This window comes from Streptomyces sp. NPDC045021 (assembly GCF_056432645.1).
Map to the genome: position 1 here is coordinate 1 of NZ_JBWKIQ010000025.1, position 57,590 is coordinate 57,590.

46 protein-coding genes are annotated in these 57,590 nt (G+C 71.8%); 30 read left to right on the plus strand and 16 right to left on the minus strand.

What is annotated here, in order from left to right:
• The first annotated feature begins 314 nt into the window (after nt 1-314).
• Together AC07DC_RS40235 and AC07DC_RS40240 are read left to right on the plus strand one after the other, a co-directional pair.
• Nucleotides 315-767: a hypothetical protein gene (locus tag AC07DC_RS40235; RefSeq protein WP_478919860.1), complete on the plus strand. Its 453-nt coding sequence runs from the start codon at nt 315-317 to the stop codon at nt 765-767.
• Between the two features lie 182 nt (nt 768-949).
• The gene (locus AC07DC_RS40240) at nt 950-2,455 is read left to right on the plus strand and encodes a CoA-acylating methylmalonate-semialdehyde dehydrogenase (protein WP_478919861.1); all 1,506 of its coding nucleotides are present in this window, start codon (nt 950-952) and stop codon (nt 2,453-2,455) included.
• Here AC07DC_RS40240 and AC07DC_RS40245 read toward each other — a convergent pair.
• Both AC07DC_RS40245 and gabT read right to left on the minus strand, forming a co-directional pair.
• Nucleotides 2,427-3,374, minus strand: coding sequence for a phosphatase PAP2 family protein (locus AC07DC_RS40245; protein ID WP_478919862.1), 948 nt, complete (start codon nt 3,372-3,374; stop codon nt 2,427-2,429). The two genes, AC07DC_RS40240 and AC07DC_RS40245, sit on opposite strands and share 29 nt — an antisense overlap.
• A gap of 140 nt (nt 3,375-3,514) precedes the next feature.
• Entirely contained in the window at nt 3,515-4,846 is a 1,332-nt protein-coding gene (gene gabT / locus AC07DC_RS40250) for a 4-aminobutyrate--2-oxoglutarate transaminase (protein ID WP_478919863.1), read from the minus strand.
• A 257-nt stretch (nt 4,847-5,103) separates the two neighbouring features.
• On the opposite strand from gabT, the gene AC07DC_RS40255 reads away from it, so the two are divergent.
• The 3 genes from AC07DC_RS40255 (at nt 5,104) to AC07DC_RS40265 (ending at nt 10,549) form a co-directional block, all read left to right on the plus strand.
• The gene (locus AC07DC_RS40255) at nt 5,104-7,215 is read left to right on the plus strand and encodes a type IV secretory system conjugative DNA transfer family protein (protein WP_478919864.1); all 2,112 of its coding nucleotides are present in this window, start codon (nt 5,104-5,106) and stop codon (nt 7,213-7,215) included.
• A 189-nt stretch (nt 7,216-7,404) separates the two neighbouring features.
• Nucleotides 7,405-8,985, plus strand: a complete 1,581-nt coding sequence (locus tag AC07DC_RS40260; protein WP_478919865.1) for a PucR family transcriptional regulator — start codon at nt 7,405-7,407, stop codon at nt 8,983-8,985.
• A 118-nt stretch (nt 8,986-9,103) separates the two neighbouring features.
• Nucleotides 9,104-10,549 carry an aldehyde dehydrogenase family protein gene (locus AC07DC_RS40265; protein ID WP_478919866.1) on the plus strand — a complete coding sequence of 482 codons (1,446 nt, stop codon included), beginning with the start codon at nt 9,104-9,106 and terminating at the stop codon, nt 10,547-10,549.
• Between the two features lie 110 nt (nt 10,550-10,659).
• Here the strand turns inward: AC07DC_RS40265 and AC07DC_RS40270 are convergent, their stop codons facing one another.
• From AC07DC_RS40270 to AC07DC_RS40285, 4 genes are all read right to left on the minus strand, one after another.
• The gene (locus tag AC07DC_RS40270) at nt 10,660-11,418 is read right to left on the minus strand and encodes an anti-sigma factor (RefSeq protein ID WP_478919868.1); all 759 of its coding nucleotides are present in this window, start codon (nt 11,416-11,418) and stop codon (nt 10,660-10,662) included.
• Nucleotides 11,415-12,002: a sigma-70 family RNA polymerase sigma factor gene (locus AC07DC_RS40275; protein ID WP_478919869.1), complete on the minus strand. Its 588-nt coding sequence runs from the start codon at nt 12,000-12,002 to the stop codon at nt 11,415-11,417. Before AC07DC_RS40275 ends, AC07DC_RS40270 begins: the two co-directional genes overlap by 4 nt.
• A 69-nt stretch (nt 12,003-12,071) precedes the next feature.
• Nucleotides 12,072-12,722: a fasciclin domain-containing protein gene (locus AC07DC_RS40280; protein ID WP_478919870.1), complete on the minus strand. Its 651-nt coding sequence runs from the start codon at nt 12,720-12,722 to the stop codon at nt 12,072-12,074.
• Nucleotides 12,723-12,797: 75 nt separating this feature from the next.
• The gene (locus tag AC07DC_RS40285) at nt 12,798-14,411 is read right to left on the minus strand and encodes a molybdopterin-dependent oxidoreductase (protein WP_478919871.1); all 1,614 of its coding nucleotides are present in this window, start codon (nt 14,409-14,411) and stop codon (nt 12,798-12,800) included.
• A gap of 207 nt (nt 14,412-14,618) precedes the next feature.
• Here AC07DC_RS40285 and AC07DC_RS40290 point away from each other — a divergent pair, with 207 nt between their 5' ends.
• The 7 genes from AC07DC_RS40290 (at nt 14,619) to AC07DC_RS40320 (ending at nt 23,747) form a co-directional block, all read left to right on the plus strand.
• Nucleotides 14,619-16,559 (plus strand): acyl-CoA dehydrogenase family protein, encoded by a 1,941-nt coding sequence (locus tag AC07DC_RS40290; protein WP_478919872.1) that lies wholly within the window; start codon nt 14,619-14,621, stop codon nt 16,557-16,559.
• A 74-nt stretch (nt 16,560-16,633) separates the two neighbouring features.
• Entirely contained in the window at nt 16,634-17,881 is a 1,248-nt protein-coding gene (dxr, locus tag AC07DC_RS40295; protein ID WP_478919873.1) for a 1-deoxy-D-xylulose-5-phosphate reductoisomerase, read from the plus strand.
• On the plus strand, nt 17,878-19,197 hold the full coding sequence (locus tag AC07DC_RS40300; protein WP_478919874.1) for a M50 family metallopeptidase: 1,320 nt from the start codon (nt 17,878-17,880) through the stop codon (nt 19,195-19,197). The genes dxr and AC07DC_RS40300 overlap by 4 nt, the downstream gene beginning before the upstream one ends.
• 95 nt (nt 19,198-19,292) lie before the next feature.
• Nucleotides 19,293-20,447 carry a flavodoxin-dependent (E)-4-hydroxy-3-methylbut-2-enyl-diphosphate synthase gene (gene ispG, locus AC07DC_RS40305; RefSeq protein ID WP_478919875.1) on the plus strand — a complete coding sequence of 385 codons (1,155 nt, stop codon included), beginning with the start codon at nt 19,293-19,295 and terminating at the stop codon, nt 20,445-20,447.
• 125 nt (nt 20,448-20,572) lie between these two features.
• Complete coding sequence (locus AC07DC_RS40310) at nt 20,573-21,418, plus strand: GNAT family N-acetyltransferase (protein ID WP_478919877.1); 846 nt, start codon at nt 20,573-20,575, stop codon at nt 21,416-21,418.
• Between the two features lie 16 nt (nt 21,419-21,434).
• Entirely contained in the window at nt 21,435-21,992 is a 558-nt protein-coding gene (locus tag AC07DC_RS40315; protein ID WP_478919878.1) for a GNAT family N-acetyltransferase, read from the plus strand.
• A gap of 69 nt (nt 21,993-22,061) precedes the next feature.
• Nucleotides 22,062-23,747: a proline--tRNA ligase gene (locus tag AC07DC_RS40320; RefSeq protein ID WP_478919879.1), complete on the plus strand. Its 1,686-nt coding sequence runs from the start codon at nt 22,062-22,064 to the stop codon at nt 23,745-23,747.
• Nucleotides 23,748-23,750: 3 nt separating this feature from the next.
• Here AC07DC_RS40320 and AC07DC_RS40325 read toward each other — a convergent pair whose 3' ends face one another.
• The 3 genes from AC07DC_RS40325 to AC07DC_RS40335 form a co-directional block, all read right to left on the minus strand.
• Nucleotides 23,751-24,695 (minus strand): aminoglycoside phosphotransferase family protein, encoded by a 945-nt coding sequence (locus AC07DC_RS40325; RefSeq protein WP_478919880.1) that lies wholly within the window; start codon nt 24,693-24,695, stop codon nt 23,751-23,753.
• A gap of 114 nt (nt 24,696-24,809) precedes the next feature.
• The gene (locus tag AC07DC_RS40330) at nt 24,810-25,238 is read right to left on the minus strand and encodes a ferritin-like domain-containing protein (protein WP_478919881.1); all 429 of its coding nucleotides are present in this window, start codon (nt 25,236-25,238) and stop codon (nt 24,810-24,812) included.
• Nucleotides 25,239-25,242: 4 nt separating this feature from the next.
• Nucleotides 25,243-25,779 (minus strand): hypothetical protein, encoded by a 537-nt coding sequence (locus tag AC07DC_RS40335; protein ID WP_478919882.1) that lies wholly within the window; start codon nt 25,777-25,779, stop codon nt 25,243-25,245.
• Nucleotides 25,780-25,980: 201 nt separating this feature from the next.
• On the opposite strand from AC07DC_RS40335, the gene rimP reads away from it, so the two are divergent.
• From rimP to AC07DC_RS40385, 10 genes are all read left to right on the plus strand, one after another.
• On the plus strand, nt 25,981-26,535 hold the full coding sequence (gene rimP, locus AC07DC_RS40340; protein WP_478919883.1) for a ribosome maturation factor RimP: 555 nt from the start codon (nt 25,981-25,983) through the stop codon (nt 26,533-26,535).
• A 2-nt stretch (nt 26,536-26,537) separates the two neighbouring features.
• The gene (gene nusA, locus AC07DC_RS40345; protein ID WP_478919884.1) at nt 26,538-27,557 is read left to right on the plus strand and encodes a transcription termination factor NusA; all 1,020 of its coding nucleotides are present in this window, start codon (nt 26,538-26,540) and stop codon (nt 27,555-27,557) included.
• Nucleotides 27,558-27,638: 81 nt separating this feature from the next.
• Complete coding sequence (locus AC07DC_RS40350) at nt 27,639-27,938, plus strand: YlxR family protein (protein ID WP_478919886.1); 300 nt, start codon at nt 27,639-27,641, stop codon at nt 27,936-27,938.
• Nucleotides 27,939-28,090: 152 nt separating this feature from the next.
• Entirely contained in the window at nt 28,091-31,243 is a 3,153-nt protein-coding gene (gene infB / locus AC07DC_RS40355; protein ID WP_478919887.1) for a translation initiation factor IF-2, read from the plus strand.
• 193 nt (nt 31,244-31,436) lie between these two features.
• Nucleotides 31,437-31,730 carry a DUF503 domain-containing protein gene (locus tag AC07DC_RS40360; RefSeq protein ID WP_478919888.1) on the plus strand — a complete coding sequence of 98 codons (294 nt, stop codon included), beginning with the start codon at nt 31,437-31,439 and terminating at the stop codon, nt 31,728-31,730.
• Nucleotides 31,731-31,791: 61 nt separating this feature from the next.
• The gene (gene rbfA / locus AC07DC_RS40365; RefSeq protein ID WP_478919889.1) at nt 31,792-32,331 is read left to right on the plus strand and encodes a 30S ribosome-binding factor RbfA; all 540 of its coding nucleotides are present in this window, start codon (nt 31,792-31,794) and stop codon (nt 32,329-32,331) included.
• Nucleotides 32,328-33,251: a tRNA pseudouridine(55) synthase TruB gene (gene truB, locus AC07DC_RS40370; protein ID WP_478919890.1), complete on the plus strand. Its 924-nt coding sequence runs from the start codon at nt 32,328-32,330 to the stop codon at nt 33,249-33,251. The genes rbfA and truB overlap by 4 nt, the downstream gene beginning before the upstream one ends.
• Before the next feature lie 5 nt (nt 33,252-33,256).
• The gene (locus tag AC07DC_RS40375; protein ID WP_478919891.1) at nt 33,257-33,802 is read left to right on the plus strand and encodes a hypothetical protein; all 546 of its coding nucleotides are present in this window, start codon (nt 33,257-33,259) and stop codon (nt 33,800-33,802) included.
• A 241-nt stretch (nt 33,803-34,043) separates the two neighbouring features.
• Nucleotides 34,044-38,042: a trypsin-like peptidase domain-containing protein gene (locus tag AC07DC_RS40380; RefSeq protein WP_478919892.1), complete on the plus strand. Its 3,999-nt coding sequence runs from the start codon at nt 34,044-34,046 to the stop codon at nt 38,040-38,042.
• Between the two features lie 141 nt (nt 38,043-38,183).
• A complete protein-coding gene (locus AC07DC_RS40385; RefSeq protein ID WP_478919910.1) occupies nt 38,184-39,143 on the plus strand; it encodes a bifunctional riboflavin kinase/FAD synthetase in 960 nt (319 codons plus the stop codon).
• 170 nt (nt 39,144-39,313) lie between these two features.
• On the opposite strand, the gene AC07DC_RS40390 is transcribed toward AC07DC_RS40385, so the two are convergent.
• From AC07DC_RS40390 to AC07DC_RS40410, 5 genes are all read right to left on the minus strand, one after another.
• A complete protein-coding gene (locus AC07DC_RS40390) occupies nt 39,314-39,979 on the minus strand; it encodes a response regulator (protein WP_478919894.1) in 666 nt (221 codons plus the stop codon).
• The gene (locus tag AC07DC_RS40395) at nt 39,976-41,253 is read right to left on the minus strand and encodes a sensor histidine kinase (protein WP_478919895.1); all 1,278 of its coding nucleotides are present in this window, start codon (nt 41,251-41,253) and stop codon (nt 39,976-39,978) included. Before AC07DC_RS40395 ends, AC07DC_RS40390 begins: the two co-directional genes overlap by 4 nt.
• Nucleotides 41,254-41,257: 4 nt before the next feature.
• Nucleotides 41,258-42,082 (minus strand): ABC transporter permease, encoded by an 825-nt coding sequence (locus AC07DC_RS40400; protein ID WP_478919896.1) that lies wholly within the window; start codon nt 42,080-42,082, stop codon nt 41,258-41,260.
• Nucleotides 42,079-43,065 carry an ABC transporter ATP-binding protein gene (locus AC07DC_RS40405; RefSeq protein ID WP_478919897.1) on the minus strand — a complete coding sequence of 329 codons (987 nt, stop codon included), beginning with the start codon at nt 43,063-43,065 and terminating at the stop codon, nt 42,079-42,081. Before AC07DC_RS40405 ends, AC07DC_RS40400 begins: the two co-directional genes overlap by 4 nt.
• A 266-nt stretch (nt 43,066-43,331) precedes the next feature.
• Complete coding sequence (locus AC07DC_RS40410; protein ID WP_478919898.1) at nt 43,332-46,706, minus strand: SCO5717 family growth-regulating ATPase; 3,375 nt, start codon at nt 46,704-46,706, stop codon at nt 43,332-43,334.
• Between the two features lie 468 nt (nt 46,707-47,174).
• Here AC07DC_RS40410 and rpsO point away from each other — a divergent pair, with 468 nt between their 5' ends.
• From rpsO to AC07DC_RS40435, 5 genes are all read left to right on the plus strand, one after another.
• Entirely contained in the window at nt 47,175-47,462 is a 288-nt protein-coding gene (rpsO, locus tag AC07DC_RS40415) for a 30S ribosomal protein S15 (protein ID WP_138357422.1), read from the plus strand.
• A 266-nt stretch (nt 47,463-47,728) separates the two neighbouring features.
• Nucleotides 47,729-49,945, plus strand: coding sequence for a polyribonucleotide nucleotidyltransferase (locus tag AC07DC_RS40420; protein WP_478919899.1), 2,217 nt, complete (start codon nt 47,729-47,731; stop codon nt 49,943-49,945).
• A complete protein-coding gene (locus tag AC07DC_RS40425; RefSeq protein ID WP_478919900.1) occupies nt 49,942-51,318 on the plus strand; it encodes a M16 family metallopeptidase in 1,377 nt (458 codons plus the stop codon). Before AC07DC_RS40420 ends, AC07DC_RS40425 begins: the two co-directional genes overlap by 4 nt.
• Before the next feature lie 75 nt (nt 51,319-51,393).
• Nucleotides 51,394-52,182 carry a 4-hydroxy-tetrahydrodipicolinate reductase gene (gene dapB, locus AC07DC_RS40430; RefSeq protein ID WP_478919901.1) on the plus strand — a complete coding sequence of 263 codons (789 nt, stop codon included), beginning with the start codon at nt 51,394-51,396 and terminating at the stop codon, nt 52,180-52,182.
• Nucleotides 52,183-52,187: 5 nt separating this feature from the next.
• Complete coding sequence (locus AC07DC_RS40435; protein ID WP_478919902.1) at nt 52,188-52,643, plus strand: hypothetical protein; 456 nt, start codon at nt 52,188-52,190, stop codon at nt 52,641-52,643.
• Nucleotides 52,644-52,674: 31 nt separating this feature from the next.
• On the opposite strand, the gene AC07DC_RS40440 is transcribed toward AC07DC_RS40435, so the two are convergent.
• On the minus strand, nt 52,675-53,220 hold the full coding sequence (locus AC07DC_RS40440; protein ID WP_478919903.1) for a hypothetical protein: 546 nt from the start codon (nt 53,218-53,220) through the stop codon (nt 52,675-52,677).
• Between the two features lie 73 nt (nt 53,221-53,293).
• The gene (locus tag AC07DC_RS40445) at nt 53,294-53,536 is read right to left on the minus strand and encodes a hypothetical protein (protein ID WP_478919904.1); all 243 of its coding nucleotides are present in this window, start codon (nt 53,534-53,536) and stop codon (nt 53,294-53,296) included.
• Between the two features lie 158 nt (nt 53,537-53,694).
• Here AC07DC_RS40445 and thyX point away from each other — a divergent pair, with 158 nt between their 5' ends.
• The 3 genes from thyX to AC07DC_RS40460 all read left to right on the plus strand — a co-directional run bounded on the left by thyX (nt 53,695) and on the right by AC07DC_RS40460 (nt 57,362).
• Complete coding sequence (gene thyX, locus AC07DC_RS40450) at nt 53,695-54,432, plus strand: FAD-dependent thymidylate synthase (protein ID WP_478919905.1); 738 nt, start codon at nt 53,695-53,697, stop codon at nt 54,430-54,432.
• Nucleotides 54,433-54,605: 173 nt separating this feature from the next.
• The gene (gene dapA / locus AC07DC_RS40455; protein ID WP_478919907.1) at nt 54,606-55,505 is read left to right on the plus strand and encodes a 4-hydroxy-tetrahydrodipicolinate synthase; all 900 of its coding nucleotides are present in this window, start codon (nt 54,606-54,608) and stop codon (nt 55,503-55,505) included.
• Nucleotides 55,506-55,676: 171 nt separating this feature from the next.
• Nucleotides 55,677-57,362, plus strand: a complete 1,686-nt coding sequence (locus tag AC07DC_RS40460; protein ID WP_478919908.1) for a ribonuclease J — start codon at nt 55,677-55,679, stop codon at nt 57,360-57,362.
• Nucleotides 57,363-57,590 lie beyond the last annotated feature (228 nt).

Here is a 57,590-nt window from a genome sequence, read left to right on the forward strand (position 1 = left end):
GCCCGGCCCTTCAAGTGGACCAAGACCGCAGACCAGATCATCGACCGGATCTGCCACTACTGCGCCAGGATCTCCGGACCGGCTCACTAGGCCTGTCATACCGAAGGGCCTCTCATACCGAAAGGCCTGTCATACCGATGGGCCTGTCCGGCCGGGAACCCGTCACGTGCGCCCCGCGCCCTCCAGGCGCACCCCCGCCCGGAACCCGCGAGCTGCCTCACTACCAATCGGTAGCAGAACCCGCGTAATGATTCGCGCTTCCGGCCCTCTCTTCCGTGACAGCAGTAACAGCTCCACGGGACGGAGGGACCGGCATGGGCAGCGCCGGTGCGAAGAGTGCGGTCGAATGGCTGGTATCCGCGGCACCCGATCCGGAGGCCTGCCGGTGGGACTGGGAACGCAACCCCCTCGGGGTGACGTTGCTGCCCGCCGGCAGGCTCTGGGACGTTCTGATCCTGACGGGGGAGCTGGGCTATCCGACGCTGGACGTGCTCACCCGGCTCGTCGACCGGCCGGGGCCGGTCCTGTCCGACTTCGGGGACTCCCGTATGGGGTTCTTCGTGCCCCCCGGAACGGCCGCCCGCTGGATCGCCACCGGCGTGCGCAGCGCGGGCCGCGGCACCTGGATCGTCGTCCCCTACCCCGGACGGGCCACCGGCGGCGTCCGCTGGCTCATCCCGCCCGACGGAACCGGGCACCTCACCGATCCGGTGATTCTGGAACTGGCGATGCACGAGGCCGTCGCGCAGCTCGCGGGGAACGGCTGAACCACCGAGCTCTTCCCGGATTCCCCTCGATTCCCCCCGGAATCGTCCCGGAACCCTTCCGCGGACACCGGCCGTCCGACGATCTGTAAGGCCCCGCGACGCGCCGCCGACACGTTGCTGCTTGTACGCCCCGCCACGCCCTCGCAAGACTGGTGGCAGGCTTACGAGAGAAGGGTCCCCCCGTGTCCACCAAGAACATCACCCACTGGATCGCCGGCCAGGCATGGACCGGCACCGCGGAGCGGCGCGGCGATGTGTACGACCCGGCCACCGGGGCGGTCACCGGACAGGTGGACTTCGCGTCGATCGGTGAGGTCGACCAGGCCGTCAGCGCCGCCGTCGAGGCGTTCCCCGGCTGGCGCAGCGCCTCGGTCGCCAAGCGCACCCAGGTGCTCTTCGCGTTCCGCGAACTGATCAACTCCCACCGCGACGAGCTCGCCGCGATCATCGTCTCCGAGCACGGCAAGGTGCACTCGGACGCGCTGGGCGAGATCGCCCGCGGTATCGAGGTCGTCGAGTACGCGTGCGGCATCCCGCAGCTGTCCAAGGGCGGCTTCACCGAGCAGGCCTCCTCCGGTGTCGACGTCTACTCGATCCGCCAGCCGCTCGGCCCGGTGGCGATCATCTCCCCGTTCAACTTCCCGGCCATGGTGCCGATGTGGTTCTTCCCCATCGCCATCGCCGCGGGCAACACGGTGGTCCTCAAGCCCTCGGAGAAGGACCCCTCGGCCGCCAACTTCATCGCGGGGCTGTGGAAGGAGGCCGGTCTGCCGCACGGCGTCTTCAACGTCGTGCACGGTGACAAGGTCTCCGTCGACCGCCTGCTGGAACACCCCGACATCAAGGCCGTCTCGTTCGTCGGCTCCACGCCGATCGCCCGGTACGTCTACGAGACCGGCACCAGCTACGGCAAGCGGGTGCAGGCCCTCGGCGGCGCCAAGAACCACATGCTGGTGCTGCCCGACGCGGACCTCGACCTCGCGGCCGACGCCGCCGTCAACGCCGGGTTCGGCGCGGCCGGCGAGCGCTGCATGGCCATCTCCGTCCTCGTCGCCGTCGACCCGGTCGGTGACGAGCTCGTCGAGAAGATCAAGGAGCGGATCGCCGGTCTGAAGGTCGGCCCCGGCTGCAACGGCGACTCCGAGATGGGCCCGCTGGTCACCGGCGTGCACCGCGACAAGGTCACCTCGTACCTCGACTCGGGCATCGCCGACGGCGCCACCCTCACCGTCGACGGCCGCAAGCACCCGATCTCGGGCGAGGGCATCGCCGACGGCTTCTGGCTCGGCCCGACGATCTTCGACAACGTCAAGCCGGGCATGTCCGTGTACGACGACGAGATCTTCGGCCCGGTGCTGTCCGTCGTGCGCGTCACCTCGTACGACGAGGGCCTGGAGCTCATCAACAGCAGCCCGTACGGCAACGGCACCGCGATCTTCACCAACGACGGTGGCGCCGCCCGGCGCTTCCAGTACGAGGTCGAGGTCGGCATGGTCGGCATCAACGTCCCGATCCCGGTCCCGGTGGCCTACTACTCCTTCGGCGGCTGGAAGAGCTCGCTCTTCGGCGACACGCACGCCTACGGCGAGGACGGCGTCAAGTTCTTCACCCGCGGCAAGGCGGTGACGCAGCGCTGGTTGGACCCGAGCCACGGCGGCATCAACCTGGGCTTCCCGACGAACAGCTGACCCCTTCAGCGTCACCTTCACCCTCACCGACATCGCCGGGCAGGTCCGTACTCCGGGCCTGCCCGGCGTTGCTGTCGGTCGACCCGGCCCGGGTCATCGCCACCCCCGACAGCAGCGCGGCGGTCAGGCACCAGCTGCCCAGGACGTCCAGCGGCCAGTGGTACCCGCACCACACCAGGGACACCCCGACGGCGGCCACCACCAGCGCGGCCGCGGCGGCGAGCAGCCGTCGCAGCGTCGTGCTCCGGACGAGGGGCAGGACGAGGAGCGCGGCGGCGCCGATGGCGACCGCCGATGACGCGGTGTGCCCGGACGGGAAGAAGCCGGGGTAGGAGCCGGGGCCGAGATGGCGGTGACCGGGGGAGGGGCGGGCGACGACCGTCTTGATGACACTGACGATCAGCGGGACGGCCGCCATGGCCAGGGCCGCGGCCAGTGGGCGCGCCCACCACCGTGGCAGCCCCGCCCGGCGGCCCTGCCACGCGGTGCCGCCGACGGCGGCGGCGAGGAGCGGGACCGCGATCGACGCGTTGCCGAGGTCGCAGAAGAACTGCCCGATGCCGTGCGGGCCGGGGTGCCGCGCGGCCGCGTGCTGAAAGCGTCGGAGCAGCCACCAGTCGGCGTCGACCAACGGGCCCCCGGCGACGACCTGACAGGTGATCAGCGCGAAGAGCAGCAGGCTGACGGCCAGGATCAGGGTCGGGACCAGGGTCAGGACAAAAGTCGGCCGCCCCGGAACAGGGGGGAGAGTTCCGAGGCGGCCAGGGCGATCTCCGTGCCGCTCGTCCCGGGGGGTTTGGGACGAGCGGTCGATCGATCGGCGAAGAGTGCCGGAACGCTTCGTTCCGGCGCTGTCGTGCGCGAGGGCACTGCCGTGCCGACAATGGGGGGTCGTCGACGCGGTGTCGCCCGTGGTCACCCACGAGCGGGATGGTGCGGTGTATCTGCGGAAACCGTACGTCACCGGCGAGGCCGCCGGGAGAGCGATTACCCCTCCGCCATCAGGCCCGCACACCTTCTTCACCGATGCCGCCCCCTTACCCAGAGTTACACCCGGAGTCACACCCGGGCGAGGGCCTCCTCGATGATGTCGAGACCCTCGTTCAGCAGATCCTCGCCGATGACCAGCGGCGGCAGGAAACGCAACACGTTGCCGTAGGTGCCGCAGGTCAGAACGACCAGGCCCTCGGCGTGGCAGGCCTTCGCCAGCGCGGCGGTCGCCGCGGCGTTCGGGGTCTTGGTGCCCGGCTCCACGAGCTCGACGGCGATCATGCCGCCGCGGCCGCGAACCTCGCCAATGATGTCGAACTTCTCCTGCATCGCGTGCAGGCGGCCCTTCATGACCTCCTCGATGCGCCGCGCCCTGGCGTTGAGGTCGAGCTCCTTCATCGTCTCGATCGCGCCGAGCGCCGCGGCGCACGCCACCGGGTTGCCGCCGTAGGTGCCGCCGAGGCCGCCCGCGTGGGCGGCGTCCATGATCTCGGCGCGGCCCGTGACGGCGGCGAGCGGCAGGCCGCCCGCGATGCCCTTGGCGGTGGTGATCAGGTCCGGGACGACGCCCTCGTCGTCACAGGCGAACCACTGGCCGGTGCGGCAGAAGCCGGTCTGGATCTCGTCCGCGACGAACACGATGCCGTTGGCCTTCGCGAACTCGGCGATCTTCGGCAGGAAGCCCTTGGCCGGCTCGATGAAGCCGCCCTCGCCCGCGATCGGCTCGATCACGATCGCGGCCACGTTCTCGGCGCCGACCTGCTTGGTGATCATGTCGATCGCCTGGGCCGCGGCCTCCTCGGCGCAGTTCTCGGCGCCGGTCAGCCAGCGGTAGCCGTAGGCGAGCGGCACGCGGTAGACCTCGGGCGCGAACGGCCCGAAGCCCTCCTTGTACGGCATGTTCTTGGCGGTGAGCGCCATCGTCAGGTTGGTGCGGCCGTGGTAGCCGTGGTCGAAGACGACGACCGCGGTGCGCTTGGTGTACGAGCGGGCGATCTTCACCGCGTTCTCGACGGCCTCAGCACCGGAGTTGAACAGCGCGGTGCGCTTCTCGTGGTCGCCCGGGGTCAGCTCGTTGAGCTGCTCGGCAACCTCCACATACCCCTCGTACGGGGTCACCATGAAACAGGTGTGGGTGAAGTCCGCGAGCTGCGCGGTCGCCCGCCGCACCACGGCCTCGGCGCTGTTGCCGACCGAGGTCACCGCGATGCCGGAGCCGAAGTCGATGAGCGAGTTGCCGTCCACGTCCTCGAGCACGCCGCCGCCGGCGCGCGTCACGAAGACGGGGAGAGTGACGCCGATTCCGCTGGGGACCGCCGCGACCTTGCGGGCCATCAGCTCCTGCGACTTCGGGCCGGGGATCGAGGTGACGAGCCGGCGCTCCTGGGACAGTTCGGTCATGGCGGGCGTACTCCTCTTATATGTCCACGGGCTTTTCCCGCAGGCTAAGCGGGGGCCGCGCGGACCCGCTTACTCCGATAGGGCGCAGTGGCGGGTGGCCATTCGACACGGCGGACAGTCCGCTTCCCGGCAGACCGTAGTCCTGGCAGGCGATTTCGGCACCCGCGCCTCGCGAAGTGCCATGATCCTTATGGTCCGGTGTCCGCTCCACTACATTGAGTTCCGTCGCTGGCGACGAGGCTGAGGGGCGGCCGAAAGTGGATATCGAGGGTACGCAGGGATTCCGGAAGGCCGCGCCCGCGACCCCGCCGGTACCGAGGCCGGCGGGCCCGCCACCGATGCCGCCGCTGCCGCAGGCGCCACCGGTGTCGGCGCTGGAGACCTGGCTGCGCACCCCGCGCCACCACGACGCCCCGGGGATCTTCGGCTACGGGCACGTACCCCGCCCGCCGGAGGATCCGGGCCGGCTCGCCGGGCGGCGGCTGATCGGCGGCGCGCTGCTGGCGCTGCTGTGCGGGCTGCTGGTCTGGTCGCTGCTCTGGAACTACTTCGGCAGCCTCTGGCTCAAGCCGATGTTCTGGCTCATCCCGGACGACTGGGCCTACACCGGCGACCGCGTCGCCTACACGGTCGTCTCCAACACCTACTACCTGATCTGGGTCGGCCTGCTGGCCTATGTCTTCGGCCGGGCCGGTCACTGGCCGGAGGTCTGGCGCCGGTACGCCGCGCCCGCCCTGAGCCGGCTGTGGGACGAGCCGGCGCCGACCGGGGTACGGCCCGACGGTCAGCCCGTCGAGGACGACCCCGTCCAGTGGCCCGAACTGCGGGCGGCCGGGCAGCACGCGCTCGCCGACCGGCTCGCGGCCGAGATCCGCGGCGGGCGGATGAACGATGTCGACTACACGCGGATCCAGCGCGCCTGGACGTCGGTGCGGGCGGAGCCGCGACGGATCGACGCCTTCGCCGACACCGTGCTGCGGCAGGGCGCCGCGGCCTGCCTGCACCCCTCCGGCGCGCGCGACCTGCCGTTCCGCTCGGCGACGCACGATCTGCTCGGCGGCCAGGTGCGGATCGGCCTGGCACCCGCCGACGACCGCAATCCGTACCAGCACCGCGGTGCGGGGCTGGCGCTCGACCCGTCGCTGCTCGGCACCGGTCTGCTCGCCGTCGGCCCGCCCGGCTCCGGCAAGACCCGGCAGCTGGTCCGCCCCGTCGTCGAGTCGCTCTGCCTGCAGGCGCTGTCCGGCACCGCCGCGGTCATCGCCGTCGGCTCCGCCGGCACCGACCTGGGACCGGCGGACGCCTTCGACGTCGTCATCTCGCTCGGCGACCCCGCCTCGCGCTACGACCTGGACCTGTACGGCGGCAGCCCCGACCCGGACGCGGCCGGCAGCACCCTCGCCGAGGCGCTCATCGACGACGGCCCCACCCACGAGGCCGACATCCGGCGGGCCGCCACCGCACTCTCCCAGCTGCTCGGCCCGTACCGCGCCGCCCACGGGCGCTTCCCCGCAGTCACCGAGCTGCGCGAGCTGCTCGACGGCATCCCGCACGCCTTCGCCGCGCTGCGCGGCGCGCTGGACCTGGCCGGGGAGCCGGGCCCGGTCCGCGAACTGGAGGCACGGCAGCGGCAGGCGGAGCGGCCCGACGACATCGGCACCCTGCTCGCCGACCGGATCGCGCTGCTCGACCGGCCGGCCTTCGCCGGGTTCTTCGACGTCACCGGCCGCACCCGGCCGTTCTCCATGCACACCCTGGAGCACGCGCTGCGGGTCCGCATCGACCTGCCGGAGCGCGGCCACGCCGAGGCGTCACGGATCCTCGCCCGGCTCGTACTCGCCCAGTTCACCGCCGCGGTCACCGGCCGCCGCGACCGGTCGCTCTTCGCCTGCCTGGTTCTCGACGACGCCGCGCACACCATCACCGGCGAGTCGGTGCGCGGACTGCAGCGGCTGCGCTCCGCCAACGCCGGGGCCGTGCTGGCGCTGCGGACGCTCGACGACGTCCCCGAGGCGCTGCGCACCGCGCTGCTCGGCGCGGTCGGCTGCCGGATGGCGCTGTCCGGGATCACCACCTGGGACGGCAAGCGGTTCGCCGAGGCCTGGGGCACCACCTGGGTGGAGACCCGGGACGTGACACGCACGCCCGACCAGTCCGGCGGTCTGCTGCGACGCCTCAACCGCGGGGTGCGGCGGCTGTTCACCGGAGAGGCGGTCACCACCGAGTCGGTCACCGTCCGCCGCGTCGAGCGCGAGCGCTGGTCCGCCTCCGAGCTCGCGCATTCGGTGCCGGCCGGGCACGCCGTCGTCTCGCTCACCGCCACCGACGGCGAGCACGCCCCGCCGATACTGGTCGACCTCCGCGGCTGATGCCGACGCCTGATGCCGACGCCTGATCTCCGACGGCTGATGCCGGGATCTGGACGGTGAGGCAGAATCGGAACCGGTCACCACTACCGGTCGGCCAAAACCTTCAGTCCTTTGGGCCTCCTGGCCCGGCGGGTCATCGCGACCCCGCCGGCGCCGCCGGAAGCCCCCCGCCGGAGGCGACAGCGCGTCATGCCCCTCACCCTCGCCTCTCTCGTCCACCACTCGGCGCTCAAGCTCGTGGTCCTCGCCGGCGGCGACCGGCTCGACGCCACCGTGCGCTGGGTGCACACCAGCGAGCTGGACGACCCGGGACCGTATCTCGAGGGTGGCGAGCTGCTGCTCACCACCGGGCTCAAGCTGGCCGTCGACGACCCGGAGAGCCTGCGCGGCTACGTGCGGCGGCTGGCGGACGCCGGGGTGGTCGGGCTGGGCTTCGGTGTCGGGGTGGGGCACGACGCGGTGCCGCCCGCGCTGGTGGACGCCGCGGCGGAGCTGGACCTGCCGCTGCTCGAAGTGCCGCGCCGTACGCCGTTCATCGCGATCAGCAAGGCCGTCTCCGCGGCGGTCGCGGCCGACCAGTACCAGGCCGTCACCGCCGGGTTCGAGGCGCAGCGCGACCTGACCCGGGCGGCCCTCGCCCCGGACGGCACCTCCGCGCTGCTCGGCCGGCTCGCGCACCACCTCAACGGCTGGGCCGCGCTCTACGACGCCTCCGGTGCGGTGCTCGCCGCCGCCCCCGAGTGGGCGGGCCGCCGCGCCGCCCGGCTGGCCGGCGAGATCGACCGGCTGCGGGACAAACCCGCGCCGGCCAGCGCGGCCGTGGCGGGTCCCGCGGGCACCGAGGACCGCGTCGAGCTGCAGTCGCTGGGCACCGCGCGCCGGGCGCGCGGCTTTCTCGCCGTCGGCACCGAGGAGCGCCTCGACACCCCCGCCCGCTATGTCGTGCACGCCGCCGTCGCCCTGCTCACGCTCTCCCTGGAGCAGTCCCGGGCGCTCCAGGACACCGAGCAGCGGCTCGCCGCGGCCCTGCTGCGGATGCTGCTCGCGGGGGAGAGCGAGCATGCCCGTACCGTCGCGGGCCAGCTCTACGGAGACCTGCTGACGCGGCCGGTGCGGCTGCTCGTCGTGGAACCGGCCGAGCTGCCGGCCAAGCCGGCCGCCCGTACCGGCCGCCCGGTGGTGGCGCTGGACTCGGTGGCGCTGCTGGCCGAACGCGCCGAGGCCGCCGGCGCCCGCTCGGGTGAGCCGGTCATCGCCGTACGCGAGGGCCCCCGGCTGGTGGTGCTCGCCGCGGACGGCTCCGCCGTGCTCGGCGCCTGCACCGATTTCGCGGAGGCGGACGACACGCTGGCCGCCGGGCTGTCCGCGGCGGTCCCGGTGGCGGAGCTGCCGGACGCCCACCGGCAGGCCGAACGGGCGCTGGCCGTCGCGCTGCGGCGCGGCCGCAACCTGGTCGAGCACGGCGAGGTCGGTGCAGGATCGGTTCTCCCGCTGCTCTCGGACGATGCCGTCCGGGCGTTCGCCGAGGGGCTGCTGCGCCCGCTGCGCGAGCACGACGCGACCAGCCGCGGCGACCTCGTCGCCTCCCTCCAGGCGTGGCTCTCGCGGCACGGCCAGTGGGACGCGGCCGCCTCCGACCTCGGCGTCCACCGGCACACCCTGCGCTACCGCATGCGCCGGGTGGAGGAGATCCTCGGCCGCTCGCTGGACGACCCGGACGTCCGGATGGAGCTGTGGCTGGCGATGAAGACCGTGCCGCCGGGCGAGTGACACAACGGAGTATCCGGCCCGACAGGTACTCCGCAGTGGACAAACGTCCCCGCGCCCTCCCCGGCCTACCGTGGATGCACGTGATCGATCACCACCCCATCGGAAGGGCCGGGCCGCTGTGAGCACCCCCACCGCATTCTGGCTCGCCGGCCGCAAGGCGACCGGCGAGGACAGCTTCGACGTCACCAACTCGTGGGACGGCCGGGTCGTCGGCACGGTCAGCGTTCCCACCGAGGCCCAGGTCGAAGAGGCCGTCGCGGCCGCCGAGGCCGTGCAGGCCGAGTTCGCCGCGACCCCGGCCCACGTCCGGTCCGCCGCGCTCGACCTCGTCGCCCGGCGGCTCGCGGAGCGCACCGAGGAGATCGCCCGGCTGATCACGGCCGAGAACGGCAAGCCGATCAAGTGGGCCCGCGGCGAGGTCGGCCGCGCCGTGTCGGTGTTCCGCTGGGCGTCCGAGGAGGCCCGCCGCTTCAACAGCGGCGAGGCGCAGCGGCTGGACACCGACGCCGGCGGCGTCGGCCGGCTCGCGCTGACCCGGCGCTTCCCGCGCGGTTCCGTGCTCGGCATCGCGCCCTTCAACTTCCCGCTGAACCTCGTCGCCCACAAGGTCGCCCCGGCGATCGCGGTCGGCGCGCCGATCATCCTCAAGCCGGCCCCCGCGACCCCGCTGTCGGCCCTGGTGCTGGGCGAGATCCTCGCCGAGACCGACCTGCCGGCCGGCTCCTGGAGCGTCCTTCCGGTCCCCAACGACCGGATGCCGGCCCTGGTGCAGGACAAGCGCCTGCCGGTGATCTCCTTCACCGGTTCCGACAAGGTCGGCTACCAGATCATGGATTCGGTGCCGCGCAAGCACACCACCCTCGAACTGGGCGGCAACGCCGCGGCGGTGGTGCTCGCCGACTGGTCCTCCGAGGAGGACCTGGAGTGGGCGGCCACCCGTATCGCCACCTTCGCCAACTACCAGGGCGGCCAGTCCTGCATCTCGGTGCAGCGGGTGATCGCCGACGCGTCCGTCTTCGACGTGCTCGCCGAGAAGGTCGTCGCCAAGGTCGCGGCCCAGGTCACCGGTGACCCGTCCGACGACGCCACCGACGTGGGCCCGCTGGTCGACGAGAACGCCGCGAAGCGCGTCGAGTCCTGGGTGGACGACGCGGTCGCGAAGGGCGCCAAGCTGCTCACCGGCGGCACCCGCGACGGCGCCTCGTACGCCCCGACGGTGCTCACCGAGATCCCCGCGGACGCGATCCTCGCCACCGCGGAGGTCTTCGGCCCGGTCCTGTCGCTGCAGAAGGTCGACGGCGCGGACGAGGCGTTCGCGGCCGTCAACGACTCGAACTACGGCCTGCAGACCGGTGTGTTCACGCACGATCTGCAGACTGCCTTCCGCGCCCACCGCGAGCTGGAGGTCGGCGGCGTGATCATCGGCGACGCTCCCTCGTACCGCGCGGACCAGATGCCGTACGGCGGCGTGAAGGACTCCGGTGTCGGCCGTGAGGGCGTCTCGTACGCCATGGCCGACTACACCTACGAGCGGGTCCTCGTCCTGACCGGCCTGGACCTCTAGACCGACGGACCACCCTCCACCGGCCGGGGCGCATGTGCGGTGCGCCCCGGCCGGTTTTTCCTGCCCGGATCCGGTTCCACCCGCGGATCCGGGCCGCTTTCGCGTGCCGGTCAGGAGTCGATTGGTACGACCATGACCGGCGGACCCGACGGGGTCCGCGAACCGCCGGCCGGCTCCACCGTCACCCCGACCCCGTCGACACCGCTCGGGCCGCCCGCCAGGAGCTGCGTGCCGTCCGTGCGGCCCGGCGTGACGAGACCGGCCGGGATCATCGAGCCGTTCTCGCTGTACCAGAGCTGGTAGACCTGCGAAGGGGCCAGCGGCGGCAGGTCGTGGTAGACGAACGCCGTCCGGCCGAGCCGCTGGGAGGAGACCACGGTCGCCCCGCCGCCGCCCCGCATCGAGCCCGTTCGCAGCGTGGCGTCGGGCGCCGCCATCAGCGTCTCCAGGTCGGAGGCGCGCTGCTCCGCCTGGACGTTGCCGTCCCGCGCCCGGTCGGCGTCGCGCTGCGCCTGCACGGCCCAGACGCCCGCGCCCGCGGCCAGGGCCAGACAGGCAGCGGCGGCCAAATACGGCAGCCGCTGCCGCCACCGCGAGCTCCGCATCGGCACGACGACCGGTTCGACGACCAGCGGCGGCAGTTGCCGTACCTCGGGCAGCGCCCACATGACGCGATCCCGCAGCCCCGGCGGCGGCACCTGCGCCACCGCGAAGGCCAGCCGGGTCGCGGTCTCCCGCAGCTCGCGTACCTCCTGCGCGCAGGCGGGGCATTCGGCGAGATGCCGGGCGAACTCCGCCGCCTCCGCCGGGGAGAGGGCGTCCAGCGCGTAGGCGCCGGTCAGTGTGTGCAGATCGGCGGAGTCGGTCACGACGTCACCCCCAAGCAGTCCCGCAGTCGGATGAGCCCGTCCCGCAGACGGGTCTTGACGGTGCCGAGCGCGGTTCCCAGCACATCGGCGGTTTCACGGTAGGTGTACCCGCGGTAGTAGGCGAGGTTCACCGATTCACGCTGGAGCTCGGTCAGCGTCCCCAGGCAGCGGCGCACCTGCTCGCGCTCCAGCCGCCGCTCGACGTGCTCCGACACCTCGTCGAAGGCGGGGGAGTGGTCGCGGACCGCGGCCCGTTGTTCGCGGTCGGCCGAGGCCTGCGCCGAGCGCACCCGGTCGACCGCCCGGCGGTGGGCGAGCGTCATGATCCAGGCCATGGCGCTGCCGCGTCCGGCGTCGAAGCGGGCGGCGCTGCGCCACACCTCGATCAGGACCTCCTGGGTGACCTCCTCGGACTGCGCGGGATCGCGCAGCACCCGGTGGGCGAGCCCGAGAACGGAACCGGCGACAGCCGAGTACACGCTGTTGAACGCCTCCTGGTCGCCCCTGGAGACCCGTTCGAGCAGGGTCTCCAGGCTGCCGGGGCCGGGCGCCACGGGACCGTTGTGCTGGGCTACCGCGCGCATGCGCACCTCCGAGCAATGGTTGTCACACCACTGGTTCGTAGCCGGGGCCCCGGCGGATTGGCCGTTCGGTCAGGAAACCGGCGGCATCAGGACGGTGTCGACGATGTAGACGTTGGCGTTGGCGGTCTTGACGTTGCCGCAGACCACGTTGGCGGTGTCGTTGACCATGTACGACTCGCCGGAACCCTTGGTCATCAGGGACTGCTTCTCCAGCGTGGGGAACATACCGTTGTTGAGCTGGTTCGGGGTCAGCGGTTCGCCGACAACGTGGTAGGTCAGGATCTTGGTGAGAGTCTCCTTGTCCGCCAGCACCTGGTCCAGGTCCGCCTTCGGGATCTTGGCGAAGGCCTCGTTCGTCGGTGCGAAGACCGTGATGTTCTGCGCGCTGTTGAGGGTGTCGACGAGACCGGCCTGCGTCACCGCGGCGACCAGGGTGGACAGCGCGGGGTTGTGCGAGGCGGCGGTGGCCACCGGGTCCTTGGCCATGCCCGCGAAGCTTCCCGCGCCGTCCTTGGGCACGCCGGCGCAGGCGTAGCCGAAGGGCGCGGACGCGTTCGTCGTGCCGCCGGCGCCGGACGAGGTGCCCGGTGCGACGGCGTTGCTGTTCGCGGCGTTGCTCTGGTCGTAGCCGCTGTCAGAACAGGCGGACGCGGTGACGGCGAGGACGGCCGCGGCGGCCGAGGCGAGGGCGACACGGCGGATACGAATGGTTGTGTACATGACAGATCTCCTGGTGAGGGTTCCCGGTGGGACCGGGTCGTTGCTGGTGGGGATGGCGGCGGGGGTCCGCGGAGCTCACTCCACGGTGACCACCAGCGAGTGCCATCCCGTCGAGCCGTCGGGCACGGTGCCCTGCCGGTCGCCGGTCTGGGTCCGGCCGGTGCGGTCCGTCGCGCGGACCTCGATACGGTGCGAGCCGGGCTTGGCGTCCCAGAGGTAGGACCACTGGCGCCAGGTGTCGGCGGTGTCCTCGGCGGCGGGCCTGGCGGCCAGCCACGCACCCCCGTCGATCCGCACCTCGGTGCGGTCGATGCCCCGGTGCTGGGCCCACGCGACGCCCGCGACGGGCACCGGGCCCGCCTTCAACGAGGCGAAGGGCCGGGGTGTGTCGATCCGGGACGAGGTCTTGACGGGGGCTTGCGCGGACCAGCTGCGCCGGACCCAGTAGGCGTCGAAGTCGGCGAAGGTGGTCAGTTCCAGGTCGGTCAGCCACTTGCAGGCCGACACGTAGCCGTAGAGGCCGGGGACGACCATCCGGACCGGGAAGCCGTGGGTGAAGGGCAGCGGCTCGCCGTTCATTCCGACCGCGAGCATCGCGTCACGGCCGTCGAGCACCGTCTCGACGGGGCTGCCGAGCGTCATCCCGTCCACCGAGCGCGCCACCAGCTGGTCGGCCGGACCGCCGGCGGACGGCGGGCGGACCCCGGCCTCCTTCAGGAGCGCGGCCAGCGGCACCCCGATCCACCGGGCGTTGCCGACGTAACGTCCGCCGACCTCGTTGGAGACGCAGGTCAGGGTGATGTCCCGCTCGATCAGCGGGCGCCGCAGCATGTCCTGGTAGCCGACCTCCAGCGGCTTGGTGACGCCCTTCCCATGGATCCGCAGCCGCCAGCTGCCGGCGTCCACCTGGGGAACGGTGAGTGCGGTGTCCACCCGGTAGAAGGACGGGTTGGGCGTCGTGAAGGGCTGCATCCCGGGAATCTTGAGGTCGGCCCCGGCGGGGACCCGTCCCGCCGCCGACCGCGGGGCGGGCAGTCTCACGGATTCGCGTGACGCGACAGCCGCGGCGTCGGTCGCGTTCAACCGCCGCCCGACGGCGCCGCCGACGGCGGAGAACGTGGCCGCCACGGACGCGGCGATCAGGAACCCGCGCCGGTCGAAGGCGCCCGCCGGTGGGGGCACCTCCCGGCGGTGGTCGGGGGAGGGACTCCCGGCGCCGTCCGGGACCGGCGGTCCCTGGCCGCGGATCCGGCCGGCCAGCAGCCACAGCACCGCCGCCCCGGCCAGTGCGCCGACGAGCGAGGGAAGCGCGTCCGTCCACACACCCACCGGCCGCCGGACCGCCGCCACCGCGCCGACCGCACCGAAGGCCGCCACACCGGCGACCCCCGCCGGCCGGTGGTACACGGCGATCATCCCGACGACCGCGGCGAAGAGCGCCAGCGTCGCCACGATGCCCAGCTGCAGCACCAGCTTGTCGGAGGTGCCGAAGTGCCGGATCGCCCACTCCCTGACCTCGACCGGAGTCGCGTCGACCGCCGCCCCGCCGATCGCCGTCACCGGCGAGGCCTGCGGCCCGACGGCGACGGCCACCAGCTCGGCGGCGGCGAGCGAGACGGCAGCCGTCACTTCCCCGCTCACCGCGCCGAGCGGCAGCTCGCGCTTCCGGTTCGTGTTCACACAGGGCATTCGGAGCAGCACGCGGGGCGGATTGGTCGCTCACCCGATCGGGTGAGCGGGCCGCCCGTGCTCCCGACCCTTGCTGCGCGGGGGGTGGTGGCCCGACGGGAATTGGGGTAGATACGGGCAAGTAGCACCGATCGGTAACTCGGTAGCTCGGTTGCCTGGTGACCGACCGCGCCCGTACGTCCCGACTCCGCGGCGAGGTGAGCCCTCTTGACCGCACCATCCGCACACAACGTTTCTGAACGCGAGGCCCGGCAGGTGGCCGAGGCCGCCCGCGAACAGGACTGGCGGAAGCCCAGCTTCGCCAAGGAGCTGTTCCTGGGCCGCTTCCGGCTCGATCTGATCCATCCGCACCCCATGCCGGCGCCCGACGACGTCCAGCGCGGCGAGGAATTCCTCGCCAAGCTCCGGGACTTCTGCGAGACGAAGATCGACGCAGCCCGCATCGAACGCGAGGCGCAGATCCCCGACGAGATCATCAACGGGCTCAAGGAGCTCGGCGCCCTCGGCATGAAGATCGACACGAAGTACGGCGGCCTGGGTCTCACTCAGGTGTACTACAACAAGGCCCTCGCCCTCGTGGGCTCCGCCAACGCCTCGATCGGCGCGCTGCTCTCCGCGCACCAGTCCATCGGCGTACCGCAGCCCCTCAAGATGTTCGGCACCACGGAGCAGAAGGAGACCTTCCTTCCGCGCTGCGCGCGCACCGACATCAGCGCCTTCCTGCTCACCGAGCCCGACGTCGGCTCCGACCCGGCCCGGCTGGCGACCAGCGCGGTCCCCACCGAGGACGGCTCCGCGTACGTCCTGGACGGCGTCAAGCTCTGGACGACCAACGGCGTCGTCGCCGACCTGCTGGTCGTCATGGCCCGGGTGCCGAAGTCCGAGGGGCACAAGGGCGGCATCACCGCCTTCGTCGTCGAGGCGGGCTCCGAAGGCGTCACCGTCGAGCACCGCAACGCCTTCATGGGGCTGCGCGGCCTGGAGAACGGTGTCACCCGCTTCCACCAGGTCACCGTCCCCGCCGGCAACCGCATCGGCCCCGAGGGCGCCGGCCTCAAGATCGCCCTCACCACCCTGAACACCGGCCGCCTCTCGCTGCCCGCGATGTGCGTCGGCGCCGGGAAGTGGTGTCTGAAGATCGCCCGCGAGTGGTCCCTGGTCCGCGAGCAGTGGGGCAAGTCCATCGCGAAGCACGAGGCGGTCGGTTCGAAGATCGCCTTCATCGCGGCGACAACGTTCGCCCTCGAAGCCGTCCTCGACCTGTCGTCGCAGATGGCCGACGAGGACCGCAACGACATCCGCATCGAGGCCGCCCTCGCCAAGCTCTACGGCAGCGAGATGGCCTGCCTGATGGCCGACGAACTCGTGCAGATCCGCGGCGGCCGCGGCTTCGAGACCGCAGCGTCCCTCGCCGCCCGCGGCGAGCGCGCCGTCCCGGCCGAGCAGGTGCTGCGCGATCTGCGCATCAACCGCATCTTCGAGGGCTCGACGGAGATCATGCATCTGCTGATCGCCCGCGAGGCGGTCGACGCCCACCTGTCCGTCGCGGGCGATCTCATCGACCCCGACAAGAGCCTCGGCGACAAGGCCAAGGCCGGCGCCAAGGCAGGCGGCTTCTACGCCCGCTGGCTCCCCAAACTCGTCGCCGGCGCAGGCCAACTGCCCACGTCCTTCGCCGAGTTCCACCCGGACGGCTACCCGGACCTCGCCACCCACCTGCGGTACACCGAGCGCAGCGCGCGCAAGCTCGCCCGCTCGACGTTCCTGGCCATGGCGCGCTGGCAGGGCCGGATGGAGACCAAGCAGGGCTTCCTCGGCCGCATCGTCGACATCGGGGCGGAGCTCTTCGCGATGAGCGCGGCCTGCGTACGCGCCGAGATGCTGCGCTCGTCCGGCGAGGAGGGCCGGGCCGCGTACCAGCTCGCCGACGCCTTCTGCCGGCAGTCCCGGATCCGTGTCGAGGAGCTCTTCACCCGCCTGTGGTCCAACACCGACGACCTGGACCGCAAGGTCGTCGACGGGGTGCTCGGCGGCGCCTACACCTGGCTGGAGGCCGGCGTCGTCGACCTCAGCGGCGACGGCCCATGGATCGCCGACGCCACCCCCGGCCCCGCGACGACCGAGAACGTCCACCGCCCCATCCGCTGACCCGGGCCCCGGCCCGGGACCCGACACCCGCATCCCCTGTCCGAGCCGACAGGGGATGCGGCCACAATGGGGGGATGACGGACTCCCTCGCAGACCCGCATCACCGCGAATTCGCGGCCGCCGCCGATACCGAAGGACCCCGGGACATCGTGATCCTCGGCTCCACCGGATCGATCGGCACCCAGGCCATCGACGTGGTGCTGCGCAATCCCGACCGCTTCCGTGTGGTGGCGCTGTCCGCCGCGGGCGGCCGGATCGAGCTGCTCGCCGAGCAGGCCCACCAGCTGCGGGTGCGGACCGTGGCCGTGGCGGACGAGGACGCCGTCGAGCCGTTGCGGCAGGCGCTCGGCCGGCACTACGGCGCGGGCGAAACGCTCCCCGAGATCCTGTCGGGGCCCGACGCCGCGACCCGGCTCGCCGGGAGCGAGTGCCACTCGGTGCTCAACGGCATCACCGGTTCGATCGGGCTGCGCCCGACGCTGGCGGCCCTGGAGGCCGACCGGGTGCTGATCCTCGCCAACAAGGAGTCGCTGATCGTCGGCGGCCCGCTGGTGAAGGCGCTCGCGAAGCCCGGCCAGATCATCCCGGTCGACTCCGAGCACTCCGCGCTCTTCCAGGCGCTGATGGGCGGCACCCGCGAAGAGGTCCGCAAGCTGATCGTCACCGCCTCCGGCGGCCCGTTCCGCGGCCGCACCAAGGAGGAGCTCGCCGGCGTCACCCCGAAGGACGCACTCGCGCACCCGACCTGGGACATGGGCCCGGTCATCACGATCAACTCCGCGACCCTGGTCAACAAGGGGCTGGAGGTCATCGAGGCGCATCTGCTCTACGACATCCCCTTCGACCGGATCGAGGTCGTGGTCCATCCGCAGTCGTACATCCACTCGATGGTGGAGTTCGCCGACGGTTCGACGCTGGCCCAGGCGAGCCCGCCCGACATGCGGATGCCCATCGCGCTCGGCCTCGGCTGGCCCCGGCGGGTGCCGGACGCCGCACCCGCGTTCGACTGGTCGAAGGCGTCGACGTGGGAATTCTTCCCGCTGGACGACGACGCGTTCCCAGCGGTGGCTTTGGCGCGACATGTAGGTAGCCTCGGTGGCACCGCACCCGCGGTGTTCAATGCGGCGAACGAGGAATGCGTCGATGCCTTCCTCGCCGGCCGGCTTCCCTTCACCGGGATCGTGGACACCGTCGCCCGGGTGGTCGAGGAACACGGCCATCCGGATCCGGGAACTCGGCTGACCGTCGAGGACGTCCTTGAAGCGGAAGCGTGGGCACGGGCTCGCGCACGGGAACTGGCTACGGAGGCTGCACGGGTATGACGGCACTCATGTGGGGCGTCGGGATAGTCATCTTCGTCGTGGGCCTGCTGTTCTCCATCGCCTGGCACGAGCTCGGCCATCTCTCCACCGCCAAGCTCTTCAAGATCCGCGTGCCGCAGTACATGGTCGGCTTCGGTCCGACGATCTGGTCGCGGCACAAGGGCGAGACCGAGTACGGCATCAAGGCGGTCCCGCTCGGCGGCTACATCCGCATGATCGGCATGTTCCCGCCCGGCCCGGACGGCAAGATCACCGCCCGTTCCAGCTCGCCGTGGCGCAGCATGATCGAGGACGCCCGCTCGGCCGCGTACGAGGAGCTGCAGCCGGGCGACGAGACGCGGATGTTCTACACGCGCAAGCCGTGGAAGCGCGTCATCGTGATGTTCGCCGGGCCGTTCATGAACCTGATCCTGGCGGTGGCGCTCTTCGCGGTCTCCCTGATGGGGATCGGCGGAAACGTCACGACCACCTCGGTCGGCAGCGTCGCGGAGTGCGTGGTCAAGGCGTCGGCCACGACCGACAAGGCCACCAAGGCCGACGTCTGCCCCAAGAACTCCGTGGCCCCGCCCGCCAAGGCCGCCGGTTTCAAGGCGGGCGACCGGATCGTCTCCTTCAACGGCCACCCGGTCAGCGACTGGAACGACCTGTCGGACCAGATCCGCGACACCATCGGCCCGGCCACCATCGCGGTCGTACGGGACGGCAAGCAGCTCACCCTGCACCCGACCCTGGTCAAGAACACGGTGAACAAGAAGGACAGCGACGGCTTCCCGATCAAGGGCCAGTACGTGGACGCCGGGTTCCTCGGCTTCAGCCCGGCCAACGGCGTCCGGACCCTGACCTTCGGTGAGGCCACCGACCGCATGGTCTCGATGACCAAGAACTCGATCCGCGGCATCGGCGACATCCCCTCGAAGATCCCCGCGCTGTGGGGCTCCGCCTTCCAGGGCAAGGAGCGCACCGTCGACCAGCCCGTCGGCATGGTCGGTGTCGCCCGGATCGGTGGCGAGGTCTTCTCGCTGAAGATTCCCGCGACGCAGCAGATCGGCGTCATGATCAACCTGCTCGCCGGCGTGAACCTGTCGCTGTTCCTGTTCAACATGCTGCCGCTGCTCCCGCTGGACGGCGGCCACATCGCCGGCGCCCTGTGGGAGTCCCTGCGCCGCAGGCTGGCGAAGCTGACCCGGCGCCCGGACCCGGGCCCCTTCGACGTGGCCAAGCTGATGCCGGTCGCCTACGTCGTCGCGGGTATCTTCATCTGCTTCACGGCCCTGGTGCTCGTCGCCGACGTTGTCAATCCGGTGACGCTCTCCTGACGGATGCGGGAGACGTGGGCGGGTTGCCGTAACCTCGGTAAACGGAGCCCGCCCACGCCGGGACCTTGTTCCACACCCTTGGGGATGCCAAGAACATGACCGCGATTTCGCTCGGAATGCCCGACGTTCCGATCAAGCTCGCCGACCGCCGCAAGAGCCGCAAGATCCAGGTCGGGTCGGTCGCGGTGGGCGGGGACGCGCCGGTTTCGGTCCAGTCGATGACGACGACGGTGACCGCGGACATCGGGGCGACGCTCCAGCAGATCGCGGAGCTCACCGCTTCCGGCTGCCAGATCGTGCGAGTGGCCTGCCCGACGCAGGACGACGCCGACGCGCTCGCCACCATCGCCAAGAAGTCGCAGATCCCGGTGATCGCCGACATCCACTTCCAGCCGAAGTACGTCTTCGCGGCGCTCGACGCCGGCTGCGCGGCCGTCCGGGTCAACCCCGGCAACATCAAGCAGTTCGACGACAAGGTCAAGGAGATCGCGAAGGCTGCCGCTTCGGTCGGCACCCCGATCCGGATCGGCGTCAACGCGGGCTCGCTGGACCGCAGGCTGATGGAGAAGTACGGCAAGGCCACCCCCGAGGCGCTGGTGGAGTCCGCGCTCTGGGAGTGTTCGCTGTTCGAGGAGCACGGCTTCCAGGACATCAAGATCTCGGTGAAGCACAACGACCCGGTCGTGATGGTCAACGCCTACCGGCTCCTCGCCAGCAAGTGCGACTACCCGCTGCACCTGGGCGTGACCGAGGCCGGTCCCGCGTTCCAGGGCACCATCAAGTCCGCCGTCGCGTTCGGCGCACTGCTCTCCGAGGGCATCGGCGACACGATCCGCGTCTCGCTCTCAGCCCCGCCGGTCGAGGAGATCAAGGTCGGCCTGCAGATCCTGGAGTCGCTGAACCTCAAGCAGCGCCGCCTGGAGATCGTCTCCTGCCCGTCCTGCGGCCGCGCCCAGGTCGACGTCTACAAGCTCGCCGACCAGGTCTCCGCAGGCCTGGAGGGCATGGAGGTCCCGCTCAGGGTCGCCGTCATGGGCTGCGTCGTGAACGGCCCGGGTGAGGCCCGCGAGGCCGACCTCGGTGTCGCCTCCGGCAACGGCAAGGGCCAGATCTTCGTCAAGGGCGAGGTCATCAAGACCGTGCCCGAGTCGAAGATCGTGGAGACCCTGATCGAAGAGGCGATGAAGATCGCCGAGCAGATGGAGGCCGACGGCATCGCGTCCGGCGAGCCCCAGGTCAACGTGAGCTGACCGGGGAAAGGCCAGGAGGCCACCCCCGCGAAACCCGCCGTCGCGAGGTAAAGTGCGAAGATCTACCCCCGGCCATGTGGCCGGGGGTACCCCCGCCCCCCGCGGCCTGTAGGTGAGGCGCACACGTGTTGACGACGACGACCGCGAAGGTCCTGGAGGCCGGCGAACTCGACGCCGCCCTCGAAGTGCTCGACCGCGACCCCGTGTCCAACGCGTTCGTCGCCTCCCGCGTGAATGTCGCGGGCCTCGACCCCTGGCGCCTCGGCGGCGAGATGTGGGGCTGGTACTCGGGCGGCCGGCTCACCTCGCTGTGCTACGCCGGAGCCAATCTGGTGCCCATCTGCGCAGGCCCCGAGGCCGTTCGCGCCTTCGCCGAGCGGGCCCGCAGGGCCGGCCGCCGCTGCTCGTCGATCGTCGGACCCGCCGAGCCCACCACCGAACTGTGGTCGCTGCTCGAACCCAGCTGGGGCCCCGCCCGCGAGATCCGCGGCCGCCAGCCGCTGATGACCACCCGCGCGCTGCCCGCCGGCATCACACCCGACCCCCTCGTGCGCCGCGTCCGGCGCGACGAGATGGATGTGATCATGCCCGCCTGCGTGGCCATGTTCACCGAGGAGGTCGGCGTCTCCCCGCTCGCGGGGGACGGCGGGCTGCTCTACCAGGCCCGGGTCGCCGAACTCGTCACCGCCGGACGGTCGTTCGCCCGCATCGAGAACGGCCGGGTGGTCTTCAAGGCCGAGATCGGCGCCGTCACCCGGCACGCCTGCCAGATCCAGGGCGTCTGGGTGGCACCGGAGTACCGGGGGCAAGGGCTGTCCGAGGCCGGGATGGCCGCCGTGCTGCACTACGCGCTGCGGGATGTGGCCCCGGTCGCCAGCCTGTACGTCAACGACTTCAACGCACCCGCCCGTGCCTCCTACCGCAGGGTCGGATTCACCGTGGTCGGAGCCTTCATGAGCGTGCTGTTCTGACGTAATGTCCCGTCCCATGGAAGATGTCGTGGTCGGCCGTCTGGACCTCGAGGAACGGGTCGACGAGGCCCTCGCCGTACAGGCGCTCGCCTTCGGGCTGGACGACGACGAGATCGCGATCCGCCGCCAGATCGTCGTGCGGCACCTCGCCTGCCCCGGGGCCCGCGCGCTGGGCGCCACCACCGAGGACGGACGGCTCGTCGGTTTCGTCTACGGCATGCCCAACGACCGTGCCCACTGGTGGTCCACCGTCGTCCAGCCATACCTGCGCCACCGCGGCACCGAGCAGTGGCTCGACGGCTCCTTCGTCATCACCGAACTGCATGTACTGCCCGCCTTCCAGGGGCTGGGCATCGGACGGCAGCTGATCACCACCATCACCGACACGGCCACCGAGCCGCGCAGCATCCTCTCCGCGATCGACGTCGAGAGCCCCGCCCGCCGGCTCTACCGGGCACTGGGCTACGTGGACCTGGCCCGTCCCGTGCACTTCCCCAGCGCGACGAGCCCGTACGCGGTGATGGGCGCCCCGCTGCCGCTGCTCCGCCCGGTCAGGTCCCAGGGCCCGGCCTAAACGCATTTCCGTGGTGCCGGACGGGCTGGATATCCTCGCGGGAATCCCTCAATCCCCTGGAGAGCCACCATGGTCCTGCGCATGTCCCGTCTGATGCTCAAGACGCTGCGCGACGACCCGGCCGACGCCGAGACCGCCAGCCACAAGCTGCTGGTCCGCGCCGGTTTCGTACGCCGCTCGTCGGCGGGCGTCTGGATCTGGCTGCCGCTCGGCAAGCGGGTCCTGGAGAACGTCTCCCGCGTCGTCCGCGAGGAGATGGACGCCATCGGCGGCCAGGAGGTGCTGCTGCCCGCGCTGCTGCCGCGGGAGAACTACGAGGCGACCGGCCGCGCGGGCGAGTACGGCGACCTGCTCTTCCAGCTCAAGGACCGCAAGGGCGCCGACTACGTCCTCGGCCCGACCCACGAGGAGATCTTCACCCAGGTGGTGAAGGACCAGTGCACGTCCTACAAGGACCTGCCGGTGATCCTCTACCAGATCCAGACCAAGTACCGGGACGAGGCCCGCCCGCGCTCCGGCGTGCTGCGCGGCCGCGAGTTCCAGATGAAGGACTCGTACTCCTTCGACACCACCGACGAGGGCCTGGCCGAGGCGTACCGGGCACACCGCGACGCGTACATCAGGATCTTCACACGGCTCGGCTTCGACTACCGGATCGTCTCGGCGGTCTCCGGCGCGATGGGCGGCTCGGCGTCCGAGGAGTTCCTCGCCCCGGCCGGCGCCGGCGAGGACACCTTCGCGGACTGCCCGGCCTGCGAGTACGCGGCCAACACCGAGGCCGTCACCACGGTCGTGCCGCCCGTCGAGGGCGGGGAGCACGGCCCCGTCGAGGAACTCGACACCCCCGACACCCCGACCATCGAGACCCTCGCCGCGCACCTGGGCGTCCCGGCGTCCGCGACGTTGAAGAACCTGCTGGTGAAGGTCGACGGCAAGATCACCGCGATCGGCGTCCCCGGTGACCGCGAGGTCGATCTCGGCAAGCTCGGCGAGCACCTCGCCCCGGCCGTCGTCGAGCTGGTCACCGCCGAGGACTTCGTGGGCCGCCCCGAGCTCGTCCGCGGCTATGTCGGCCCGCAGGGCCTGGGCATCGAGTACATCGCCGACCCGCGCATCGCCCCCGGCACCGCCTGGATCACCGGCGCCAACAAGAACGGCAAGCACGCGCGCAACGTGGTCTGCGGCCGGGACTTCGAGGTGGACCGCTACCTCGACGTCGTCACCGTCCGGGCCGGCGACCCCTGCCCGCGCTGCGGCGCCGGGCTGCGGCTGGACCGGGCGATCGAGATCGGCCACATCTTCCAGCTCGGCCGCAAGTACGCCGACGCCTTCCAGCTCGACGTGCTGGGCCAGCAGGGCAAGCCGGTACGCGTGACCATGGGCTCCTACGGCATCGGCGTCTCCCGCGCGGTCGCCGCACTCGCCGAGCAGACCGCCGACGACCAGGGACTGTGCTGGCCGCGCGAGGTCGCCCCCGCCGATGTGCACGTCGTCGCGGCCGGCAAGGCCGTGCAGACCGAGCTGGCGCTGGACGTCGCGGACAAGCTGCACGCCGCGGGCGTCCGGGTCCTGCTCGACGACCGTGCCGGGGTCTCGCCGGGCGTGAAGTTCACCGACGCGGAACTCATCGGGGTCCCGCAGATCCTCGTCGTCGGCCGCCGCGCGGCGGAGGGCGTCGTCGAGTTGAAGGACCGCAGGTCCGGCGAGCGGGTCGAGCTGACCGTCGACGAAGCGCTGGCCCGGCTGACCGGCTGAGGCCTACAGCCAGCTGGCGAACTCCAGCAGGAGTTCGCCGGCCTGGCGGTCGCCCACCGACAGCGACCAGACGCCCGCCTCGACGGCCCGGAAGTGGCTCCAGCCGCGCAGCCGCTCCGGGTCCACGTCGAGCGCGGCGCCGAGCTTGGCGACCCTACGGCGGGCGGCCGCCTGCGGGCCCGGGGAGGCGGCCAGCGTCTCCACCCGGTCCCGGACGAGCCAGGCCAGGTCGTACGCCCGGTCGCCGACCAGCGGCTTGGGGTCGATGGCCAGCCACGGGCTGCGCTCGGCGGCCAGGACGTTGCCGTGGTGGTAGTCACCGTGCAGCAGCACGTCCTCGACCGGGCCGGCCAGCAGCTCCTCGCGCAGCACCAGCGCCTCGTCGATGAGCGGGCGCACCTCCGCGGCCCAGGGCTGCTCGCGGCGCTCGCGCAGGTGCTCGGCGAGGCCGGCGGTGTAGTCGGCGACCGAGGTGAACGGATGGCCCTCGGCCGGCGCCACCCACAGCCGCTGGAGGGTGGCCGTCGCTTCGAGCATCGCCTTGGGTTCCGGGAGGGAGCGCAGGGACACCTCGCCCTGCAGTCGCTCCAGCAGCATCGCGCCCGCGGCGGGCTCCGCGCGCAAAAGCCGGACCGCGCCGCGGCCGTCCCAGTGGGCGAGGGCGGCGTGCTCGTGCTCGGTCTCGGGTGTGACCATGCCCAGCTTGAGTACGGCGGGCGTCCCGTCGGCCGCCCGGACGAGCACGATCATGCTGATCTGGCCGCCGGGGGTGAAGACCCGCTCCGGCCGCAGCTCCCACCGCTCCAGCGTCTCGGCCGCCCGGCCGGGCAGCGCCGCGAGCCACTCCCGGCCGGCGTCGCCCTCCCAGGCGCCGATCGTGCGGACCAGCCGCTCAGGCGGGTCCAGCGGAATGGTGCCGGGGCCGCCGGGCTGCGGTGCTGAAGCCATGGTCGCGCTGTCCCTCCGTGGATCTTTCGCGGGCGGCGAGCGTCCCCGCAGGGAGATGCCTTCCCGCCCTGCCGCGCCGTACAGCCCTGACACGGCTCTTTACGCTGCCGTCGCTCACGATGAGCTCCGCTCGGCCAACCCGGGGAAGGCTACGCTGCCGCCGCGCCACCGCACGGCACGCACCGCCGCCTCGCGCAGTGCTCCGGCCGCGTCACGGCGCAGCTCCCCGGTGCTCGCGCGCACCACATCCCCGTAGACACCGGCGACCCGGTCCTCGATCACGGCGGCCAGCCGTACGGCCGCGGCACCGTCCGGCACCGGGAACGGCAGCGCGTACGCGGCGTCCGCCGGCACCGGTTCGGCGCCGAGGTCCCGTACGGTGCGGCTCAGCGCGTCGCGGCGGGCGCGGTGGGAGTCGTAGGCCGCGCGGGCGTCTGCGGTGCGCGGCTTCGCGACCCGGGCACCGATCACCCCATAGGCGTAAACGGCGGCGTGTTCCGCGGCGAGCGCCGCCTGGACCGCGGCCAGCGTCTGCTGCTCCATCCGTTCAGCCCTTCCCCGTCAGCAGGACCACGTGCGCCGCACCGGCGGCGGCCACTGAGGCGAGCAGCCGGGCGAGCTCGGGCGGCGCACCGAGCAGTGCGGTGGCGCGGGCGTCCGCGAGACGGCGTTCCGCGTCGGCGAGCGCGCCGAGCGTGGGGGGAGTGGTGGCAGCGGTGGTGGCGGGGGTACCCGGCGTTCCGGCGGGGGCCGGCCTCGCCGGAGCGGCGCCGAACGCCCGGGCGTGCAGGGCGACTTCGGCCCGCAGCGGCGCCAGCCGCACGGCGAGTTCCGGCCGTGCGGCGATGAGGCCGTCGTAGCGTGCGAGGAGTGCGGTGCTGTCCGCCGCGGCCCGTGCCCGCAGCGCGGCTCCCGGCGCGGCAGGGGGGTCGTCCCGCGGCGTGTCCGCCGCGGCCGGGGTTCCGCCGGAGCAGCCGGTGGCGAGTCCGGCCAGCGCTGCCAGCCCGCCCGCGCCGACCGCCAGCGGTACGCCGGCGGCCGAGGCCAGTACCGTCCGTCTGCCCGGTGTCGCTCTGCCTGTCACCGCGCCCCCTCCCCTGATCACCGAGCAGAGCGTACCGGGCGGTGCGACCCGGCCGGGCGACGGCGGCCGGCCAGGTTGCGCCGCCGGGCGGCGGTGCGGGGCGAGCCACGCCGAATCGTCGATCCGGTGTCGGAACCGATAGGCTTTGGGGCGACACGCGACCTTCCATACAACAGCACACGCGGCCGAGGAGTCACCCGGATGAGCACCACCCAGAGCGAGAGGCTGCGCGGATTGCTGGAGCCGCTCGTCGCCAAGACGGGTCTGGATCTGGAAGAGATCACCGTGACCGCGGCGGGCAGTCGGCGGCAGCTGATGGTCGTGGTGGATTCCGATGACGGCGTGCAGCTCGACGCGGTCGCCGAGCTGAGCCGGGAGATCGCCCAGGTGCTCGACGACACGGACGCGATGGGCCAGGGCGAGTACGTCCTGGAGGTCAGCTCCCCGGGCACCGACCGGCCGCTGACCACGCCCCGGCACTTCCGCCGCAACGAGGGCCGGCTGGTCAAGCTGACTCTCAACAACCACGAAGAGCTGATCGCGCGGATCATGGGGCTGGACGAGGCGGGCCTCGATCTGGAGGTCCCGGGCGTCAAGGGGCGCAAGCCCAAGCCGCGCCGGGTGGAGTTCGCGGAGATCGCGAAGGCCCGGGTGGAGATCGAGTTCAACCGCAAGAGCAAGAACGACGACGACGTCGACGCAGCGGATACGGCCGACGCCGACACCGACAGCGACGAGAGCATTGAGGAGGCGTAGCCGTGGACATCGACATGAAGGCCCTACGGGGTTTGGTGCAGGAGAGGCAGATTTCGTTCGACCTGCTGGTCGGGGCGATCGAGTCGGCGCTCCTCATTGCCTACCACCGGGAGCCGGGCAGCCATCGCCGGGCACGGGTGGAGCTGGACAAGACGTCGGGGCATGTGACGGTGTGGGCGAAGGAGGACGCGTCCGAGGTCGCCGAGGGCGCCGAGCCCCGCGAGTTCGACGACACCCCTTCCGGGTTCGGCCGGATCGCCGCCTCCACCGCGAAGCAGGTCATCCTGCAGCGGCTGCGCGACGCGGAGGACGACATCACATTCGGCGAGTACGCCGGCCGTGAGGGCGACATCGTCTCCGGCGTGGTCCAGCAGGGCATGGACGCCAAGAACGTGCTGGTCGACATCGGCAAGATGGAAGCCATCCTGCCGGTGCAGGAGCAGGTGCCGGGCGAGGACTACAAGCACGGCGTGCGGCTGCGTTCCTACGTCGTCCGGGTCGCCAAGGGCGTGCGCGGACCGTCGGTGACGCTGTCGCGCTCGCACCCGAACCTGGTGCGCGCCCTGTTCAAGATGGAGGTCCCGGAGATCGCGGACGGGTCGGTCGTCATCGAGGCGATCGCCCGCGAGGCCGGTCACCGTACGAAGATGGCGGTCCGTTCCACCCGCTCCGGGCTGAACGCCAAGGGCGCGTGCATCGGCCCGATGGGCGCCCGGGTGCGGGCGGTCATGGCGGAGCTGCAGGGCGAGAAGATCGACATCGTGGACTGGTCGGACGACCCGGCCGACATGGTGGCGAACGCGCTGTCACCGGCCCGGGTGACCCGGGTCGAGGTCGTGGACCTGTCCGCCCGGTCGGCCCGGGTGACCGTGCCGGACTACCAGCTGTCGCTCGCCATCGGCAAGGAGGGGCAGAACGCCCGCCTCGCCGCCCGGCTGACCGGCTGGCGGATCGACATCCGTCCGGACGTCGAGCCCGAGGGCGCCGAAGAGTCCGGCGAATCGGACACTTCGCGCGCCTGAATGTCAACCCACGACTGATCGAACAACCGTGCGTCGAATAACCCGAAGGGGTGAGGTCGGCGCGGGGAGGTAGACTTAGCAGTGTCTGGCCGGACGCGTTCCCTTGCGTGCCCTGAGCGAACCTGTGTGGGTTGCCGGGAACGGGTGGCCAAGAACGATCTGCTGCGTGTGGCGGTGAGCGGTGACGCGTGCGTCCCCGATCCTCGCGGTACGCTGCCCGGTCGGGGTGCTCACTTGCACCCTGACCTGGTCTGTTTCGACCTGGCGGTTCGCCGCCGGGCCTTCTCCAGGGCCTTCAGGTCCAAGGAGACGTTCGACACCGCGGAACTCCGCCGGTACGTCGAGCAGCACACCAAGCCCGTCGAAGTGGCGGCACCGTAAGTGAACGGCACGGGTATCCGTGCGGTCAGGTACCTCGCGAGTCGGAAGTAGGTCGAGATTGCGATGAGCACCACTCGATGAGTACGCGATGAGTACGAGCATGAAGTAGCGACGGTCCGGCGGACGATCACCCCGGACCTAAAAGGAGCGAAGTGGCTAAGGTCCGGGTATACGAACTCGCCAAGGAGTTCGGAGTTGAGAGCAAGGTCGTCATGGCCAAGCTCCAAGAACTTGGTGAATTCGTACGTTCGGCGTCCTCGACGATCGAGGCGCCGGTTGTTCGCAAGTTGACTGACGCTTTGCAGGGGCCCGGTGGCGGAAGCGCCGCCAAGCCCGCTGCCAAGCCCGGCGCGCCCCGCAAGGCGACGCCTGCCAAGCCTGGCGCCCCCACCCCGGGTGCGCCGGCCCGTCCCGCTGCGCCGGCTCCCAAGCCGGCCGCGGACGCCCCCGTAACCCCGGCGGCTCCGGCCGCCACGGGCACCGGCTCCACGCCGGCCGGCCCCCGTCCGGGTCCGAAGCCGGCCCCGGTCAAGCCCGCTCCGGCGGCTCCGGTCCCGGTCGCGGAGTTCTCCGCCCCCCCGGCCCCGGCCCAGCAGACGCAGCAGCCCGCGGCCTCGGCCCCGGCGGCTCCGTCCTCCGCGCCGCGTCCCGCGGGTGCCACTCCCGGCCCCCGTCCGGCACGTCCGGCCCCGGCACAGCGCGAAGAGCGCCGTGACGGCGGTCAGCGTGACGCCGCCCCGCGTGGCGACCGTCCGGCCCGTCCGGCCGGCCAGGGTGCGCCCGGTGGCGCCCCGCGTCCCGGTGGCGCCCGTCCGGCCGGTCCCCGTCCGGGCAACAACCCCTTCACCTCCGGTGGGTCCACCGGGATGCAGCGCCCCGGTGGCGCCCCGCGTCCCGGCGGCGGCCAGGGTGCTCCCGGCGGCGAGCGTCCCGCTCGTCCCGCCGGCACGGGCGGTCCCGGTGGCGCTCCGCGTCCCGGCGGCGCCCCGCGCCCCGGTGGTGCGGGCGGTCCCGGCGGTGCCGGTCGTCCGGCTCCCGGTGGCATGCCCCGCCCGCAGAGCTCCGGCCCGCGCCCGAACCCGGGCATGATGCCGCAGCGTCCCGCCCCGTCCGGTGGTCCCGGCGGCCGCTCCGGCGGTCCCGGCGCCCGTCCCGGTGGCGGTCCTGGTGCCCGTCCCGGTGGCGGCGGTCCCGGTGCACGTCCCGGTGGCGGCAGCGGTGGCGGCGGCTTCGCCGGCCGTCCGGCCGGTCCCGGTGCGCGTCCCGGCGGCTTCGGTGGCCCGCGTCCCGGTGGTGCTCCCGGCGGTGGCGGCGGCTTCGGTCCCCGTCCCGGCGGCTTCGGCGGTCGCCCCGGCGGCCCCAACGCCCGTGGTGGCACGCAGGGTGCCTTCGGCCGTGGCCCGAACGGCCGTCCGGCCCGTGGTCGCAAGTCGAAGCGCCAGCGGCGCCAGGAGTACGAGAGCATGCAGGCCCCGTCCGTGGGCGGCGTGCTGCTGCCCCGCGGTAACGGTGCTGCCGTACGACTGCGTCGTGGCTCCTCTCTCACCGACTTCGCCGAGAAGATCAACGCCAACCCGGCGTCGCTCGTCCAGGTGATGTTGAACCTCGGCGAAATGGTCACGGCGACGCAGTCGGTTCCCGACGCGACGCTGCAGCTGCTCGCCGACGAGATGAACTACGTCCTGGAGATCGTCAGCCCGGAGGAGGAGGACCGCGAGCTGCTCGAGTCCTTCGACATCGAGTTCGGCGAGGACGAGGGCGGCGAGGAAGAGCTCGTCTCCCGTCCGCCGGTCGTGACCGTCATGGGTCACGTCGACCACGGTAAGACCCGACTCCTCGACGCGATCCGCAAGACCAACGTGGTCGCGGGCGAGGCCGGTGGCATCACCCAGCACATCGGTGCCTACCAGGTCGCGGCCGAGGTCAACGGCGAAGAGCGCAAGATCACCTTCATTGACACCCCCGGTCACGAGGCGTTCACCGCCATGCGTGCCCGTGGTGCCAAGTCGACCGACATCGCGATCCTCGTGGTGGCGGCCAACGACGGTGTCATGCCGCAGACGATCGAAGCGCTGAACCACGCCAAGGCGGCCGGTGTGCCGATCGTGGTCGCGGTCAACAAGATCGACGTCGAAGGCGCCGACCCCGTCAAGGTGCGCGGTCAGCTGACCGAGTTCGGCCTGGTGGCCGAGGAGTACGGCGGCGACACCATGTTCGTCGACATCTCCGCCAAGCAGGGTCTGCACATCGACAGCCTGCTGGAGGCCGTGGTCCTCACCGCGGACGCCTCGCTCGACCTGCGGGCCAACCCGGAGCAGGACGCACAGGGCATCGCGATCGAGGCTCACCTCGACCGTGGCCGCGGCGCCGTGGCGACCGTGCTCGTGCAGCGCGGCACGCTGCGCATCGGCGACACCATGGTGGTCGGCGACGCGTACGGCCGAGTCCGCGCGATGCTCGACGACCGTGGCAACACGCTGGAAGAAGCGGGCCCCTCGACTCCGGTCATGGTGCTCGGTCTCACCAACGTGCCCGGCGCCGGCGACAACTTCCTCGTTGTCGACGACGACCGCACGGCCCGTCAGATCGCCGAGAAGCGTGCCGCTCGTGAGCGGAACGCGGCGTTCGCCCGCAAGGGTGTCCGGTTCTCCCTGGAGAACCTGGACGAGGCCCTGCAGGCCGGTCTGGTGCAGCAGCTCAACCTCATCATCAAGGGCGACGCGTCCGGTTCGGTCGAAGCGCTCGAGTCCTCGCTCATGCAGCTGGACGTCGGTGCCGAGGTCGACCTGCGCATCCTGCACCGCGGTGTGGGTGCGGTCACCGAGTCGGACATCAACCTGGCATCGGGTTCCGACGCCATCGTCATCGGCTTCAACGTGCGCGCCGAAGGCCGCGCCACGCAGCTGGCCGAGCGCGAGGGTGTCGACGTCCGGTACTACTCGGTGATCTACCAGGTCATCGATGAGATCGAGGCGGCCCTGAAGGGCATGCTCAAGCCGGAGTACGAAGAGGTCGAGCTCGGCACCGCCGAGATCCGCGACGTCTTCCGCTCCTCCAAGCTGGGCAACATCGCCGGTGTCCTCATCCGCTCGGGCGAGGTCAAGCGCAACACCAAGGCGCGACTCCTCCGCGACGGCAAGGTCATCGCGGAGAACCTCAACATCGAGGGTCTGCGCCGGTTCAAGGACGACGTCACCGAGATCCGGGAAGGCTACGAGGGCGGTATCAACCTCGGCAGCTACAACGACATCAAGGTCGACGACGTCATCGCGACGTACGAGATGCGCGAGAAGCCGCGCGGCTGATCGCCCACCCGCCGCCCGGCCACCACCCCTGGTGGGCCGTGCGGCGCACGGGCAGTGCATTTCACCGGGGCCGGTCGGCGGAGATATTCCGTCGATCGGCCCCGGCCGTTGCGTGTACCGTTCACATCATGGATCGCGCCTGTCACCAGGGGCGTAACGACGAGGCCCCCCAGGGCGGCTAGCCCTGTCGCCCATGTATGCAGGAACCCTGACCTTCGACCTCCTCCTCGGCGACATACATTCGCTGAAGGAGAAGAGGTCCGTCGTCCGCCCGATCGTCGCCGAGCTGCACCGCAAGTTCGCGGTCAGCGTGGCGGAGACCGGCGAGCAGGACCTTCACCGCAGGGCCGAGATCGGCATAGCGGTCGTGTCCGGGGATCTCGGACACATCAAGGACGTACTCGACCGGTGCGAGCGATGGATGATCGCCCGGCCCGAGGTGGAACTGCTGTCGGCACGGCAGCGGATCCACGGCGACGACGACTGACCGATCGGCGGTCGGCCGGCGCCTGGAAGACAAGAGCAGTAACGAAGAAGGAGACGGACAAGTGACCGACACCGCGCGGGCGCGCAAGCTGGCCGACCGCATCCGGGTCGTGGTCGCGGAAACCCTGCAGCGGCGGATCAAGGACCCGCGGCTGGGCTACGTGACGATCACCGACACCCGGGTCACCGGTGACCTGCGGGAGGCGACCGTCTTCTACACGGTCTACGGCGACGACGAGGAGCGGGCGGCCTCCGCCGCCGCCCTGGAGAGCGCCAAGGGCGTCCTCCGCTCCGAGGTCGGGCGGCAGACCGGGGTGCGGTTCACCCCGAGCCTGGCGTTTGTCGCGGACGCTCTTCCGGAGAACGCGAAGACCATCGACGATCTGCTGGCCAGGGCACACGCCTCCGACGAGCAGGTGCGCAAGGCCGCCACCGACGCGTCGTACGCCGGCGACGCGGACCCGTACCGCAAGCCGGTCGAGGACGAGGACGACGTCGACGTCGACGTCGACGACCTGGTCGACGAGGACGCCGAGGACGAAGACGGCGCCGAGGACGAAGCGACCGCAGCCGACGACGACAAGGGTCCCGCGACCGCATGAAGCGCAAAGGCCAGGGCCCGGACGGCCTAGTGATCGTCGACAAGCCGGCCGGGCTCACCTCGCACGCCGTGGTCGCCCGCATCCGCCGTTTCGCGGGGACCCGGCGCGTCGGGCACGCGGGCACCCTCGACCCGATGGCGACCGGAGTGCTCGTCATCGGTGTCGAGAAGGCCACCCGCCTCCTCGGCCACCTCGCGCTCACGCGCAAGGAGTACGTCGCGACGATCCGGCTCGGCCAGACCACCGTGACGGACGACGCCGAGGGCGAGGTCACGGAGAGCGCCGGCGCGGCCGGCGTCGATCCGGCAGCCGTCCACGCCGGAATCGCCAAGCTGACCGGCGACATCATGCAGGTGCCGTCGAAGGTCAGCGCCATCAAGGTCAACGGCGTCCGGTCCTACACCAGGGTCCGGGAGGGCGAGGAGTTCGAGCTGGCCTCCCGCCCGGTGACCATCTCCGCCTTCGACCTGCACGAGAGCCGCGCCGCGACGGCGGAGGACGGCACGGCCGTCCTGGACCTGGACGTCACTGTCGAGTGCACCTCCGGCACCTACATCCGGGCCCTGGCGCGCGATCTCGGTGCGGATCTGGGCACCGGCGGCCATCTGACCGCCCTGCGGCGGACCCGGGTGGGACCGTACGACCTGAGCGCCGCCCGCACCGTGGACGAGCTCGAAGCGACGTACCAGGCCGACGGAGCGGAGGCCTTCGAGGTCATGCCGATCGGCGAGGCCGCCGCCGCGGCGTTCCCCCGCTGGGACGTGGACGCGGACCAGGCCCGGCTGCTCGTCAACGGCGTACGGCTCAAGACCGGCGGCATGGGCCCCGGCACCCACGCGGCCTTCGACCCCGACGGCCGCTTCCTGGCCCTCGTCGAAGACCGCGAAGGCCAGACGAAGATCCTCGCGGTCCTCGTCTGACCCGAGTGCGCGACCTGACAGGATTCGGGCCGGCCGCCGAGCGGGTCCGGATCCTCGCCGCGAAGGGCTACCTGGACGAGGCGGAGACCGCGGCGCCGGCGCGGGACTTTCCCGAAGCCGCCGCGGACGTGCTCGGCCTGCTGCGAGAACTGGCGGCCGCGCAGGAGTGGCCCACCTTCGTGACGTACGCCGGGCTCGCGGCACATCTGCACCCCGACGGGCTCGCCGACGTCATCGTGCCGGTGATCTCGGAGCAGCGGCCCACGGGGGACTACGAAGACCTCGTCGAGATCCTCGGCGAGCTGCGGGCGGCCGAGGCGGTACCCGCCGTCGTCGGGCTCCTCACGGCCCGGTACGCCGCGGAAGCACCGTACTTCTCGCTCTCCGTCAAGTGCATCTACGCGCTGGGCACGATCGCTGACGCTGCCGCGAACGAGGCGCTGCGGGAGATCGCCACCGGGGAGTGGCCGAAGCCCCTCCGCTGGAACGCCGCGGTCGAGCTGCGGATCGAGGACGAACTGGGCTTCGACGAGGACGACATGCTCGGCTAGACCGTGTCTGAGGGGGAACCCCATCGTGGAGCGGGCGTCCGTGTCCCCGCGCGGACGCCCGCTCCACGATCCCCCTCCTGCTCGTATACCTATCCTCCGCACACCCTGAATTCACCCCATTGGGCGGGCGCTCGGAGTGAACCATGGGGGTGTACGGGGGCGCGTTGGGTGCGCGATCACTAGCCGGCGATCACCGTGGGCATACCGTGGAAGGCGGTTGACCAGCGGGGGAGGTACGCGGATGGCGGTGCGACCCTGCGACGGTGACGACGCGTTGGTGCGCGTGTGCGATCTGGCCGGACGGCCGCGCGGAACGGGATTCCTCGCCGACCTCGGCGGCACCCTTCTGACGAGTCACGAGGCCGTCGACGGGCTCGCCCGGCTGGTGCTGCACGCACCCGGCGACCAGATCTGCCTCGTCGGCGCGGAGGCGGTCACGCCGCTGCCGGAGCTGGGTCTCGCGCTCGTCGCGACCGACGGCATCAACCTCCGGCCGCTGCCGATCGCCGCCACCGGACCCGCGCACCGGGAACGCCGGGTGCGGTTGCGGGCCCGCGGCTGGACGGACGCCGTGGTCGTCGGTACCGCGTCCGTCACCTACACCGCCACCGACCGATTCCACCTCCTGGACGAGGTCTACGAACTCGCCCTCGACACGCCCGAATTGCTGCGCGTGCATCCGCAGGCGTCCGGCAGCCCCGTCATCGACGCGGAGACCGGCGCGGTGCTGGCCGTCATCGCCACCGCGCTGCACGCCGGGCACCGGGCCGGTGGCTTCGCCGTCCCGCTGCGGGCCGGGTCGGGACCGCTGGCGGAGCTGCTCGCCCGCAACGCGGCCACCGTGCCCGCCTACGGGCCGCACCTCAACCTCGCGGGAGCGCTGCAGCTGACGGCCACCTCGGTCGGCTCCGCGGCCGTACCGCGCGAATGGCGCGAGCCGGTCGCCAGGCCGGGGACGGAGGACGAGCTGCGCGACTTCCTCGGCCGGGGCGGGGACCGCGGACCGCTCGTCCTGGGCCTGGTCGGCGACCCCGGCTGCGGGCGCACCACCGAACTGGCGGCGCTGGCCGCACGCCGCGCCCGAGGCGCCGAACCCGCCCCGACGGTCTGGCTGCGCGGCGCCGAACTGCGCCCCGGCGACGGCGGGTTGAAGGACGCGGTGGAACGCTCGCTGCGCACCGCCGCGCGGATCGTGTCGGCGGCGGCCGGCGACAGCAGGGGCGAGGCGCCCGTCGCCTCCCCGGACGCGGTCGCGGACCTGGCCCGGTCGGCGGGCCGCCCGTTGGTCGTACTGCTCGACGGCCCCGAGGAGATGCCGCCCGTTCTGGCGCACGCGCTGCCCGACTGGACGGCAGGTACGGCGAGTTGGCTGCGGGCCGGCGGTGTGCGGTTGGTCGTGGCGTGCCGGCCCGAGTACTGGGAGCAGGCCGGCGCCCTGTTCCCCGCCGGGATGCTCCATGTGCCCGAGGAGGCGCCGGCCGTACCGCCGGGCGCCCCGGCCCGCGCGCTGCCGTTCTGCGTCCGGCTCGGCGACCTCCCGGAGCGGCAGGCCGTCCGCGCCAGGGCGCGGTACGGCATCCCGCCCGGGGCCCTGGCCGAGACCGACGCCGCCCATCCGCTGGCGCTGCGGCTGTTCGCCGAGATCCGCGCGGCCCTCCCGGAATCCGCGGTGCCCGACCCGGCGGGAGCCCCCGCCGCAGAGGAGGCCGTGCCCGGCCGGGCGGAGATCTTCTCCGCCTATCTGGACCTGGTCTGCCTGCGCATCGCCGTCCGGCTGACGGCGGGCGCCGAGAGCCCCGCCCGCGGGACCGCCGTCCGGCGGCTGGCGGCCCGGGTCGCCGGGCAGGTGCACGAGGCGGCGCGGCGCTGTCTGGGGCCCGGCCAGGGCGAGCTGGACCGTGAGTCCTTCGAGGACCTCTTCCCGTGGCGTACGGGATGGGCCTCGGCCGTCCTCACCGAGGGCCTTGTCGTGCCGGCGGGAGCCGGATACCGCTTCGCGCACGAGGAGTTCGCCGACTGGCTGCAGGGGCTGCACCTGGATCTGGACGAGGCGCTGTACGCGCTCGTCCACCGGTGGTTCGCCGCCCCTGCGGGCGCCGCTGAGGCCCCGGTGCGCCTGCCGTCGCGCCCCGGTGCCCGTGCCGGACAGGCCCCCGGGCACACCGTCCCGCCGGCCCCGCCGGTGGGCCCCGCCAACGCTCCGCACTCCCTTCCGGTGCCCCGCCACCGCATCGGCCCCGTCATCCAGTCCCTGCTGCTCACCGCCCGCCAATCCGGCCCCAACGCGCTCGCCCGGCACCTCGAAACCCTGATCCACGCTCTCGACCAGCAGGCCGCCGAGCCGAGCCGCCTGGCGCCTCCGGCGCAGGTGGCGGTGGCGGAGGCGGAGGAGCCGGGCACGGCGGACGGCCCCGCCCGGGATCCGGAGGAGCGCCCGGCACCGGGCGATGTACCCGGCGATGCACCGTTCGAGGCGGATCTCGACGCGGACACGGTCCCCAACCGGCGGCACGCTGCGGGCCGCGCTCAGGCCGGCCGCGCGGCCGTACCGCCGCCGCGGAGTCCCGTCACGGCGGCAGCGCCGGCGGACAGTGGCGGGACCGCTGAGGAGCCGCGTCCACCGGCATCGGCACCGGCGCCCGTACCCGCGCCGGAGGCGGCCCGGCGGGCGGACGCCGTGTGGTGGGCGGCGCACCTGCTGGGCGAGGTGCTGCTGCGGGTGCCGGACGGCAGCCAGTACCGGGGAGTGCTGCGGCTGCTGGCGGAACGGATCACCGTGCGGTCGATCGAGCGCGGCGGGTTCGGTCCGCAGGGGCTCGGGGGGCTGGCGGAGTTCGGTCCGTGGTTCTGGCGGCGGCTGGCCCTGCCGCTGGAGGAGCGGCTCGACCTGCTGCGCCTGCTCCTGCCGGCCGACGGACCACCGCAGCAGAACCCGCAGAGCGCACAGAACCCGCAGACGCCACAGAACCCGCACACGTCGCAGAATCTGCGGAACGTCCTGAGCTCGCCCGGTCCCGCGGAGCGGTTCCTCCCGACCGTGGGCGACCTGCTCTGCGCCGCGCCGCGCGCCGCGCTGCCCGTGATCTGCGGCTGGTTCGGTGACGATCGCCCGTTGCAGACGGACGCGGGGCTGAAGGGCCCGCGCCCGACCGTGGCCGCCGCCGTCCAGGCGCTGCTGCACACCCACCGGCACCGCGCCGTGGACGATCTCACCGAGGCGTTGGTCGAGGCCGCGCACCCCGGCGCCGACGAACTGCTGGCCGCCCTCGCGGAGGACGAACCGTCGGCGCTCTGCCGCGCCGTCGACCGCTGGGCGCACGAGGAACGGCCCGCCCGGCACGTCGCCGCCGCCGCGTACGGGCTGCGCGCCGCACCGTACGTACGATCCGACGCCGACCGTGAACTCCTGCGCTACGCGGCGCTCGCGATGCTCGCCCGCACCGCGGACTGCACGCTGCACGGAGCGGCGCTGGGGCTTCTCGTGCGGGACCCGGCGACCCGCTCCCGGCATCTGCCGGCCGCCCTCACCCACTTCGCCGCGGGCGACCCGCAGCTTCCGGCGGGCGCCCTCGCCGCCGCGCTCGCCTCGCATCCGGAACCGGTGCTCGCCGCGTTCCAGGCGCGGCTGCGGGAGCCGGGCGCCGGCGCGGCCGAGGTACTGCGCGAACTGGCCGAGGTGACCACCCCCGCGCTGGCCCGCCGCGCGGCCGGCCTCGTACGCGACCATCTGCGGCACCGGCCGGAGGGCGCCGTCCATGCGGCGGCGTTCCTCGATCGCCGTCTCGAGCAGGGCGCCTCGGCCCGAGCGGTGGTGTTTCCGCTGGTCGTGGAGTTGTTGCGGGAGCATCCGCCGGAGGTGCGCCGCGCGGTCGCGCCGGTGCTCGCCGCGCCCGGCAGCCACATCTCCCGGCCGATGCGCCAGGAGCTGCTCGACGTGGCACTGGAGAGCGAACGGGACGCCGACGTGCTGGACGCGCTGCTCGCCGCCGCCGCGGACGGCTCGGCCCGCCGCCCACCGCTGCTCACCCGCGATCTCGTGCACCGGCTCGGCCTGCTGCTCGGGCGCACCCCCGAGGGCGCCGCACACTTCGACCGGCGCCTGGTCCAGCTCGCCGCCGCCTCCCCGTGCTTCGCCCGGCTGGTCCGCGGCTGGCTGGACTCCGACGGCGCCTGGGATGCTGTCATCGGCCCCAGCGCCCGCCGGCGGTGCGAGCAACTCGCCGTACCGTCCGCCCCGTAGTGGCCGGGCGGGGCCGGACGTGGCCCGTGTCACGGGCGCGGCGGCGGGGCCGGTGGCTGAGCCCGGCACGGGGACATGGCAGGCTTGGGCCCGTACAGGCATACACAGCTATTGGGTACGACGATGAAGCGGAGCGTCAAGGTGCAGCGCTGGCGGGGCTTGGAGGACGTTCCCGGGGACTGGGGACGCAGCGTCGTCACCATCGGCTCCTACGACGGCGTGCACAGGGGGCATCAGCTGATCATCGGGCAGACCGTCGACCGCGCCCGTGAGCTGGGTGTCCGGTCGGTGGTCGTCACGTTCGATCCGCACCCGAGCGAGGTCGTGCGGCCGGGCAGCCACCCGCCGCTGCTCTCCGCGCACCACCGCCGTGCCGAACTGATGGCGGGACTCGGCGTCGACGCGCTGCTCATCCTCCCCTTCACCGCCGAGTTCTCGAAGCTGTCGCCCGGTGACTTCGTCCGGACGGTGCTCGTCGACTCGCTGCACGCGAAGCTCGTCGTCGAGGGACCGAACTTCCGGTTCGGGCACAAGGCCGCCGGTGATGTCGAGTTCCTCTCCGCGATGGGCCTGAAGTACGACTACGAGGTCGACGTCGTGGACCTGTACGTGCGCGGCGCCGCGGGCGGCGGCGAGCCGTTCTCGTCGACGATGACGCGCCGGCTGGTCGCCGAGGGCGATGTGGCGGGCGCCATGGAGATCCTGGGCCGTCCGCACCGCGTCGAGGGCGTTGTCGTCCGGGGCGCGCAACGCGGGCGCGAGCTGGGCTTTCCGACGGCGAACGTCGAGACGCTGCCGCACACGGCGATCCCCGCCGACGGTGTGTACGCCGGCTGGCTGCACGTCGACGGCGAGGCGATGCCCGCCGCCATCTCGGTCGGCACCAACCCGACGTTCGACGGCACGGAACGCACGGTCGAGGCGTACGCGATCGACCGCGTCGGGCTGGACCTGTACGGGCTGCACGTGGCCGTCGACTTCCTCGCTTACCTGCGCGGGATGGAGAAGTTCGACTCGATCGACGCGCTGCTGGTGCGGATGGCCGAGGACGTGAAGCAGTCCCGCGAGCTGATCGACGCGGCCCCGACGCCTGCTTCCTGATCCACCGGGTCTGAGTCGGGGTCGGTGCCGGGCCGGGGCCGGGGTCTCCGGCGCGGGGCTTCGAAATCGACTATTTAGGTCCCCCAACCTTCGGCCGGGGGTGCCCCCAGCGGCCCACAAATAGCTCGGCAGCATTTCGAACCCCCACGCCTGCGACCCCGACCCCGGCCCTACGCCGGTCGGATCAGTCGGGTCTCGTAGGCGAAGACCACGGCCTGGACGCGGTCGCGCAGTCCGAGTTTGACCAGGATCCGGCTCAGATGGGTCTTCACGGTCGCCTCGGCGAGGTGCAGGCCCGCGGCGATCTCCGTGTTGGACAGGCCGCGGCCGACCTCGACCAGCACCTCGCGTTCCCGGGCGGTGAGCCGCTCCAGGCGCTCGTCACCGTCCGTGGCACCGTTCCCGGCCGGGAGCTGGTGGGCGAAGGTCTCCAGCAGACGGCGGGTGATCCGGGGCGCGACGACGGCATCGCCGGCGGCCACGGACCGGATCGCGGCGAGGAGTTCCTCCGGCAGCGCGTTCTTGAGCAGGAAGCCCGACGCGCCCGCCCGCAGCCCCGCGAAGGCGTACTCGTCCAGGTCGAACGTGGTCAGGATGAGCACCCGGGTCTCCGGGCAGCTCTCGACGATCCGGCCGGTGGCCTCGATCCCGTCCGTGCCGGGCATCCGGACGTCCATCAGCACCACGTCGGGCCGCAGGGCGAGCGTGAGGCGGATGGCCTCGGCGCCGTCGGCGGCCTCGCCGACCGGCTCCATGTCGGGCTGGGCGTCGAGGACCATGGTGAAGGCCATCCGCAGCAGCGGTTCGTCGTCGACGAGGAGCACCCGGATCGTCACAGGGCACCGTCCCCGTCCTGGAGCGGGCTCTCGTCCTTGAGCGGGCTCTCGTCCTGGAACGTGGCCTCGTCCTGGGGTGGATTCAGGGTGAGCACGGCAGAGACCCGCCAGCCGCCGTCCGGCAGCGGGCCCGCGTCGAGTTGCCCGCCGTACGCGGCGGCCCGTTCGCGCATCCCGGCGATCCCGTGCCCGGACGGAACGGCCGCGGTCACGGCGGGGCCGTCGTCGGTGATCTCCACGCGGACGGAATCGGGGGAGCAGCGCACCCGGACTTCGGCACGGGTGCCGGCCGGAGCGTGCTTGAGGGTGTTGGTCAAGGCTTCCTGTACCAGTCGGTAGACGGTGAGTTGGGCCGCCGCGGTGGCCGCGGCCGGATTTCCGCCGACGCTGAGGCGGGTCGGCAACCCGGCGGCGCGCACCTGTTCGGCGAGCGGCTCCAACTGGGCGATGCCGGGCATGGGATGGCGCAGCGCGTCGGGTTCGTCGGCGCGCAGCACTCCGAGGAAACGGCGCATGTCGGTGATGGCCTGCCGGCCGGTCCCGGAGACCTGCCGCATCGCGGCGGCCGCCTTCTCAGGGTGCCGCTCCTGCGCGAACACCGCGCCGTCGGCGAGCGCGACCATCACCGACAGGTTGTGGGTGACGATGTCGTGCATCTCGCGGGCGATCCTGGCCCGTTCACCGGCCACCGCGAGCTGCGCCTGCTGGTCGCGCTCGCGCTCCAGCCGGCCGGCCCGGTCCTCCAGCGCGGCGAGGTACGCGCGCCGGGTACGTACGTTCACACCGATCACGGCGGCGGCGACCACCATGGCCGACAGCGCGATGAACGACTGGGTGGTGCGTCCGTGCGTCGCCCAGGTCAACGCGGCCAGAAGGGTGCCGAGTTCGAGCACCGCGACGGCAGCCAGCGTCCGGCGCCGGGACGAATGGGCGGCCACGGTGTACAGCGCGATGAGCAGCGCGACATCGGCGGGCAGCGGGCCGGCGGACAGCCACTGGAGGAACGCGACCGCCGCCATGACACCGAAGACCGCCAGCGGGGCCCGCCGCCGCCACACCAGCGGGATCAACAGCAGTCCCTGGAAGACCACGAGCGACGTCGAGCGGGACAGATCACGGTGGGCCAGGCCCGCCGTCGCCAGCAGCAGCGCCGCGGTGAGCACCGCGTCGCCGGCGACCGCCGGCAGCTTCGCCCGCACCCGCAGCCTGGCGCGCCCGAGGTGGGCGCGCCAGGACCGAACGGTCCGCCGGAGCGCGGGCGCGGCGGGCGTCACCGCCTCACGCGTCCCGGCGCCTGAGCGCTGCCGCCGCCGCTGCCAGGGCGACGGCCGTGTAGAGACAGAAGACTGCGAACCCGGTCCATGGGGCCAAGATATGCGGCTCGGCGTGGGCGGCCAGCAGCGCCTGCCCCGCATTGCTCGGCAGGTACTCGTTGATGGACCAGGACGTCGGCAGCGCCTCAGTGAGCAGCGGCAGCACCATGAGCAGCCCGAAGACGGTGGCGATGCCGCCCGCCGTACTGCGGACGAGGGTGCCGATCGCCACGCTCAACAGGCCCACCACGGTGAGGTACAGGCCGGCGCCGAACACCATGCGGGCGGCGCCGGGCGCGCCGAGCGAGGTACCGATGTGCTGCGAGGACAGGATCGCCTGGCCGGCCAGGAACGCGATGAGCGACGCCGTCGTCATCGCGACGAACGTCACCGTCGTATACACCGCCGCCTTCGCCCACAGCACCGGAAGCCGGCGCGGGACGGCGGACAGCGTCGCGCGGATCATGCCCGTCGCGTACTCGCCGGAGACGACCAGGACGCCGAGGACCGCGACGGCCAGCTGCGCGAGCAGGAAGCCGCGCACGCTCACCCCGGCGGCGCTGAACCGGAGTTGCTCGCCCCGGTCCATATGGGGCCAGCGGTTCGCGCTGACCGCGCAGAAGAGCAGCCCGAGGCCGATCATCACGATCACGGCGGCGGTCAGCGTGACGAGCGTGGACCGCAGGGTGCGCAGCTTGATCCACTCGGAGTGCAGAACGCGGAGCTGGGTGACGTGGCCGCGGACGGCGGGGCCGCCGGCGGCAGCCGGGCGGTCGAGGAGGGTGCTCATGCCGCACGTCCATCGGTGTCCGCCGCGGTGGCTGCGGTGCTTGCGGTGCTGCCCGCGCCGACATGCTCACGGGCGGGTACGGCGGGTGCCTGGTACTCCACGGCATCGCGGGTGAGTTCCATGAACGCCTCCTCCAGGGACGCCTGTTGCGGCGTCAGCTCGGCGAGGGCGATGGCGTGGTCGGCGGCGATCCTGCCGATCCGGTCGCTGGTCAGACCGGTCACCTCCAGCACCCCTGCCGCCTCCGACGCCACGGTCACCTCGGGGCCGGCCAGCAGCGGCCGCAGCCGGTCCGCGTCATCGGTCCGCACCCGTACCGAGGTGCCCGCCGCGCTGCGGACGAACTTCTCCACGGAGGTGTCGGCGATCAGCCGGCCGCGGCCGATCACGATGAGGTGCTCGGCGGTGAGCGCCATCTCGGACATCAGGTGCGAGGAGACCAGGACCGTACGTCCTTCGGCCGCCAGGCTCCGCAGCAGGTTGCGGATCCACAGGATGCCCTCGGGGTCCAGGCCGTTCACCGGCTCGTCCAGGACGAGCGTCGCGGGGTCACCGAGCAGCGCGCTCGCGATGCCGAGGCGCTGCCCCATGCCGAGCGAGAAGCCGCCGGCGCGCTTCCTGGCGACGTCGCGCAGGCCCACGATGTCGATCACCTCGTCGACCCGGCGACGTGGGATGCCCGTCGTGACGGCGAGCGCCAGGAGGTGGTGGTAGGCCGAGCGCCCGGTGTGGATCGCGCGGGCCTCCAGCATCGCGCCGACCTCGTGCAGCGGGGCCCGATGGTCGGCGTAGTGCCGCCCGTTCACCGTGACCCGGCCGGCCGAAGGCGCGTCCAGGCCGAGGATCATCCGCATCGTGGTGGACTTCCCGGCGCCGTTGGGCCCGAGGAAGCCGGTGACGGCGCCCGGCCGTACGCAGAAGCTGAGGTCCTCGACGGCGGTGCGCTCGCCGTAGCGCTTGGTGAGTGCGTGGGCTTCGATCATCGGAACGTCCTTGTGGCCGGCAGCGATCGGGGGATGTCCCCACGCTAGGTCGCCGACCAGGGCGGGCACGATGACCCACAGGCGGAACTCGTGGCCGCCCGACTGCATCCCGGGGTGGAACGGCGCTACACCCGGTGATGTACGTCGCGGCCCGCGCCACTACGCGAAGAGGGCCCCGCCGCGGGGTGCGACGAAGGCCCTCTCCGGTGCTGTACTCCGACGTGCTGTGACTGCTGCCGTGACCGCTGCGGTGACCGCTGCCGCGGCTACTGCTGGGGCGGAGGCGGGTACCCGTAGCCCGGCGGCTGCTCGGGCGGGGCCTGCTGCGGCGGCTGCTGCGGCCAGCCCTGCTGGGGCTGCGGCTGGTAGGGCTGCGGCGCCTGCGGCTGGTACTGCTGCGGCGGCTGCGGGGCCTGCGGCTGGCCCGGACCCTGGGGCGCCTGACCGTGGAACCCGGGCGGCGGGGGAGCCTGCTGCTGGTACTGCGGCTGGCCCTGCTGCGGACCCTGCTGGCCGGGGACCGGCGGTGCCAGGTGCGGCGGCGGGTTCCCGTCGGCGGTCCACAGCCCCTGCGCCTGCTGGGCGCGGATGAAGTCCTCGGCGACCATCGCCGAGAGGTTGAAGTACGCCTCCCGGGTCTTGGGACGCATCATGTCGAGGTCGACCTCGGCGCCCGCGGCCAGGTGCTCGTCGAACGGGACGACCATCACCCCGCGGCAGCGCGTCTGGAAGTGGGCGACGATGTCGTCCACCTTGATCATCTTGCCGGTCTCGCGGACCCCGGAGATGACCGTGATGCTGCGCTGCACCAGTTCGGCGTAGCCGTGCGCCGACAGCCAGTCCAGCGTGGTGCTCGCGCTGCTCGCACCGTCCACGGACGGCGTGGACACGATGATCAGCTGATCCGCCAGGTCGAGCACACCGCGCATCGCGCTGTAGAGCAGACCGGTACCCGAGTCGGTGAGGATGATCGGGTACTGCTTGCCCAGCACATCGAGGACACGGCGGTAGTCCTCGTCGTTGAACGCGGTCGACACGGCCGGGTCCACGTCGTTGGCGATGATCTCCAGCCCGGAGGACGCCTGTGAGGTGAACCTGCGGATGTCCATGTAGCTGTTGAGGTACGGGATCGCCTGCACCAGGTCGCGGATGGTCGCACCGGTCTCCCGGCGGACCCGGCGGCCGAGCGTGCCTGCGTCCGGGTTGGCGTCGATCGCGAGGATCTTGTCCTGGCGCTCGGTCGCCAGCGTCGAGCCCAGCGCGGTGGTCGTCGTGGTCTTGCCGACGCCGCCCTTGAGGCTGATCACCGCGATCCGGTAGCAGGACAGCACCGGAGTACGGATCAGCTCCAACTTCCGCTGCCGCTCCGCCTCTTCCTTCTTGCCGCCGAGCTTGAAGCGCGACGGCGTCGCGTTGGCACCGGGCCGCTTCGGCTTCGGCTGGTTCTTCAGCAGCCGGTCCGACGACAGCTCGACGGCCGCGGTGTAACCGAGCGGCGCGCCCTGCACCGAACGCTGCCGCTGGTCCGGCGTCACCGTCGGCCAGCCGCCGGTCCGCGGATCGGCGGACTCCTCCGCAGCACCCGGGTGCTGCGGCTGCGCCTGCGGCTGCCCGTACTGCTGCGGCGGCTGCTGCTGAGCCGGCTGCTGGGCCTGCGGCTGCTGTCCCGGCGGCGGGAATCCGTAGCCGCCGTGCGGCGGCAACGGCTGCAACGCAGCACCGGGGTTGGCCTCCGGCGGCAGGGGTGCCGCGGGCGGCGGGAACCCGTAGCCGGCCGGCGGCATGGGCGCGGGCGCCTCAGGGCCGGGACCGGGGGCGACGGGCGGCTGCGGGGCGCCGCCCTGCGGGAACCCGTACCCCTGCTGGGGCGCGGGGGCCGGCTCCGGCGCGGCCGGGGGCAGCGCGGGGTTCGGCCAGGGAGCGCCGGTGGGCGGGGCGCCGCGGCCCTCCGGAGCGGGCTGCGGCAGGGGCGCGAACGCACCCTGCTGCTGCGGAGGTTGCGGCTGACCGCTCGGCTGCTGACCGCTCTGCGGGAACCCGTACCCGGGCTGCGGCGCCGGCGGATTCGGGCTCGGCCACGGCGCTGCCGACGGCGCGGGAGCGCGGTCCTCGGGGACCTGCGGAGCCGGGGGAGCGTCGGCGGGAACCGGGAACCCGTACCCGCCCTGCTGCCCCTGCTGCGGCGGCTGGGCCTGGGGCTGCGGCTGTGCTCCGACCGGCGGGAATCCGTATCCCTGCTGCGGCGCGGGGGCCGGTGCCGGGGCGGGCGGCGCGGGGTTCGGCCAGGGCGCGGGCGGCGGCGTACGGTCCTCCGGCGCGGGCGGGAGCACGGGCGTCTGCGCGGGCTGCGGGAACCCGTACCCGCCGTGGGGCGCGGGGGCCGGTGCGCGATCCTCCGGTGCCGGTGCCGGCACGGGTGCGTCGGTGGTGGGCTGCGGGAACCCGTAGCCACCCTGCGCGAGCGGCGGTCGCTGCGCCCCCGTCTGCGGGAATCCGTACGCCGGCTGCGGCGGGGGAGTGTGGTCCTCCTGCCGGTCCTCCCGTGCGGGCGCCGGTGCGGGCGCGGCTGCGTCGGCGGGCCGCGGGAAGCCGTATCCGCCCTGCGGCAGCGGAGCCGCCGTCCGCGGGGCGGGAAGGTTCGGCGTGCCGGGTCCCTGCTGGGCCGGGGGGAAGCCGTAACCGGCCGGCGGAGCGGCGGGCTCGACCGTCTCGGGGGGCGCCGGCGGAGCGAACGCGAAGTCGGCGCCCGGACGCGACGGCGCGGGCTGGGCGGGGGCCGGCCAGGGCGCGCCCGTGGGCGGGGTGGCCCGGTCGTCGGGGACCGGCGGCGCGGGGGTGTCAGCGGCCTGGAAGTGCGGCGGCAGTGGCGGGACCGCGCTCTGCGGAGGAGCCGGGGACCACGCCGCGGCCGGGGCCGACGGAGGCTTCGGCACCCAGACCGGACCCTCGGACGGCGGAGCGTCCGGCGCCGGATTCGGTTCCGCGGCGGCCGCGGGCGTACCCGCTCCGGGCCGCTGGCGCAGTGATCCGGGCGCGATCCGCACCGTCGACTCACTGCGCACCGCACCCGGCAGCTCGTCGTCGTCCCTCTCGGGCTCCACCGCGGGGGCGTCCGCGGGACGGTCCTCGCCGACGCTCGGCTTGAGCGTCGGAAACGCCGGAACAGCGGAAGGCGCCGCTTCGGCGGGCGCCGGAGCCGGTGTCGGCGCGGGGGCAGCGGCCGGAGCCGGGACGAACGGCACCGAGGTAGCCGACCAGGACGGCTCGCCGGCAGGCTCGGGCTTCGGCTCAGGAGCCGACACCGGCGCCGGAGTGGCAACGGGCGGCGCGGGGGGCGCCGCGGCGAACGGCGCCGCCGGCGGTGCGACCGGGTTCACGGGCAGCGGAGCGGGCGCCGCCGGAGGCGTCACCTCGGGCTCGCGCTCGGGCTCCTCGGCCGCGGCGGGAGCGGGAGCGTCGGCAGAACCGGACTCCGCGTCCGGGTCGTCACCGCTGTCACCGCTGTCGTCGCCACCGGAATTCTGCATGTACCAGGCGGGCGGCGTGTAGTCGAAGGTGAACTCACCGGTGTAGTCGGCGTCGCCCTGCTCCTCGACAGGGGCGGCCCCGCCCACGCGGTTCTCGTCCCGATCGCTGCTCACAATGCCTCCTGGTATATCTCTGAAACGCATCCGAACGACAGGGACGGACGGTCGGTGGAGCGCTGACGGCGTGCTGCTGCGCGGAATCCGTCATCGAACTCGTGACGATCCCCGCGACGGACCGGTTCCGGGAACCCGGCGTGCTTCATCGTCGAACCCCTCCCCCGTGCGCCGCAGCAGAGCCTCCGTGCCCCGTCCGGGCTGTCCGCCCTCTTCTGCTCCTGCCGCTCTGGGGGACAGCCTAATCATCGGCGGCCGATCCACGGCAGGCCCGCCCCTCCCGCCCGAGCTCCGTCAGCTCCCTCAGGAGGCCGGAAACCGCGCGGCGAGTCGTCGCCCGTGCGGCTGGTACTCTGGCTGACGGATGTGTGTGTAAGAACCCGCGTCCTCGCCTCCAGAGTTATCCAAGATCGCCTGTGATTCCAGTCCAGGGGCACTCGGAGGCAAACAGACACCTGAGGAGTTCGTATGCCGCTCGACGCCGCGACGAAGAAGCAGATCATCGCCGAGTTCGGTGCCAAGGAGGGCGACACGGGCTCCCCCGAGGTGCAGGTCGCGATGCTCTCGCGCCGTATCTCGGACCTCACCGAGCACCTCAAGCTGCACAAGCACGACCACCACTCCCGCCGTGGTCTGCTGCTGCTCGTCGGCCAGCGCCGCCGTCTGCTGCAGTACCTGGCCAAGAAGGACATCACGCGCTTCCGCGCCCTGGTCGAGCGCCTCGGCATCCGCCGCGGTGCGGCCGGCGCCAAGTAAGACGTTGTGCGGGGGAGCGGTTCCCACCCGGGAGCCGCTCCCTTTGCGTACTCGACCGACGATTCTTTGTAGTCTGGTGTGAGCACGCTGTAACACACGAGGAGGAGCGTCCTCCTAATGAGCCACGAACGCCGGTCCTCGGTAGTGGCCTCCGGGCAGCAGGACTCCCCGAAGGCTTCGATCGAAGACCGGCCCCTGGCGGGACGCTCCCCTCACCGAAGGTCCCCGGGATACGCCCTGGGACATGAATGAGGAGAATCCCCATAGTGGAGAACGAGACCCACTACGCCGAGGCCGTTATCGACAACGGTTCCTTCGGCACCCGCACCATCCGCTTCGAGACGGGCCGTCTGGCCCGTCAGGCCGCCGGCTCCGCCGTGGCCTACCTGGACGACGACACCATGGTGCTGTCGGCCACCAGTGCCTCGAAGCACCCCAAGGAGAACCTCGACTTCTTCCCCCTCACGGTGGACGTCGAGGAGCGCATGTACGCGGCCGGCCGGATCCCCGGTTCGTTCTTCCGCCGCGAAGGGCGCCCCTCCGAGGACGCGATCCTCACCTGCCGCCTGATCGACCGCCCGCTGCGCCCGTCCTTCGCCAAGGGCCTGCGCAACGAGATCCAGGTCGTCTGCACGATCATGGCGCTCAACCCCGATGACCTGTACGACGTGGTCGCGATCAACGCCGCCTCCGCCTCGACGCAGCTCGCCGGTCTCCCCTTCTCCGGCCCGATCGGCGGCGTCCGCGTCGCACTGATCAAGGGCCAGTGGGTGGCGTTCCCGCGTCACAGCCAGCTCGAGGACGCCGTCTTCGACATGGTCGTGGCCGGCCGCGCCCTGGAGGACGGCGACGTCGCGATCATGATGGTCGAGGCCGAGGCCACCGCCCGCACGATCGCGCTCGTCGAGGGTGGCGCCGAGGCGCCGACCGAGGAGATCGTGGCCGCCGGCCTCGAAGCCTCCAAGCCCTTCATCAAGGCCCTGTGCAAGGCGCAGTCCGAGCTGGCGGCGAAGGCCGCGAAGCCGACCGCCGAGTTCCCGCGCTACCTCGACTACCAGGACGACGTCTTCGCCGCCCTGTCCGAGGCCGTCACCGGTGAGCTCGCCCAGGCCCTGACGATCCCCGGCAAGCAGGCCCGCGAGGCCGAGCTGGACCGCGTCAAGGCCATCGCCGCCGAGAAGCTTCTCCCGAAGTTCGAAGGCCGCGAGAAGGAGATCTCCGCCGCGTACCGTTCGCTGACCAAGAAGCTGGTCCGCGAGCGCGTCATCAAGGACAAGGTCCGCATCGACGGCCGTGGCGTGACGGACATCCGTACGCTGGCCGCCGAGGTCGAGGCCATCCCGCGCGTCCACGGTTCCGCCCTGTTCGAGCGCGGCGAGACCCAGATCCTGGGTGTCACCACGCTGAACATGCTCCGCATGGAGCAGCAGATGGACACGCTGGCGCCCGAGACGCGCAAGCGCTACATGCACAACTACAACTTCCCGCCGTACTCCGTCGGTGAGACGGGCCGCGTCGGTTCGCCGAAGCGCCGCGAGATCGGTCACGGCGCGCTGGCCGAGCGGGCGATCCTGCCCGTGCTGCCGTCCCGCGAGGACTTCCCCTACGCGATCCGCCAGGTCTCCGAGGCGCTGAGCTCCAACGGCTCGACGTCCATGGGCTCGGTCTGCGCCTCCACCATGTCGCTGCTGAACGCCGGTGTGCCGCTCAAGGCCCCCGTCGCCGGTATCGCCATGGGTCTGATCTCCGAGGAGATCGACGGCAAGACGCACTACGTCGCCCTCACCGACATCCTCGGTGCGGAAGACGCGTTCGGCGACATGGACTTCAAGGTCGCCGGTACGAAGACCTTCGTCACCGCGCTGCAGCTCGACACCAAGCTCGACGGCATCCCCGCCTCGGTCCTGGCCGCCGCGCTGAAGCAGGCCCGCGACGCCCGCCTCCACATCCTCGATGTGATGAACGAGGCGATCGACGTTCCGGACGAGATGTCCCCGAACGCCCCGCGGATCATCAGCATCAAGATCCCCGTGGACAAGATCGGCGAGGTCATCGGCCCCAAGGGCAAGATGATCAACCAGATCCAGGAGGACACGGGCGCCGACATCTCCATCGAAGATGACGGTACGGTCCTCATCGGCGCGACCGAAGGCTCCCAGGCCGAGGCCGCGCGCGCGGTGATCAACCAGATCGCCAACCCGACGATGCCCGAGGTCGGCGAGCGCTACCTCGGCACCGTCGTGAAGACCACCACCTTCGGTGCCTTCGTCTCGCTCATGCCGGGCAAGGACGGTCTGCTGCACATCTCGCAGATCCGTAAGCTCGCCGGCGGCAAGCGCGTCGAGAACGTCGAGGACGTCCTCGCCGTGGGCTCCAAGGTCCAGGTCGAGATCGCCGAGATCGACGCCCGTGGCAAGCTCTCGCTGATCCCGGTCATCGAGGGTGAAGAAGCGGGCGACGCCGAGGACGAGTCCACCTCGTGACCTCTCGCTCCGCTGTCGTGACGGCCCGTCCCTCCACCAAGGGGCGGGCCGTCCGCACACAGACTCTGATTCCCGGCACCGACGGCATCGGCACGGTCCGCAGGACCGTGCTCCCCGGTGGCCTGCGCGTCGTCACCGAGACCCTGCCGACGGTCCGCTCCGCGACCTTCGGCATCTGGGTCGGCGTCGGCTCCCGCGACGAGACCCCGGCGCTCAACGGCGCCACCCACTACCTGGAGCACCTGCTCTTCAAGGGCACGAAGCGGCGCAGCGCGCTCGACATCTCCTCGGTGATCGACGCGGTCGGCGGCGAGATGAACGCCTTCACCGCCAAGGAGTACACGTGCTACTACGCACGCGTCCTCGACAACGACCTGCCGCTCGCCATCGACGTCGTGTGCGACATGCTCACCGGCTCGCTGATCCGCCAGGAGGACATCGAGGCCGAGCGCGGCGTCGTCCTCGAGGAGATCGCGATGACCGAGGACGATCCGGGCGACCAGGTCCACGACCTGTTCACCACGGCGCTGCTCGGTGACTCCCCGCTGGGCCGGCCGGTCCTCGGCACCGTCGAGACCATCAACGCCCTCACCCGCGACCAGGTCGCCCGCTTCTACAAGAAGCACTACGACCCGACGCACCTCGTCGTCGCCGCGGCCGGCAACGTCGACCACGCGACGGTCGTCCGCCAGGTCCGCAAGGCGTTCGAGAACGCCGGCGCCCTGCGCGACGCCGACGCCGTGCCGATGGACCCGCGCTCCGGCGCCCGTACGCTGCGTACCGCCGGCCGCGTCGAACTGCTGGACCGCAAGACCGAGCAGGCGCACGTCGTCCTCGGCATGCCGGGACTGGCCCGCACCGACGAGCGCCGCTGGGCGCTCGGCGTGCTCAACACGGCGCTGGGCGGCGGCATGAGCTCGCGGCTCTTCCAGGAGATCCGTGAGAAGCGCGGCCTGGCGTACTCGGTGTACTCGTACACCTCGTCGTTCGCGGACTGCGGCCTGTTCGGCGTCTATGCGGGCTGTCAGCCGCGCCGGGTCCCCGAAGTGCTCAAGATCTGCCGCGACGAGCTCAACAACGTGTCCGAGCACGGCCTGACCGACGAGGAACTGCAGCGCGCCATCGGCCAGCTGTCCGGCTCGACGGTGCTGGGCCTGGAGGACACCGGGGCGCTGATGAACCGCCTCGGCAAGAGCGAGCTGTGCTGGGGCGAGCAGATGTCGGTGGACTCGATGCTGGAGCGCATCGCCGCCGTCACCCCGGACGACGTGCGCGCGGTCGCCCGCGATGTACTGGGACAGCGTCCCTCGCTGGCCGTCATCGGCCCGTTGAAGGACAAGCAGACCTCGCGCCTGCACGAATCGGTCGCGTAACCCCCGCGCGGCGGTCGTACCCGCGCCGCGGTCGCACCACGCGATCGCGGCGCACAACCGGAGGAACGGATCAGCATGAGCAAGCTCCGTGTGGCCGTCATCGGCGCCACCGGCCGGATCGGCGCCGAGGCCGTGCGGGCCGTCGAGGCCGCCGACGACCTGGAACTGGTCGCCGCGCTCGGCAGGAACGACCCGCTGACGGCGCTGACCGACGCCGGCGCGCAGGTCGCCGTCGAGCTGACGCACCCGGACGCGGTGATGGCGAACCTGGAGTTCTGCGTCCGCAACGGCATCCACGGCGTCGTGGGAACCACCGGCTGGACCGAGGAGCGCCTGACGGCGCTGAACGGCTGGCTGGCGGACTCCCCGGCCACCGGAGTGCTCATCGCCCCGAACTTCTCGATCGGCGCGGTCCTGACGATGCGCTTCGCGCAGCAGGCGGCCCGCTGGTTCGAGACCGTCGAGGTCATCGAACTGCACCACAACAAGAAGGCGGACGCCCCCAGCGGCACCGCCACCCGGACCGCCCAGCTCATCGCCGCCGCCCGCGACGAGGCGGGGATGCCGCACCAGCAGGACCCGACCACGCACGGCCTGGACGGGGCGCGCGGCGCGGACGTCGACGGCGTGCCGGTGCACTCGGTCCGACTGCGCGGCCTGCTCGCGCACCAGGAAGTCCTGTTCGGCGACACGGGCGAGACGCTCACCATCCGGCACGACTCGCTGCATCACAGCAGCTTCATGCCGGGCATCCTGCTCGCCGCCCGGAAGGTCGCCGGCACCCCGGGCCTGACCTTCGGCCTCGAACACTTCCTTGCAGACGAACACAGCCTTGCAGACGAACACAGCCTGGACCTGGACTGATCGCCGTGCGCGCCAAAGTGACCTACTTCGTACTGGCCGGGGCGCTGGTCTGCTACTTCGTCCTGGTCGGCAGCCGTGGTGTGCTGCTCCTGCAGGAAGGCACCTGGATCACCGTGCCCTTCGGTATCGCCGTCCTGGTCCTGCCGTTCATCGGGGCCTGGTTCCTGTGGCAGACCACCCAGTTCGCCCGGCACGCGAACCGGCTCTCCCGCGAACTGGACGCCGAGGGCGGCCTGCCCGTCGACGAGCTCGTCCGCACGCCCAGCGGCCGTATCGACCGCGACTCGGCCGACGCGGTCTTCGCGAAGCGCCAGGCCGAGACGGAAGCCTTCCCCGACGACTGGCGCAGCTGGTTCCGGCTCGCCATCGCCTACTTCGACGCCCGGGACACCCCGCGGGCCCGCAAGGCCATGCAGCGCGCCATCGCGCTGCGCGACGGCAAGCCGGTACGCACGAGCTGAATCGGTTCGCCGCGTCGGCCGGGGGCGGGCGTCAGCGGAGTTCGGTGGCCCAGCCCTCTATGGCGTCGGCCGCCATGTCGAAGGCCTCGGTGCGCCCGAGGAAGTCGGCGTTGTGGTCGGTCATCAGCGGCCGCAGCGTTTGGCCGTCCCGGCGCGTGACGACGAGCGCCTGCCCCTGGACGGTGCGCGGCAGCCCCAGCACCTTCACCGGCTGCTGCACGGTGCGCACGTTGCCGACGCCGTCCCACGGAACGGTGATCGTGTAGAAGAGTCCGGACTGCCGCAGCCCGCGTCCGCTGACCCAGAAGCCCACCCGCAGCAGCCGCAGCGCGCTGATGATCACCAGCGCGCCCGCGCCCAGGCAGAGCCCCGCGCCGGGCAGCGCGCCCGTGGCGGCGATGATCATCGCGGCGAAGAGCACGTACGAGGAGAGCACCAGCATCAGCGCGGCCGTCGCGACCCGCCACGGACCGGGACGATACGGGCGAATCCAGCGGTCCTGGGGGGTGTGCGGCAGCGCGTCGGCCGTCTGGCGCGGCTCGTGGACGCTGTCGGAGGCGAGGAAAGGCAGGGGCACGCGCGTGGTCCTTTTCCGGCAGAGGTGGGGCTCTGACCGGTGAGGTTATCTGCCGTCCGACGCAGTGGCCAGCTCAGGGCGTTCGGGCGGCCTGTTCGTGTTGCGAGCCGACCGAGCCCTGCTGGTGCGGATCGAGCGCGGGGCCGCCGAGCAGTGCGGCGGCGACCAGTCCGGCGAGCACCAGCACCGTTCCCAGCGCACGTCCCGCGATCCGGAGCGGGCTCGGACGCGTTCTGGGCGGAGGAGCCACGTTGCTCTGGAAGCTCTCCGCCTCGGCTATGAAGGCGAAGGGAACAGGCTCTCCCCGGCGGAACATTGCAGCACACTCCCGTGTCCGTTTTGCTGGAAGTCTCCCAATCTAACAACCCTCGTCCGCCATTCGGCGGGCGGGGTGCGGTTTGTGGCGATGAGCAGGGCTGTCAGCGCCAGCGTCTAGGCTGGGCGCGCCCCTTGAGACAACAGGAAGGACCCACGGTGAGCGACACCTCCACCGAGACCGCCGTCCAGTTCCGCGGTGAGGTAACCGTCGATCTGGTCAAGCACAGTGCCGCGGACTCGGACGTGCTGTGGGCGGCGCGTGTGTCCACCGCGGGAGAGCAGTCCCTGGAAGAGCTGACCAAGGACCCCGAACGGTCCAAGGGCCTGATCAACTATCTGATGCGCGACCGGCACGGCAGCCCGTTCGAGCACAATTCGATGACGTTCTTCATCAGCGCACCGATCTTCGTCTTCCGCGAGTTCATGCGGCACCGCGTCGGCTGGTCGTACAACGAGGAGTCCGGCCGCTACCGCGAGCTGCAGCCGGTGTTCTACGTTCCCGCGCAGGAACGCAAGCTCGTCCAGCAGGGCCGTCCGGGCAAGTACGAGTTCGTGGACGGTACGGACGCCCAGCACCGGGCGACGACCGAGGCCATGGAGGCCTCGTACCGTCAGGCGTACCAGGCGTACCAGGAGATGCTGGCCGCCGGCATCGCCCGCGAGGTGGCCCGTGCGGTCCTCCCGGTGGGGCTCTTCTCCTCGATGTACGCGACTTGCAACGCGCGCTCGCTCATGCACTTCCTCGGACTCCGTACACAGCACGAGCTGGCGGCCGTTCCGTCCTTCCCGCAGCGGGAGATCGAGATGGTCGGCGAGAAGATGGAAGCCGAGTGGGCGAAGCTCATGCCGCTGACCCACGCGGCCTTCAACGGCAACGGGCGCATCGCTCCGTAGCGCTCGTCACAGCGTTTTGTCCGAAGTGTTCCGATTGCAGGCATTCGCGAAGTTCATCTAGGCTGCAGAAACGGACTCCGGCAGTGCTTGGACCCCCGAGCAGGCACCGCCGGAGTCCTTTCCGCAGGTCCCGAGGCGACACGCCCCGACATACAACGAGTAGCGTTGGACCCATGGCTCCGACCTCCACACCGACGACCCCCTTCGGGCGGGTCCTGACCGCAATGGTCACGCCGTTCACCGCGGACGGCGCGCTCGACCTCGACGGCGCACAGCGACTGGCCGCCCACCTGGTCGACGCAGGCAATGACGGCCTGGTCGTCAACGGCACCACCGGCGAGTCGCCGACCACCAGCAACGTGGAGAAAGAGCAGCTCGTACGGGCTGTCCTGGAAGCCGTGGGGGACCGCGCCTTCGTCATCGCCGGAGTCGGCACCAACGACACCCGGCACAGCGTCGAGCTCGCGCGCCAGGCCGAGCAGGCCGGCGCACACGGTCTGCTCACCGTGACGCCGTACTACAGCAAGCCCTCGCAGGAGGGGCTGTACCGGAACTTCACGACCATCGCCGACGCCACCGGCCTGCCGGTGATGCTCTACGACATCCCCGGCCGCAGCGGTGTCCCGATCGACACCGAGACCCTCGTCCGGCTGGCCGAACACCCCCGCATCGTCGCCAACAAGGACGCCAAGGGTGACCTCGGCGCGGCGAGCTGGGCCATCGCCCGCAGCGGACTCGCCTGGTACTCCGGCGACGACATGCTCAACCTGCCGCTGCTCTCGATCGGCGCGGTCGGCTTCGTCTCCGTCGTCGGCCATGTCGTCTCACCGGAGCTGCGCGCACTGCTCCAGGCACACCTGGCCGGCGACACCGCCAAGGCTGTGGAGATCCACCAGCGCCTGCTTCCCATCTTCACGGGCATGTTCAGGACACAGGGCGTCATGACCACCAAGGCCGCCCTCGACCTGCTGGGCCTGCCCGCGGGGCCGCTGCGGCTGCCCCTCGTGGAGTTGTCCGGGAGCGAGACGGAGCAGCTGAAGCAGGATCTCGCCGCAGGCGGGGTACACCTGTAGTCACAGACTTCCGCCGGTCACAGACCCGCAGCCCAGGGCTCGCGCGGTCACGGACCTCACCACCACAGACTTCACAACTGAATACGCACGTACACGGAAACCGACAGCACATCGAAATGTCACGCGCACCGCGGTCCACGGGACCGCCGGCGCGCGTGGTGAGGAGAAACTTTGAGCCACCCGCACCCCGAGCTCGGCCCGCCCCGTCCGCTGCCTGAAGGCGGCCTGCGCATCACACCGCTCGGCGGCCTCGGCGAAATCGGCCGCAACATGACGGTCTTCGAATTCGGCGGGAAACTGCTGATCGTCGACTGTGGAGTGCTCTTCCCCGAGGACGAGCAGCCCGGTATCGACCTGATCCTGCCCGACTTCTCGTCGATCCGGGATCGCCTGGACGACATCGTCGGCATCGTGCTGACCCACGGCCACGAGGACCACATCGGCGCCGTTCCGTTCCTGCTCCGCGAGCGGGACGACATCCCGCTGATCGGCTCCAAGCTGACGCTGGCGTTCATCGAGGCGAAGCTCCAGGAACACCGCATCCGGCCGTACATCCTCGAAGTCGCCGAAGGCCAGCGCGAGCGCATCGGCCCCTTCGACTGCGAGTTCATCGCGGTCAACCACTCCATCCCGGACGCCCTCGCGGTCGCCATCCGCACGCCCGCGGGCATGGTCGTGCACACCGGCGACTTCAAGATGGACCAGCTGCCGCTCGACGGCCGGCTGACCGACCTGCACGCCTTCGCGCGGCTGGCCGAAGAGGGCATCGACCTGCTGCTCTCCGACTCCACCAACGCAGAGGTCCCCGGCTTCATCCCGCCGGAGCGCGACATCTCGCAGGCCCTGGAGCAGGTCTTCGCCAAGGCGGAGAAGCGGATCATCCTGGCGAGCTTCGCCAGCCACATCCACCGCATCCAGCAGGTGCTCGACGCCGCGCACCAGCGCGGCCGCAAGGTCGCCTTCGTCGGCCGCTCCATGGTCAGGAACATGGGCATCGCCCGTGACCTCGGCTACCTCAAGGTGCCCGGCGGCCTGATCGTGGACGTCAAGCAGCTCGACGACCTTCCCGACAACAAGGTCGTTCTGGTCTGCACCGGCTCCCAGGGCGAGCCGATGGCGGCCCTGTCCCGGATGGCCAACCGCGACCACCAGATCCGGATCGTCGAGGGCGACACCGTCGTCCTGGCCTCGTCGCTCATCCCGGGCAACGAGACCGCGATCTACCGGGTCATCAACGGCCTGACCCGCTGGGGCGCCAACGTCGTCCACAAGGGCAACGCCAAGGTCCACGTCTCGGGCCACGCGTCGGCCGGCGAGCTGTTGTACTTCTACAACATCTGCAAGCCGAAGAACCTGATGCCGGTCCACGGCGAATGGCGCCACCTGCGCGCCAACGCCGAGCTGGGACAGCTCACCGGCATTCCCAAGAGCCGCTGCGTCATCGCCGAGGACGGCGTCGTCGTCGACCTCGTCGACGGTGTAGCGAAGATCGCGGGCAAGGTGCAGGCCGGCTATGTGTACGTCGACGGCCTCTCGGTCGGTGACGTCACCGAGTCCTCCCTGAAGGACCGCCGCATCCTCGGTGAAGAGGGCATCGTCTCCGTGACCGTCGTCATGGACAGCAACACCGGCAAGCTCGTGGGCGGTCCGTACATCCACGCCAGGGGCTCCGGAATCGACGACGAGGCCTTCTCCGCGGTCATCCCGAAGATCGAGGAAGCGATGGCCAGGTCGGCCTCCGACGGCGTCGTGGAAGTACGGCAGTTGCAGCAGCTCATCCGCCGTGCGATCGGCAAGTGGGTGTCCGACACCTACCGCCGTCGGCCGATGATCCTGCCTGTCGTCGTCGAGGTCTGAGCACAGACCTGATGCACGTTCACCGGGGCGGGGCAACCGATTTGCATCCGGGTGCCCCGCTCCAGTACGTTGTCACAACCGCCTCGACGAGTGCCGCGGAAACGCATGTTTCCAGGGCAGACTCGAATTGGCCGGGAAATCCGACAGAAAGCTTCTGCTAAAGTCGGGTGCAGCGGGAAAGCCGAAAGGCAGAAACGCTGAAGCAACACAATGCAGGATCTGAGGTAC

Bases quoted from the DNA above. Each gene is read 5' to 3' on its own strand.
- AC07DC_RS40445 (WP_478919904.1), bottom strand. From the start codon at position 53,536: ATGTTCCGCCGGGGAGAGCCTGTTCCCTTCGCCTTCATAGCCGAGGCG.
- AC07DC_RS40380 (WP_478919892.1), top strand. From the start codon at position 34,044: ATGGCGGTGCGACCCTGCGACGGTGACGACGCGTTGGTGCGCGTGTGC.
- dxr (WP_478919873.1), top strand. From the start codon at position 16,634: ATGACGGACTCCCTCGCAGACCCGCATCACCGCGAATTCGCGGCCGCC.
- AC07DC_RS40315 (WP_478919878.1), top strand. From the start codon at position 21,435: ATGGAAGATGTCGTGGTCGGCCGTCTGGACCTCGAGGAACGGGTCGAC.
- truB (WP_478919890.1), top strand. From the start codon at position 32,328: ATGAAGCGCAAAGGCCAGGGCCCGGACGGCCTAGTGATCGTCGACAAG.
- rimP (WP_478919883.1), top strand. From the start codon at position 25,981: ATGAGCACCACCCAGAGCGAGAGGCTGCGCGGATTGCTGGAGCCGCTC.
- gabT (WP_478919863.1), bottom strand. From the start codon at position 4,846: ATGACCGAACTGTCCCAGGAGCGCCGGCTCGTCACCTCGATCCCCGGC.
- rpsO (WP_138357422.1), top strand. From the start codon at position 47,175: ATGCCGCTCGACGCCGCGACGAAGAAGCAGATCATCGCCGAGTTCGGT.
- AC07DC_RS40360 (WP_478919888.1), top strand. From the start codon at position 31,437: ATGTATGCAGGAACCCTGACCTTCGACCTCCTCCTCGGCGACATACAT.
- AC07DC_RS40400 (WP_478919896.1), bottom strand. From the start codon at position 42,082: ATGAGCACCCTCCTCGACCGCCCGGCTGCCGCCGGCGGCCCCGCCGTC.
- AC07DC_RS40275 (WP_478919869.1), bottom strand. From the start codon at position 12,002: ATGCGCGCGGTAGCCCAGCACAACGGTCCCGTGGCGCCCGGCCCCGGC.
- AC07DC_RS40330 (WP_478919881.1), bottom strand. From the start codon at position 25,238: ATGGAGCAGCAGACGCTGGCCGCGGTCCAGGCGGCGCTCGCCGCGGAA.
- AC07DC_RS40285 (WP_478919871.1), bottom strand. From the start codon at position 14,411: ATGCCCTGTGTGAACACGAACCGGAAGCGCGAGCTGCCGCTCGGCGCG.
- AC07DC_RS40300 (WP_478919874.1), top strand. From the start codon at position 17,878: ATGACGGCACTCATGTGGGGCGTCGGGATAGTCATCTTCGTCGTGGGC.
- AC07DC_RS40280 (WP_478919870.1), bottom strand. From the start codon at position 12,722: ATGTACACAACCATTCGTATCCGCCGTGTCGCCCTCGCCTCGGCCGCC.
- ispG (WP_478919875.1), top strand. From the start codon at position 19,293: ATGACCGCGATTTCGCTCGGAATGCCCGACGTTCCGATCAAGCTCGCC.
- AC07DC_RS40325 (WP_478919880.1), bottom strand. From the start codon at position 24,695: ATGGCTTCAGCACCGCAGCCCGGCGGCCCCGGCACCATTCCGCTGGAC.
- dapA (WP_478919907.1), top strand. From the start codon at position 54,606: ATGGCTCCGACCTCCACACCGACGACCCCCTTCGGGCGGGTCCTGACC.
- AC07DC_RS40260 (WP_478919865.1), top strand. From the start codon at position 7,405: ATGCCCCTCACCCTCGCCTCTCTCGTCCACCACTCGGCGCTCAAGCTC.
- AC07DC_RS40405 (WP_478919897.1), bottom strand. From the start codon at position 43,065: ATGATCGAAGCCCACGCACTCACCAAGCGCTACGGCGAGCGCACCGCC.
- dapB (WP_478919901.1), top strand. From the start codon at position 51,394: ATGAGCAAGCTCCGTGTGGCCGTCATCGGCGCCACCGGCCGGATCGGC.
- AC07DC_RS40235 (WP_478919860.1), top strand. From the start codon at position 315: ATGGGCAGCGCCGGTGCGAAGAGTGCGGTCGAATGGCTGGTATCCGCG.
- AC07DC_RS40320 (WP_478919879.1), top strand. From the start codon at position 22,062: ATGGTCCTGCGCATGTCCCGTCTGATGCTCAAGACGCTGCGCGACGAC.